At 41.9% G+C, this 57,671-nt stretch carries 52 protein-coding genes and 1 pseudogene (1 of these 53 only partly in view); 36 read left to right on the top strand and 17 right to left on the bottom strand.

What is annotated here, in order from left to right; all coding sequences use genetic code 11:
• From C8D97_RS07690 to C8D97_RS07670, 5 genes are all read left to right on the top strand, one after another.
• On the top strand, positions 1–515 hold the 3' portion of the coding sequence (locus tag C8D97_RS07690; protein ID WP_109763185.1) for an aspartate/ornithine carbamoyltransferase family protein. It extends 565 nt beyond the left edge of the window; the window shows 515 of its 1,080 coding nt (coding positions 566–1,080); its start codon lies beyond the left edge, outside the window; its stop codon occupies positions 513–515.
• Between the two features lie 214 nt (positions 516–729).
• Complete coding sequence (asnB, locus tag C8D97_RS07685; RefSeq protein WP_109763184.1) at positions 730–2,742, top strand: asparagine synthase (glutamine-hydrolyzing); 2,013 nt, start codon at positions 730–732, stop codon at positions 2,740–2,742.
• Between the two features lie 442 nt (positions 2,743–3,184).
• Positions 3,185–3,655, top strand: a complete 471-nt coding sequence (locus C8D97_RS07680) for a chemotaxis protein CheW (protein WP_170115181.1) — start codon at positions 3,185–3,187, stop codon at positions 3,653–3,655.
• Positions 3,656–3,664: 9 nt separating this feature from the next.
• The gene (locus C8D97_RS07675; RefSeq protein ID WP_109763182.1) at positions 3,665–3,910 is read left to right on the top strand and encodes a cold-shock protein; all 246 of its coding nucleotides are present in this window, start codon (positions 3,665–3,667) and stop codon (positions 3,908–3,910) included.
• Between the two features lie 22 nt (positions 3,911–3,932).
• Positions 3,933–5,198: a Zn-dependent hydrolase gene (locus C8D97_RS07670; protein ID WP_342587786.1), complete on the top strand. Its 1,266-nt coding sequence runs from the start codon at positions 3,933–3,935 to the stop codon at positions 5,196–5,198.
• Positions 5,199–5,304: 106 nt separating this feature from the next.
• On the opposite strand, the gene C8D97_RS07665 is transcribed toward C8D97_RS07670, so the two are convergent.
• Positions 5,305–6,114: a DUF1338 domain-containing protein gene (locus tag C8D97_RS07665; RefSeq protein WP_109763180.1), complete on the bottom strand. Its 810-nt coding sequence runs from the start codon at positions 6,112–6,114 to the stop codon at positions 5,305–5,307.
• A gap of 142 nt (positions 6,115–6,256) precedes the next feature.
• Between C8D97_RS07665 and C8D97_RS07660 the strand changes: the two genes are divergently transcribed.
• Positions 6,257–7,105: a LysR family transcriptional regulator gene (locus C8D97_RS07660; RefSeq protein WP_109763179.1), complete on the top strand. Its 849-nt coding sequence runs from the start codon at positions 6,257–6,259 to the stop codon at positions 7,103–7,105.
• A gap of 24 nt (positions 7,106–7,129) precedes the next feature.
• Here the strand turns inward: C8D97_RS07660 and C8D97_RS07655 are convergent, their stop codons facing one another.
• Entirely contained in the window at positions 7,130–7,345 is a 216-nt protein-coding gene (locus C8D97_RS07655; RefSeq protein ID WP_109763178.1) for a dodecin, read from the bottom strand.
• 365 nt (positions 7,346–7,710) lie between these two features.
• Between C8D97_RS07655 and C8D97_RS07650 the strand changes: the two genes are divergently transcribed.
• Both C8D97_RS07650 and C8D97_RS07645 read left to right on the top strand, forming a co-directional pair.
• On the top strand, positions 7,711–8,463 hold the full coding sequence (locus tag C8D97_RS07650; RefSeq protein WP_109763177.1) for a tetratricopeptide repeat protein: 753 nt from the start codon (positions 7,711–7,713) through the stop codon (positions 8,461–8,463).
• Between the two features lie 390 nt (positions 8,464–8,853).
• A pseudogene (locus C8D97_RS07645) lies at positions 8,854–9,234 on the top strand (transposase); the annotation flags it as partial.
• Positions 9,235–9,363: 129 nt separating this feature from the next.
• On the opposite strand, the gene C8D97_RS07640 reads toward C8D97_RS07645, so the two are convergent.
• Genes C8D97_RS07640 through C8D97_RS07615 form a run of 6 tightly spaced genes read right to left on the bottom strand, consistent with a single transcriptional unit; the run spans position 9,364 to position 19,357 of the window.
• Positions 9,364–12,720: a DUF4132 domain-containing protein gene (locus tag C8D97_RS07640; protein ID WP_109763176.1), complete on the bottom strand. Its 3,357-nt coding sequence runs from the start codon at positions 12,718–12,720 to the stop codon at positions 9,364–9,366.
• A 1-nt stretch (position 12,721) separates the two neighbouring features.
• Positions 12,722–13,009, bottom strand: coding sequence for a hypothetical protein (locus C8D97_RS07635; protein ID WP_109763175.1), 288 nt, complete (start codon positions 13,007–13,009; stop codon positions 12,722–12,724).
• Positions 13,010–14,647, bottom strand: a complete 1,638-nt coding sequence (locus C8D97_RS07630; RefSeq protein ID WP_109763174.1) for a hypothetical protein — start codon at positions 14,645–14,647, stop codon at positions 13,010–13,012.
• Entirely contained in the window at positions 14,647–15,774 is a 1,128-nt protein-coding gene (locus tag C8D97_RS07625) for a VWA domain-containing protein (RefSeq protein ID WP_109763173.1), read from the bottom strand. The genes C8D97_RS07630 and C8D97_RS07625 overlap by 1 nt, the downstream gene beginning before the upstream one ends.
• Positions 15,771–18,227 (bottom strand): DUF5682 family protein, encoded by a 2,457-nt coding sequence (locus C8D97_RS07620; RefSeq protein WP_109763172.1) that lies wholly within the window; start codon positions 18,225–18,227, stop codon positions 15,771–15,773. The genes C8D97_RS07625 and C8D97_RS07620 overlap by 4 nt, the downstream gene beginning before the upstream one ends.
• Before the next feature lie 11 nt (positions 18,228–18,238).
• Positions 18,239–19,357: an ATP-binding protein gene (locus C8D97_RS07615; protein WP_210204887.1), complete on the bottom strand. Its 1,119-nt coding sequence runs from the start codon at positions 19,355–19,357 to the stop codon at positions 18,239–18,241.
• Between the two features lie 408 nt (positions 19,358–19,765).
• On the opposite strand from C8D97_RS07615, the gene C8D97_RS07610 reads away from it, so the two are divergent.
• Positions 19,766–20,137, top strand: a complete 372-nt coding sequence (locus C8D97_RS07610; protein WP_170115180.1) for a tyrosine-type recombinase/integrase — start codon at positions 19,766–19,768, stop codon at positions 20,135–20,137.
• Between the two features lie 155 nt (positions 20,138–20,292).
• Here C8D97_RS07610 and C8D97_RS07605 read toward each other — a convergent pair whose 3' ends face one another.
• Both C8D97_RS07605 and C8D97_RS07600 read right to left on the bottom strand, forming a co-directional pair.
• Entirely contained in the window at positions 20,293–21,285 is a 993-nt protein-coding gene (locus tag C8D97_RS07605) for a serine/threonine protein kinase (RefSeq protein WP_109763170.1), read from the bottom strand.
• A 1-nt stretch (position 21,286) separates the two neighbouring features.
• Complete coding sequence (locus tag C8D97_RS07600; protein ID WP_109763169.1) at positions 21,287–22,612, bottom strand: MATE family efflux transporter; 1,326 nt, start codon at positions 22,610–22,612, stop codon at positions 21,287–21,289.
• 482 nt (positions 22,613–23,094) lie between these two features.
• Here C8D97_RS07600 and C8D97_RS07595 point away from each other — a divergent pair, with 482 nt between their 5' ends.
• Positions 23,095–24,648: a BCCT family transporter gene (locus C8D97_RS07595; RefSeq protein ID WP_109763168.1), complete on the top strand. Its 1,554-nt coding sequence runs from the start codon at positions 23,095–23,097 to the stop codon at positions 24,646–24,648.
• The gene (locus tag C8D97_RS07590; RefSeq protein WP_210204886.1) at positions 24,641–26,074 is read left to right on the top strand and encodes a hypothetical protein; all 1,434 of its coding nucleotides are present in this window, start codon (positions 24,641–24,643) and stop codon (positions 26,072–26,074) included. Before C8D97_RS07595 ends, C8D97_RS07590 begins: the two co-directional genes overlap by 8 nt.
• A 43-nt stretch (positions 26,075–26,117) precedes the next feature.
• On the opposite strand, the gene C8D97_RS07585 is transcribed toward C8D97_RS07590, so the two are convergent.
• Both C8D97_RS07585 and C8D97_RS07580 read right to left on the bottom strand, forming a co-directional pair.
• Entirely contained in the window at positions 26,118–26,987 is an 870-nt protein-coding gene (locus C8D97_RS07585; protein WP_146196116.1) for a ComF family protein, read from the bottom strand.
• A 151-nt stretch (positions 26,988–27,138) separates the two neighbouring features.
• Positions 27,139–28,371, bottom strand: coding sequence for a response regulator (locus tag C8D97_RS07580; RefSeq protein ID WP_109763166.1), 1,233 nt, complete (start codon positions 28,369–28,371; stop codon positions 27,139–27,141).
• 180 nt (positions 28,372–28,551) lie between these two features.
• On the opposite strand from C8D97_RS07580, the gene bioB reads away from it, so the two are divergent.
• From bioB to C8D97_RS07535, 9 genes are all read left to right on the top strand, one after another.
• Entirely contained in the window at positions 28,552–29,625 is a 1,074-nt protein-coding gene (gene bioB / locus C8D97_RS07575; RefSeq protein ID WP_109763165.1) for a biotin synthase BioB, read from the top strand.
• A complete protein-coding gene (locus tag C8D97_RS07570; RefSeq protein WP_109763164.1) occupies positions 29,626–30,891 on the top strand; it encodes an aminotransferase class I/II-fold pyridoxal phosphate-dependent enzyme in 1,266 nt (421 codons plus the stop codon).
• Complete coding sequence (bioH, locus tag C8D97_RS07565) at positions 30,809–31,717, top strand: pimeloyl-ACP methyl ester esterase BioH (protein WP_245411414.1); 909 nt, start codon at positions 30,809–30,811, stop codon at positions 31,715–31,717. Before C8D97_RS07570 ends, bioH begins: the two co-directional genes overlap by 83 nt.
• Complete coding sequence (gene bioC / locus C8D97_RS07560) at positions 31,710–32,747, top strand: malonyl-ACP O-methyltransferase BioC (protein ID WP_109763163.1); 1,038 nt, start codon at positions 31,710–31,712, stop codon at positions 32,745–32,747. The genes bioH and bioC overlap by 8 nt, the downstream gene beginning before the upstream one ends.
• Before the next feature lie 176 nt (positions 32,748–32,923).
• The gene (gene bioD, locus C8D97_RS07555) at positions 32,924–33,616 is read left to right on the top strand and encodes a dethiobiotin synthase (RefSeq protein ID WP_170115179.1); all 693 of its coding nucleotides are present in this window, start codon (positions 32,924–32,926) and stop codon (positions 33,614–33,616) included.
• A gap of 109 nt (positions 33,617–33,725) precedes the next feature.
• The gene (locus C8D97_RS07550) at positions 33,726–34,409 is read left to right on the top strand and encodes a TorF family putative porin (RefSeq protein ID WP_109763161.1); all 684 of its coding nucleotides are present in this window, start codon (positions 33,726–33,728) and stop codon (positions 34,407–34,409) included.
• Positions 34,410–34,485: 76 nt separating this feature from the next.
• A complete protein-coding gene (locus C8D97_RS07545) occupies positions 34,486–35,199 on the top strand; it encodes an aspartate/glutamate racemase family protein (RefSeq protein WP_109763160.1) in 714 nt (237 codons plus the stop codon).
• Positions 35,200–35,237: 38 nt separating this feature from the next.
• Positions 35,238–35,585 carry a VOC family protein gene (locus C8D97_RS07540; protein ID WP_109763159.1) on the top strand — a complete coding sequence of 116 codons (348 nt, stop codon included), beginning with the start codon at positions 35,238–35,240 and terminating at the stop codon, positions 35,583–35,585.
• 218 nt (positions 35,586–35,803) lie between these two features.
• Entirely contained in the window at positions 35,804–36,100 is a 297-nt protein-coding gene (locus C8D97_RS07535) for a hypothetical protein (protein WP_109763158.1), read from the top strand.
• A gap of 199 nt (positions 36,101–36,299) precedes the next feature.
• On the opposite strand, the gene C8D97_RS07530 is transcribed toward C8D97_RS07535, so the two are convergent.
• A complete protein-coding gene (locus tag C8D97_RS07530) occupies positions 36,300–36,911 on the bottom strand; it encodes a hypothetical protein (RefSeq protein WP_109763157.1) in 612 nt (203 codons plus the stop codon).
• Between the two features lie 312 nt (positions 36,912–37,223).
• On the opposite strand from C8D97_RS07530, the gene C8D97_RS07525 reads away from it, so the two are divergent.
• From C8D97_RS07525 to C8D97_RS07510, 4 genes are all read left to right on the top strand, one after another.
• Entirely contained in the window at positions 37,224–37,718 is a 495-nt protein-coding gene (locus tag C8D97_RS07525) for a hypothetical protein (protein ID WP_109763156.1), read from the top strand.
• Positions 37,715–37,999: a transcriptional regulator gene (locus C8D97_RS07520; RefSeq protein ID WP_109763155.1), complete on the top strand. Its 285-nt coding sequence runs from the start codon at positions 37,715–37,717 to the stop codon at positions 37,997–37,999. Before C8D97_RS07525 ends, C8D97_RS07520 begins: the two co-directional genes overlap by 4 nt.
• A 303-nt stretch (positions 38,000–38,302) precedes the next feature.
• The gene (locus C8D97_RS07515; RefSeq protein ID WP_170115178.1) at positions 38,303–39,829 is read left to right on the top strand and encodes a tetratricopeptide repeat protein; all 1,527 of its coding nucleotides are present in this window, start codon (positions 38,303–38,305) and stop codon (positions 39,827–39,829) included.
• 322 nt (positions 39,830–40,151) lie between these two features.
• Entirely contained in the window at positions 40,152–40,559 is a 408-nt protein-coding gene (locus tag C8D97_RS07510) for a GFA family protein (RefSeq protein WP_109763153.1), read from the top strand.
• Between the two features lie 9 nt (positions 40,560–40,568).
• Here the strand turns inward: C8D97_RS07510 and C8D97_RS07505 are convergent, their stop codons facing one another.
• On the bottom strand, positions 40,569–41,612 hold the full coding sequence (locus C8D97_RS07505) for a cysteine synthase A (RefSeq protein WP_109763152.1): 1,044 nt from the start codon (positions 41,610–41,612) through the stop codon (positions 40,569–40,571).
• Between the two features lie 373 nt (positions 41,613–41,985).
• On the opposite strand from C8D97_RS07505, the gene C8D97_RS18135 reads away from it, so the two are divergent.
• The 3 genes from C8D97_RS18135 (at position 41,986) to C8D97_RS07490 (ending at position 43,278) form a co-directional block, all read left to right on the top strand.
• Positions 41,986–42,141, top strand: coding sequence for a hypothetical protein (locus C8D97_RS18135; protein ID WP_170115177.1), 156 nt, complete (start codon positions 41,986–41,988; stop codon positions 42,139–42,141).
• Between the two features lie 373 nt (positions 42,142–42,514).
• Positions 42,515–42,919, top strand: a complete 405-nt coding sequence (locus C8D97_RS07495) for a BsuPI-related putative proteinase inhibitor (protein ID WP_109763150.1) — start codon at positions 42,515–42,517, stop codon at positions 42,917–42,919.
• Positions 42,920–43,017: 98 nt separating this feature from the next.
• On the top strand, positions 43,018–43,278 hold the full coding sequence (locus C8D97_RS07490; RefSeq protein WP_146196115.1) for a hypothetical protein: 261 nt from the start codon (positions 43,018–43,020) through the stop codon (positions 43,276–43,278).
• A 168-nt stretch (positions 43,279–43,446) separates the two neighbouring features.
• Here the strand turns inward: C8D97_RS07490 and C8D97_RS07485 are convergent, their stop codons facing one another.
• Positions 43,447–44,994: an amidohydrolase family protein gene (locus C8D97_RS07485; protein WP_109763148.1), complete on the bottom strand. Its 1,548-nt coding sequence runs from the start codon at positions 44,992–44,994 to the stop codon at positions 43,447–43,449.
• 214 nt (positions 44,995–45,208) lie between these two features.
• Positions 45,209–45,652 (bottom strand): Spy/CpxP family protein refolding chaperone, encoded by a 444-nt coding sequence (locus C8D97_RS07480; RefSeq protein ID WP_109763147.1) that lies wholly within the window; start codon positions 45,650–45,652, stop codon positions 45,209–45,211.
• Between the two features lie 273 nt (positions 45,653–45,925).
• Here C8D97_RS07480 and C8D97_RS07475 point away from each other — a divergent pair, with 273 nt between their 5' ends.
• The 5 genes from C8D97_RS07475 to C8D97_RS07455 all read left to right on the top strand — a co-directional run bounded on the left by C8D97_RS07475 (position 45,926) and on the right by C8D97_RS07455 (position 50,506).
• Positions 45,926–46,624, top strand: a complete 699-nt coding sequence (locus C8D97_RS07475) for a response regulator transcription factor (protein WP_109763146.1) — start codon at positions 45,926–45,928, stop codon at positions 46,622–46,624.
• Positions 46,611–48,077 carry an ATP-binding protein gene (locus tag C8D97_RS07470; protein ID WP_109763145.1) on the top strand — a complete coding sequence of 489 codons (1,467 nt, stop codon included), beginning with the start codon at positions 46,611–46,613 and terminating at the stop codon, positions 48,075–48,077. The genes C8D97_RS07475 and C8D97_RS07470 overlap by 14 nt, the downstream gene beginning before the upstream one ends.
• Before the next feature lie 282 nt (positions 48,078–48,359).
• On the top strand, positions 48,360–49,553 hold the full coding sequence (locus tag C8D97_RS07465; protein ID WP_109763144.1) for an AI-2E family transporter: 1,194 nt from the start codon (positions 48,360–48,362) through the stop codon (positions 49,551–49,553).
• Between the two features lie 122 nt (positions 49,554–49,675).
• Complete coding sequence (locus C8D97_RS07460) at positions 49,676–50,110, top strand: YqaA family protein (RefSeq protein WP_109763143.1); 435 nt, start codon at positions 49,676–49,678, stop codon at positions 50,108–50,110.
• A 33-nt stretch (positions 50,111–50,143) separates the two neighbouring features.
• Entirely contained in the window at positions 50,144–50,506 is a 363-nt protein-coding gene (locus C8D97_RS07455; protein ID WP_109763142.1) for a hypothetical protein, read from the top strand.
• A gap of 898 nt (positions 50,507–51,404) precedes the next feature.
• On the opposite strand, the gene C8D97_RS07450 is transcribed toward C8D97_RS07455, so the two are convergent.
• Positions 51,405–54,158 carry an ExeM/NucH family extracellular endonuclease gene (locus C8D97_RS07450; protein ID WP_109763141.1) on the bottom strand — a complete coding sequence of 918 codons (2,754 nt, stop codon included), beginning with the start codon at positions 54,156–54,158 and terminating at the stop codon, positions 51,405–51,407.
• A 382-nt stretch (positions 54,159–54,540) separates the two neighbouring features.
• Here C8D97_RS07450 and C8D97_RS07445 point away from each other — a divergent pair, with 382 nt between their 5' ends.
• The 4 genes from C8D97_RS07445 to C8D97_RS07430 all read left to right on the top strand — a co-directional run bounded on the left by C8D97_RS07445 (position 54,541) and on the right by C8D97_RS07430 (position 57,477).
• The gene (locus C8D97_RS07445) at positions 54,541–55,368 is read left to right on the top strand and encodes a hypothetical protein (RefSeq protein ID WP_146196114.1); all 828 of its coding nucleotides are present in this window, start codon (positions 54,541–54,543) and stop codon (positions 55,366–55,368) included.
• Between the two features lie 222 nt (positions 55,369–55,590).
• Positions 55,591–56,418, top strand: a complete 828-nt coding sequence (locus C8D97_RS07440) for a hypothetical protein (RefSeq protein ID WP_146196113.1) — start codon at positions 55,591–55,593, stop codon at positions 56,416–56,418.
• 72 nt (positions 56,419–56,490) lie between these two features.
• Complete coding sequence (locus tag C8D97_RS07435) at positions 56,491–56,931, top strand: hypothetical protein (RefSeq protein ID WP_109763138.1); 441 nt, start codon at positions 56,491–56,493, stop codon at positions 56,929–56,931.
• Positions 56,932–57,015: 84 nt separating this feature from the next.
• On the top strand, positions 57,016–57,477 hold the full coding sequence (locus C8D97_RS07430; protein WP_109763137.1) for a hypothetical protein: 462 nt from the start codon (positions 57,016–57,018) through the stop codon (positions 57,475–57,477).
• Positions 57,478–57,671: the final 194 nt, after the last annotated feature.

The raw sequence follows: 57,671 nt of genomic DNA, 5'->3' as shown, positions 1-57,671 counted from the left end.
GTTTTATTTCCAATCCGGAAGAAACGGCTAAAATTAAAATGGGTATTGTGGGCATTCCGAATAAAATGCGCACCGTTCGCAGCTTGTTAAAAATGCTGGCAAAGTTTCCGGAGTTTTTTGAAGAAGTGATTATTTTTCACGACGGTTCCAGTGACGACATTTTTGATCCGGATCAGTTAGAACAACTGAAAGAGTCCGGACTTAATGTTGTACAGGAAACCGATTTAAAAGCGCGTTTGCCCGAGCTGGATATTATTTACATTAACGCCATTGCCTGGGTTGGCAATACCTTTGAATCTTTTGGCGATAAATTTGTTATCAATAAAGATTCGCCACTCAAGAAAGACGCCATCATCATGCATCCTCTGGCAAGAGGTGAGGAGCTGGATACTAACTTAGATGGCACGGCACATAACTGGTATTTTTCTCAGGCCAGAGGCGCGGTGTTTTTGCGCATGGCGTTACTGACCTGTATGTGCGAACGGACAGAGCGTGTAATGGATATTGTTGAGTGATCAATATCCTTTTGTACCAATAAAAACAGGGTGCAAATGCTATTTAGAGTAATTATAAAAAACTATAAAGTAGCTATAAAGTAACTATAAAGTAACTATAAAAGTCATTATTAAAGTAATAAGCCGCAGTTGATCATCATGATGGTCGACTGCCGAAACGTTTTAACTTGAATGAAGTTAAAACGATTAGCGAATTTGAATTTAGGAGAGTTATATGTGTGGTATTGCTGGAGTATTTCATCGCGATCCAACTCGTCCCATTGATCCTCAATTATTAGTGAACATGGCCGCCATTCAACATCATCGTGGCCCCGATGGCTTTGGTTATAAAACTTTAAAAGATAAGGGTGTCGGGTTTAGTCACGCCCGACTTTCAATTATTGATTTAAATGAATCGCGCGGACGCCAGCCGTTTATTACCGAAGATGAGCGATTGATGCTGACCAAAAACGGTGAGTTATACGATTATCAGCGCATTCGTGCAGAACTTACTGCCGATGGTGCACAGTTTCAAACCAAGTCCGATTCAGAAATTATTTTGCATTTGTTTCCACGTATGGGATTGGAAAAAACACTGGAACATTTGCGCGGTGAATTCGCATTTGCGCTGTACGATCAGCACGACGATGCCATGTATCTGGTACGGGATAGATTCGGTGTTAAACCTTTGTACTGGACGCAAACCGATAATGGAGTTGTGTTTGGCTCTGAACTTAAAGTGTTGTTTGCTCACCCGGAAGTGCATCGTGAAATTGATGAAGAAGGTTTATTTCATCAATTAATTCAAACCATGGTGCCAGGCACGACTGCCTTTAAAGGTATTCATCAAGTTAAGCCGGGGCATGTGGTAAAAATCAATCGCAATCGTAACGGCTTAAAAATCGACGAACATAAATACTGGGACATCAGTTTTCCACAAGCCGATGAGCACGATATTAATCCTAATGAAGATTATTACATCGAAGCGGTGCGTGAAAAATTACTGGAAGCGGTTCAGCATCGTATGACAGCTGATGTACCTGTTGGCGCTTATTTATCCGGCGGTATTGATTCCTGTTCGATTCTTGGTTTGTCGCAAGCGATCAGTCAGGAGCCGGTAAAAGCATTTACCATCGGTTTTGATGATAAAGAATACGATGAAACGCCTATTGCAAAAGAAATGGCCGATAAAGTTGGCGCCGATCAACATGTGCTCAGTTTATCCGCCGAACATTTATACGAAAACTTTGAACGTACAATCTGGCACACCGAACGTACCATTTACAATACTCTGGGTGTGGCAAAGATGTTGATGAGCCAGGAAGTTAACTCGGTTAATTACAAAGTGGTCATGACAGGCGAAGGTTCCGATGAATTGTTTGCCGGCTATCCTTCGTTCAGAAACGATATGTTTTTATATGGCTTGTCGGATCTTGATAAGCATCAACGGAAAATCTGGAAGTCATCACTGGAACAAAATAATGCACTGTTTCGTGGTGCCATGCTACCGAAAGAAGAGTACAACTCAAAAGCCATCTCCAGTTTTGTAGGCTTTACCCCCACCTGTTTACAACCCTGGTTGCATTGCGACTCTATCGCCATGAACTTGCTGACCAAAGATCGCCAACATGCGCTGAGTGAGTATGATCCTGGCGCGGCCATTGCGGATACTTTTGATCTGTCGATGTTGCAAGGGCGGCACCCTTTGGATAAAGCACAGTATGTCTGGATAAAAACCATGTTGGAAGGGCAGATACTGACCTGGGGTGGTGATCGTGTGGATATGGCAAACTCGATGGAAGCCCGTCCGGCGTTTCTTGATCATCATCTGGCGGAGTTTGCTACGCGAGTGCCTCCACAACTGCGTATTAAGGGGCCGGTTGAAAAGTATGTGTTAAAAGAAGCCATGAAAGGTCTGTTGCCAGAAACCTTGTATAAGCGACAAAAATTTGCCTTTATGGCACCGCCAGCGCATCGGGATGAAAAGAAGTGGGCCGCCTTGATGAAGCTGGTGAATGAGTACGCATCTGAGGATCAAATTAAGCAGGCAGGGTTACTGGATGCCTCTGCGGTAGCTGAAATGATTAAAAATCAGGGCAGTTCGGAGCATCACCATGACCGGGTACAAATGGATGCGGTGATCAATCATGTGATCGGGGTTCAAATTATGCAGCAGAAGTTTGTTGCCACCGATGTGCCAAAGCAGGCTGCCAGACGGGCTCAAGAGCTTGGTTGGCAGGCGGCCTGATAAAATTTTAACCTGTTATTGAAAAGCTGTTAAAATAGTAGGGCTGATAACGGTTTCTGCAAGGGTATGGATTGTCATGTCATTGCTGAAGAGCTTATTGGCACCGGGGTCTGGAGAGCAGCTCTGTCTTACCTGACATTGCTGCGAACTGCGTGCTGTGAATCGAGTCATTCATTATACTTTTAATCACAGGTCAATCGCAGTGATGGCCGCTATAGTATGGGATACCCCACATCAATAATTCCCAATAGTGTCCATCAGGGATGGAAAAAGTGTAGAAAACACAAAGCGTTGTTTTGTGTTTTTGATTTAATAACGGCGATAATTTAAGCGTTAAATATTGAGAGTTCAGCATTGAGAGTTATGACATTAAGCGTATAACAACTACGCTTACTATCAGGCTTGATAAAACCAGACAGTTAGGCAGGTATTGTAGATTTCAGTGAGTATTGCAAAATCAGACGATAATCGAGAAAGTGAACTTATTTCCCAACCACAGTCGTGGCAGTGGATCAGCTTTCGAATTGCAGATACCCGTTATTGTCACCCAATTCGTGACATTGAAGAAATATTTCACTACACCGAGCCGACACCTGTTCCGGGTGCGGCACCTGGCATATTGGGCATTCTCAACATACGTGGCAGTATCGCGACCATTTATTCTGGCCGAGCTTTATTTAATTTATCTCCCGCCGAAGCAAGTGAACATTGGCGCATTATTACATTATCGCTTGATGATAATTTAATAGGCGTGAATGTGGACAGCGTAGAAGAAATTATTCACTTTGATCCTGAACAGGTTGAACACAATCATGAAGTGTCCAACAAAGAATCCTTAGTGAAAGGAACCATCTACGTTAAAGAAAAGCTTTATTCGGTGTTGGATTTTAATCGGCTTATTGAAGATCTCTAGGAATTAACTATGTTTTTAGCTATAGCACGTTTTTTAAAACTGAATCTCTCTGGAAAAGTAGAGTGGTTTAACCGTAAGAAAGGATTTGGTTTTATTACCATGGACAATAAAACCAGCGTATTTGTTCATTGCTCCAACATTAAAACTCGAGGCTACCAGTACCTAAAGCCAAATCAAAAAGTGAATTTTAAAGTGAGTAAAACTGACCGTGGATTGCAAGCGGTTGATGTTCAGGTGGAGTCCAAAGCACGATAGATAATCATTTGAGGAGAGTCTTATCAAACACATCAAACCGGCTGTTGATATTGATCGCATAGAAAACGATTTATACGAATTATCAAAGTTTGGTTTTAATCCCGAAGACAAAGGCGTTTATCGTCAGGGATTAACACCAATCGATATGGAAGCCCGTCATTGGGTGAAACAGCAGTTTGAGCAGGCCGGAATGACGGTTCACATGGACGGCGTTGGTAATGTTTGTGGTCGTTATGTTCCGGCAGAAAATCCTGAAGCCAATGAGCGCCCTGCGGTGCTTATTGGCTCCCACCTCGATTCAGTGCCAGCAGGCGGTATGTTTGACGGTACCCTCGGTGTCATCGCCGGCCTCGAATGCGTCAGAGTCATCAAAGAAAATAACATCACCATTAATCGTCCCATCGAAGTAATAGGAACCAGCGAAGAAGAAGGTCGCTTTGGCGGCATGCTCGGCGCACAAGCGCTCACCGGCAACTTGACGTTCGACTGGTTGGAATCAGCACAGGATCCCACCGGTGAATATCTGAAAGAAGCTCTGGAAAAATGCGGCTTCGATGTGCATCAGGCACTTCATGCCCGGCGCGATCCCGATGATATTCGAGCTTTTTTAGAGTTGCACATTGAGCAGGGACCGGTACTGGAAATTGAAAAAAAACCAGTCGGTGTGGTTGATGGCATTTCCGGAGTATTTAAGTGGTTGATTAAATTTGTCGGCAAGCCTGATCATGCCGGCACCGCGCCCATGAATATGCGCAGTGATGCGTTTATGGGGGTAGCGGATTTTGCCCATGAGCTAAGCCGAATCATTGACGAAGAAGGAACCGACTACACTCGTTTAACCATTGGCCGTGTTGATTTAAAACCCGGCTTTGCGCATACCATTCCGGGTGAAGCGCATTTTACTCTGGTTGGCCGGGATATGGAGAAGGAAGTGATGAAACAGGTGGCGTTATCCTGCAACAAAGTTTTATCGTCGATTGCTCGCAAGCATAATTTGAAGTTTACCTATGAACAGCTTAGCTGGATTGAGCCGAAACATTTTTCTGAACAACTGATTGGTCAAATCGAAAAGCACGCCAAAGACTGTGAGCTCGATTATATGCGGATGCCCAGTGGAGCCGGACACGATTGCCAGTTTTTTACTGATTTAGTGCCCACCGGATTAATTTTTGTGAAAAGTGTTGGAGGTATTTCCCACGCACCCGATGAGTGGTCGCACTGGGATGATATTGAAAAGGGCAGTAACCTGTTACTGAGAACCTTAATTGAATTAGCCACAGAAGATTAAGACAACAGACGGTTTTAATAAAATTATAGGGCTACTTTTTGTTAATCGTTGATGCTGGCATAAAAAAAGGCCTGACAATGTCAGGCCTTAAAAAGTGACTTAATGATTAAGCCGCTTTACTGTCAGTGCTTTCAAATATTTTATCCGCAGATGCCGCAATAAAACCTTTGAAGAGTTCACCATTCGCCAAGGGGTAGCGTAAGGCAAACTCATAAAAGCAACTGGGTATGGTGCGTTTGGTATCCGAGAAAGATATTTCAACGCTATTGGCCAGGGTTGCAGACTGTTCCAAATAAGTGTCAGGTGTTCCTTTAACTTCACCGCCGGAGGTATTTAAAGGAAAACCATTTTGTTTTACAAATTCATTAACTTGTTCAATGGTTTTAAATTGCTGAAGATTATTAATCGAAACGGTAAAGTGATTGGGGCGATAACCAAAGGCGGCAACCCAGGCTGCGTATTCACTTTCTTCCAGTAATCGATCATAAACATCGGAAACCAGCGTCCAGGGGCGACCGGAATATAAAAAGTCTTGTGACTTCACCCGGTTTAGATCAACCTGAGACGTTAACTGTTTAATCAATATCTGTGCATCGCGCGAAAACTCTTCCACTTTCAGCTCACTGATGAAAACCAGTGGCATAGTTGGATGAGCGTAGTGTTTCGCGCGTAATTTTTTCTTTTCAAAGTCATAAGATTGAACTTCTTCATAGCCGGCTTCAAGTAACGGCTGGGCGATATCTTCAACACGCAGACCAGGCAAACCAAAGGTGCGGAAAGCCACGTGATCGTTCACCACATCATTATTCTTTTCAAATAACTGGTAAATTTTTAGCGCATCCGGATTTAACGCCAGATAATCTTGCCACATATTGTCAAATACTTGCTCAATAGACTGCTTGGGTGTTGTGCTCATACCGGTTAATTCACCTGAGAGGTTATAAATTCGCGGCAACTATAGCGTTTTCGGAGATAAAGGAATAATATTGTTTCCGTATATTAGGTATAGTTAAAAGCTATGGCTTGGTTTTTCATAATATAAAAAGATGTGAGTATTCATGGATTTACGTGAACTTCGTTATTTTGAATCCACCTACGAACTGGAGAGCATTAGCGCTGCAGCAAAACACTGTTTTGTATCGCAGCCTTCCATTTCATCGGCGATACAGAGTCTTGAGCAGTATCTGGAGGAGGATTTGTTTTTGCGCCACGCAAGAGGTGTAACCCCCACCGATGCGGCGCACCGGCTCTACCCATTATCCAAACAACTGACCGGTCAGGCGCGTTCGATAAAGCAGTTGTTCCAGAAAGAAGCCGCCATACAACCGTTTCGACTGGGCGTGGTACCCGCTTTGGGGGCTTCGCGGATGAGTCATCTGATCAAGGAAATTATAGATTCGGTGGATGGACTGGAGTTGACTCTGGTGGACGCTGAAAAACGCGCCTGTGAAGCCAGAATCATCTCATCGAATATGGTCAAGCCTGACGAAATCTTTATGCCATTCTGGCGTGATGAGTTTTTGATGGCGCTACCGCCCGGACACGCCTTAAGTTATAAGTCGGAGCTTAAGTTTGAAGACTTGAACGGTTTGAATTTTATTTTACGCTCGCCAAGTCTGGTTACCCGAACGTTAATCCGTGCCATGGAGCCGTTTGATATTAAAATGAATGTACGGGCAAGAATTCGCACCGTAGAGTATGCGGTTGAACTGGTCGCAGCGGGAGTGGGTGCAGCAATAGTGCCGGATCACCCAAGTTTTTTTCACACCCAGCAATTACCACTGCTAAAAATTCATGGCATGCAGTTTGATCGGATTATTGGTCTGGCCTATTCCAGCGAAGTGGCCATTGATCCTGTGTTGCAATCGGTCATTGATGTCTGCCGTGTTAATCGAACCATAAAATAGTGCGAGCAAACGTTAAATCAGAATTTAACTGTTCTCAATTTTAAAGCCAATTTTAACGGTGACCTGATAGTGCGCAACTTTAGCGCTCACTATGTGTCCGCGGGTTTCGACTACCTCAAACCATTCCAGATTTTTAACTGACTTACTGCATTCTGAGATGGCATTTTGGATGGCGTCTTCAATACTGGTACGTGATGAACCAACCAGTTCTACTTTTTTGTACGTGTGATGATCGGACATGGGGTTCTCCTTTAGTGTTGTTATTACTAGAAGCTATCTCAAAGTTTGTCTTGTCTCAGCTTCGTTCGTTATTATTGAGATGGCTTTTATTAAACTCTTAGATAAAAAACAAATAATAATTAAAACTCTATTCCATTAAAGAATGGAGTTTTAATTTGTCTGATAATTTAAATATAAACACAGGATAACTATAGATTATAGACGACTGTTTTTCAGGGGATAAGAAACTGGTTGAATGTGTTTCATGCTGTTTTACAAGATAAAACTTAATAAGTAATAAAAATCAGTAGCGAATAAAAATATCCGCAAGGAAAAGTCAGTATGACTAAGTTTGCATCGATGAAACTTAATAAGTCTTGGTTTCGATGATGAAAATCATAGAGATGCTAAAAAATAGCATGGAAGATGACTACTTCTCTTATAACTTCAATGGTCTTTCAGTAGGAATATCAACTGGCAAAGCTTCAAGCCTGTCACTTAACTATGATTTTTGCGCTGATTACTTAAGTGATATTACTGTAATTACTTCTCATTTTAAGGATTTAGGATTAGAGGATGAGCTTTATGCGCTAAAAAATGATAATGAAAAAATGTTAGCAAAACCTTATTTAAATCGCTGGCAGTGGAGTTGGTTCAGTGAAACTTATTCAGTCCAAATTAAACTAAACGCTGATGACTCTAATATAAACCTAGAGCTTAGAGAATTCTTTGATGAGTTTCGAGATCTAAATATGCCGATAAATAGAATTGCGGATGAATTTAGACTCAGTCAAAAACCATTTCAATGTGAGTGGAAAATATTACATGAGCGTTGTTTAAATGAAGCTATTACAGAGTGTTTAGACTCAATGCTCATGCTATATAGTATGTTTATTAATTCCAAAGGGTGCGACAGAGATACATCTGCGGCAATGAGCTGGCTCCAAAAAGCAGCAGATGCAGGTGATGCCTTTGCACAGTACAGAGTTGGTTCAGACTATCTAGATGGACGTTTTGTGCAAGAAAATATAGAGAAAGCGCAGTATTATCTATGCAAGGCAGCAGAACACGAAAACAACCGCTATTCTGCTGATGCTGAGCGAGCATTAGGTAGACTAAGGCAACAAAAGAATAACTAACTACAAGAACCAAGAGCAAACCAAAAGGTCAGATGAACTTGAAGTTTTCGAATGTAAAAATTAGTCCGCAGTTGGCCGATTTGCGAATAGATATACAAGATGTGTCAATTCACATTGACCCTAATAATTATATCGAATGAAATACATATAGCTAACAGTGTTAGTTCATAAAGTTTGCTCTCGCGTACTAACTAGAAAGAAATTAAGGAGATTTATGCCAACTGTTGAAGGTGACTTATTTGTTGTATTGCCGGACGCTTACGTTTAATCAGCGCAAGCCATTCTTGTTGGGTTCTACGGGTCATAGGAGTCTCCTGAAAAAATAAAATCAGGAGACAGTTTAAAAGTTATGGCCTCGCTTACAATGTACAGTTAGCTGGACGCTTACATTTAAAACGCATTTATCAATCAACTAAGGAAGAAGAAGCTTTACTAGTACTTGAACAGTTCTCTGAACGATGGAATGAAAAAAAACCGCAGATAAGTCGCACATGGAATACTCACTGGCACAATATTAACACGCTTTTCAATTATCCCCCTGAAATCCGAAAAGCGATTTATACAACCAATGCGATTGAATCGCTGAATAGCATGATTCGAAAATCGATTAAGAAATGAAAGCTCTTTCCGACAGATGATTCAGCAAGAAAAGTCGTCTACCTTGCGATCATGGATGCGTCTAAAAAGTGGACAATGCCAATCAGAAATTGGAAAGCGGTCTTAAATCATTTTATGATAGTATTTGATGGCCGCTTAGATGAATATGTTTGAACTGACAGTTACACAAAATAATTTACAGGGTCAAAAACTCTGCTTCCCGGAATTAATGCCAGGCGGATTACGCTATCGTAAATCCGCCCTGCAAAATTCGAACAGTCAATTTTTAAATACTGGTTATGTTTACTTCTGAATCTCCTGAATCAAAGAAACTACTGCTGAAATTAGTCGTTTAGGTACATTGCGTAGTGCTTGGCTGTCTTTCTTTTTCACGAAGTTAATTTTTCCAAAGGTTACCGCTTCGTCAAAACTAAAATATGAACGGCACTCCTCCATATTAACTTCAACCATCCACGGGGCATTAGTGTATTGTCGATAGTAATCGAAAATCCATGAACCATCACCGTCTCCTACAACGTAGTTATTATTTGCCATCAACCGCTTGAATTTGCCATACAATGCATCTGTTTTATTGAAGATATCAAGGGTGTTAGATTCCCAATCAATTGCTATATCAGAAAGGTCATTTGCACCTAACTGGTCGATAAAACTCTCAATATCATAGTCGCTCATATGTTCACGCCAGGCGTCGCAAATCTCTTTTGGTGTTTCCGCTGGATGCATCAACATGATTTCGCTATCCTCGAAATTAACTTCTTCATCATCTGCATCAATTAGACTCAGGTCTTCGGAAATTCGGAAGTATGCTTTTTTACCATCCAGGTTATGTTCCCAGATAAATGCCTGACCAACCAGGGACATAATTGGATGTTCGAGGAACAACATTTTCCAACGAGGGGCTGCCCAGGATTTCCCAATATCAAAGGACTCAATAAAGCGATCTTTAAGCGATTTGATCATCGGCTTAACATTTTTCTTGAGTAACTTGTACTGACAATCCGCTGCGGCACGTAATTCAGGATCATCGTCCTTCTTGGCTTTTGGGAGGCTTTTATAAGTTTTTCCTGTTTCATCATCGGTGACTGTCAGGTCGAGAGAGGCCTGCAAATTAACGGTGAAATTTCGCGTACCGGTATTTAACTTAAGTCCTTCTTTACTTAAACCAAAAGTCGGTACAAGTTCATCGTATAACTCAGATAATGGAATTCCCCGTCGTTTTGCGGCAGCTTTTAGTGCATCTTTTGCCGCTTCTCTGACATCCCATGAGTACTTCGATTTTTTATAGAACTCGTCACAAATGTTTAGCGCCATAGTTGTATCCATAACACCCAATACAGTAACTACTTGTGCAGCCCTTAAACGATACTTCTTATGCCAGTCAACAACTAACTTTTGAAGCATTGGAATAGTGTTTTCGTCGGAGTATTCTGTGAGCAAATCAAGTACCCAGAAATCCGATTTATGTCCTTCACCCTTCGCCCATGCTTCGATGACTTTCGTGGCAATTGCTTTTCGCTGTTGCGGATTGATTGTTTCGAAACAAAGACGGGTAATTCTGGGTACACCTCCCCATTCATTTTGGGCCAAAACGATTAGCGCATACTGTAGAATTTCCGAATTCTCTCCCCAGGCTTCTCCTAAATCAGGACTCCACAATCGTTGTAATTTTTTGATGTTGGTTTTATTGATTTTAGATTCGCAATAGGCATGAAGATTGTCTGTTTCCAGAGGATTCGTTCTAATGGAATCACCATTGCTTTCTAGTTTATCGAGATAATGACTAATCTGAACGTCAGTTAGTTTTGCTTTTTTATTACCAAGCAGTTCATTAATGACGTTAGTTGCTTCAGGGTCATTTGTAAGGCTAAGGCTCCATTGCGCTGAGTCTCGCACAGGCTTTTTGGCGTGTACATATAGACCACTGTTATCAATTAATTTACAGGAAACATTGGCCAATCCTTTTGACAAGTATTTTATGGAAGCATTGGATTTTTCAATAAGTTCAATGTTCTCCAAAAGTTGTTCAAATGAATCGTCAGACAGGCATGTCAAAACTTCCAGGCGATTATCTCTATATCTCATCAAATCCTTAAGGTTGTGATTACATAACAAACCAAGAAGCTCTAATGTTTTAGGATGATCCGAGTTCATGTAGCCGAGTGATTCGTTTATTTCTCGTACGTACTGAGTCTTAATGTTGGGCGTATATACATCCCACATGTATAAAGCGGTGTAGATCCCTTCCATCTCAGAATATCCGACGTTCAGGTGTAGATAGTTTTTACGGTCGAATGATTCTATGTTGCTCTGTAACCACTTGTTAAAGCAATCTTTAAGTTGCTCTGCCATAGAAGAATCGTCATTAAGAGATCTTTCGATCTTGGTTAATGCATTGTTCAATATAAAACGCTTTGCTTTATTTGTTATTGGTTGTTCCCAAAGCCATTGCCATTTTTCAATTGGCATTTGGTGAAATATTGGGTAGCAACAATCAAAGGTAATTTCGCAATGTTCGACAAAGAAATCCCAGTTAACTTCTTCAATACTTCTCTTCTTGCCAAAATACCGACCATAGTTGTATCCCAAAGCCTCCTTAGCTTTGAGCTGGCAATCAGCGAGCATGTATTCAATTAATTTAGCATGCCTGATATTTTGAGCATGCTCACGGTGAGTAAATGCGGTAAATTTAACACCTTCCTTTAATCGAAACAGCGCATTACTGACTATTTCGCCTGTAGTTTTGTTGTGGCCGCCTCGAAAGCTGAGAGCAAGATTAGTTACCCAGGTCGCATCATTGGTTTGTTCCAATTCCTTTCTAAGGTACTCAATAAATGATTCTGACTTACTGTCCCCTATGTTAGTCGCGCGATGCCCGTGAGGCTTCAATATCTTGTCCAGCTCATACCATTCTTCTTCCTTCACCTCAGCTGCGCAAAGCTTCTTGTAAGCAGCTTTTTGTTGTTCGTCGGGTAGTTTATTGATAAAGTCCAGGTTAATACATTTAAGTGCACCATAGCCAAAAACGAACTGAGAAATTCTTTCTTTAATGTCTTTGTAAGCGCGACTATCGAACTCGCTTTCTTCCATCAATTTATTCTGTAGAGATTTGAACGCGTTTAAAGAATCGTTGTTTTCTCCCAGTACAACCTGATAGAGAAGACTGGTAACGCGATCGTCATTGAGAAAACCGTCCTTAATGACGTCCATAAGGTAGTTAAATGCCCAATAAATGTTTTGTCTGGAATGTCGTATAACATTAAGAATATCATTAGTTCCAATAAAGGGTTTATACAGGCTAAGTGTTTTATTTATCCGGCTGCCATTCCATTTATCAATAATCAGTAAATGTTTTGGCAGTGATATATTTTCCTTTGCGTTGTCTCTTATGTACTCGTAGATAGCGTCGTCCAGATCCTGATTATCAAACTCCGCTTCAAAATTTGGAAATTTTTCTAGTAGACCCGGAACATTCTGCTCAAGAAATTCAATGGCCTCTTCATTGTATTTTTCTTTAAAAGTACTTTTCTCTGGCGAATAGTAGCTCAATTCTGAGAATTCCTTTACCAGTGAAAACAGTGAAGCTTCTTGCTCAAGCTGTGCATCCTCTTTTTCAATAGTTATAATTTCTTCCGTTAACATATTATCCACCTATTATGTTGAGTTGCTTGTCTATCGTTAAATTGTTTGCGAGGATTTCCTGCCTTATTGCTAACTGCAAAAAAGCCTCTACCTTTTGATTGTGTTCGACGTCGTTGTCAATTAATGTATTCGCCAAATCTGCTTCAGTTTTAAAACCGAGTTCAATCGCATTTTGCTTCCAGTTTGCTAATTCGCTGATTAGCGGTTGGTTCAGGTGCCGAGTACCCAGACTCAAAATCTCGTCAATTATCGCTTCCCATTGTTCTATCCACTGTTCAAAGTTAGTCATTTAGATTACCGTTAATGAATGTATTTTCCTATTGTTAATTACTGAAAGCGGGTAGAAACATAATTGATCATTTTCTGTTATCCATTGCCCAAAAAGCCCCTGAGGATTCGGATAACGCGATAGCATTGTTTTTGTTCTGTTGCCATATCCATCTGCCGGAATGATAAGTTTTAACCTGCTGTCCTGACTTTGGAAAAATGATTCCCATCGATGTTCGTATTGATCGAATTCGAGATTTTCTATAGCACCCACCGGTATAATGGCAAATCGTGTAAAATCTGAAGCAAAGACGTTTTGCTTTTTGTGCTTCATCCAATGCATGATTTGAGACTCAGTATTTTGCTCTGATAACTTTTGACTGATTGAGAATTCTCTTGTTGATTCAATTTGCGTATCTGCTCGCAGAGACAAACGATTATCCTTGTTCAACCAGATATTAGAAAACTGAATATTCTTTCCTTTCAGGTTTTGTAATTGGTATTCACCAATCTGAAGTTCCTGCAACGCATAACGCGCGCGCCATCCCGGTTGCATATTGATATCTCTCGCATCCGATAATGAAAAGTAGCTATCATGTTCTTCGGAATAAAAATAGATTGAATAGCCATGGTAGCCGCTAGCTGTTTCCCATAAGGTGCAAGAGACATAGTCGAGCCAGAGCTTCGGATAACGTATATATAGACTCTTATGTTCACCGGCAAGGTCTTTGAGAGGCTGGGGAAGTCTGGTTTGAGTTAGCGCATTCAAATGTAAATGCAAGGGAAGGATGGCCTTTCTTATTCGTTTGGTATTACTGATGAGTTGGCCGTTTAATTCTTCCTCTAAAAACTGTGTTAAACGGGTTAACATTTTAGAAGGCACAGGGAAATTACTTTGTTTGAGCTCAGTTGCTAATGCGCTGGCTTGTTGAATATGTAATTTGGACATGCCAGATAAGCCGTGCACGATGAGCTCATTGAGCCATAGCAGTGAGCGTTGCAGAGTTTTCAATTGTTCGGGAGACAATGAATTTTCATGGAAGTCGTTTCCTGATACATCTTGATTGCCATTTTGTACCAGAACGACTAGTGCAATGTGCTCACACTTTGCCTTTTTGCAGCTACAGGTTGCGGAAGCAAGGCTTTGGGTTTTAGGAATGTAAACCTCGCAATCTATATTGTCGTAAACAGTTGCGGTTAATGCTTTATCGGTTAATTCAATGTCGAATTTTATTCCTGCTTGTAACCATCGTATCGCGCGCTCGATAGCCGCTGAAGATAAAGAGTCTATGAGCGCTTTCTTATCACTGATTATCCAGGGTTCTCCGGCTTCTTCCGTAGAATCCAGATACTGAGACCAATCAAAGGTCAGCAAGCCAGCTAAGAAACAAGTTAAATGATGACACAATTCAGTTGCTGCGCAGCTACAGGAGAGTCCGTGAAATCCATCTTCTGATAGTTTTTGAGTAAAGCCATCTATTTGCGCACTGACTTCATTTTCTGTGATTTTCCATTGGTCAACCTGTTGTTTCGTTAAAAGTTTTTTGCCTCGACGAACTAGTCCTTTGTTGGCCCAGGTGACAATATATTCTTCAGTCAGAGAATCTAGCCATAAAGCGATGTCTGGATGGCAGCTACCTGTAGGTATGAATTTATCCATCAGGCTGCTCCCATACAATCTGAAACCCACTGCGCGAGTTTATCTGGTGTCATGGCACCAACGGGCATTCCCAGAGAAACGAGAACGCGAGCAATTTCTTCATCGTAACAAGGGGTGTCGGTATTATTTAAAGCAGCGAGCCCTAATAAATGAACTTCGCTTTCTTTTAAATTCTTGATTTCTCGGTAGAGAACTTCAGTCACGCCACCTTCGTAAAAATCACTGTTCACAACAAACATACTACGCTTTGGGTTTGTGACTTTTGAAGCAGCGTAATTGACGGCGTACCCAATGTCGGTTCCACCGCCCAATTGTACAGCTAGTAAATTCTCAATGGGATCGCCTACCTGGTCAGTGAGGTCAACCACTTCGGTATCGAATAAAATTAAATGCGTATTTAGCGAGCCCACACCGCAAAATATTGCAGCGAGTACGGCGGAATGAATAATCGAGGAAAGCATCGAACCACTTTGATCCACAAGAATATATAAATCCCATGGCACCTGTTTGTTCTGGCGCTGGTAAAAATAGAGTTGCTGCAAAATCAGAGAATCGTATTCCTGATTATAGTTTTTCAAACTGCGACGAATGCTTGCATTCCAATCCATATTATTCAGTTGTTTATGGCCACCGTGCTTGTGACGAATGCGCCTGGAACTGAACATTGTCATGACTTTTTGTGAAAGTTGTTGCTCCAGTTCCTCACATACGGTTCGAATAATGCGCCGAACCTCGACCATGGTTTTCTCTGGCAAATGATTTTTAAAAGTGAGTAACGTTTGAACCAGATCAATGTTCGGCTTCTCCTTTCGAAGTACTTCTGGATCGGTGAGTAACTGGGTTAATTGGTAGCGTTCAATGGCTTGCTTTTGTAAATAATCAGTTGTCGTCTTCGGAAATACTTTTCTCACTCTGCTTAGCCAGGTTGCAGGGGCTAATTCACCTTTTTCCATGCCACCAGAACGATCACCGCGGTTTTTATATTCTCGTTGATATAAATACTCCAAAGACTCGTCACGCATTGAGTCTTTTGAACCCAGTTTTTGGGACTGATTACCATCCTGAAGTGATGATGATTCTTTTCCCAATATCAGTCGCCAACGCCTTCTTACTTCACGATTCATCATGAGTCGATCCCCCAGTGAGCTAATTGTTTACTGAGTTCCTGTCTAAGTCTTAACGATAGCTCAAGGTCTTGTTGGTTCCAGTTAATCGGAGCAGAAAAGTTGACAGTCTCTGGATTTTCGCAATCAGAATGCAGAATCAGAGCTTTAGTTAAACTTCTTAGTTCTCTTGGGCTGAGAGATGTAAAAGCCATTCTCAGCGCGGGCAGGAATACTATAAATTCTTCTTCATCACATTGCTCGATAATTTCTGTCAGCATTTCCTGAAGTCTGTTGTCAGAGATAAACCGGCCTTTGGCAACCAGTAAAAATCCCCATAAAAATTCGCCAAGATGAGAAGCATTTAATGCCGCCTGACCAAAAGCAATATAAAACCTCTGCTTTACATTATCGATATTCAATCTCTGGAGATCGTAAAGAATACCAGTGCAAAGACCATTTAACTTTGGCGTGGGAATATCATTGTTTACCTGAATCAGAGAGTCACAAAATGCACCTTTGCTGCACCATGGTGTATCAATTGAAACTAACTGATACATATTAATAATCGATGTGCAAATGACTTCAACTTGCTCTTCGGAAGTGCTATTAAACCAGGGAAGTCTTGCACAAATTCTTTCAAAACAATTCTTTAAGACTTCTTGCACTCCTGAAAGGTTATCAGCAGATAGAGCGGCACGGGCGCGATAGACCACAGCAAGATGATTAAAACCTTCACATAAATAAATGGCTTCAGTTTCTTGATCAATCCAGTGATCAAGGAGTTGCAGTATCGGCGAGATTATATCGTGCATTCCCATTGAAAGTGCCTTGACCAGCAATGGTACTTTATCTTTTCCGTGAATTATTCGTCCCAGGGAATCTTTACTATCCATTTTCATTAATAAAAGGTGTAAAGCGGCCTCCTGAACCGACTCTCCAAGGTATGATTGCTCGATGAGTCGAACCTCTGTTTCTACGCTCCATTGAACGTCCCAAATTTCACGCACACGCTTGAGATCTTTTTGTAATGAAAACTGAGGCCCTGAGTTAAACCACGCGTAAGGAATTTCTAAAAATTCGAGTTGATGAAAAAAATGGGAAACTTGCTGGTGTCTTGTGCTTTTATAGATATCAAGATTTTTCTCCAGGCGATCTGAAGGGTTTCTGGGTAATCGAAATGCCTGACAAGCTTTTCGAAAATCCTCAATGATAGGCGCGATCAAAAGGCCGCTCGCTACCTGACCTTTAGCGTCACCTTGTAATATATTCTTGACTATTTTTTGAAAGGCATCATGATCATAGGACGATTTAACAAAAGCAGTTTCAATGGAATCTTTAAATTCTGTTCGACCAGCTGTTACATTGCGTAAGTTTGCAAGCCTGTTACTAAGGGCTACACTTTCAATGCTGTCCGGAATGGTGGCAGTAAATTTATTTTTTGATAAAGAAGCAAAAACATTGGAGGCAAGTTGACTATGAAATTCTTGCATATTTTCTGGCGTTTGTTTTTTGTTCTTAATACGTTTCCATAGTTCAGAATAGTAGCCAAAATCAGGCATGCCTGCACTATAGCCTATTGTAGAGTTCAGCCTTTGTCTGGAATATGGAATAATATAAATCTTAGATTCAAGTGAGTTCATTCCTGGGAATTCTTCGAATTTTTTCTCATCCAAAGAATTATCTCGCCCCCATGATTTAAGATAATAATTGATTCCTATACCATGGTAACCACCTGTTACGACTAAACATTTTTTTCCTTTGTCGATATGGCGTTTAATTTTTAATGCCATATATTTTTCGCGAGCTAAACAAAGCGGATCCTGATTATTAATTTCATCGTCTCGAACCAGCTGACAGAACTGATGCATATTGTAGAAAAATGGCTCAGGTGAGTTATAACTTGTTCCAGTTTCAAAATGACGATCCCACCATTCATCAAAATCTCGGCAATGTGAAGAAGAGATTAGGTTCTTAATGATGATTTTTTCACTCAGTGCTTCGTCGTCGTAGAGCAGCTGGTCTTCTTTATCACTAAAGCGACTGCGATGTAAATTGATAGACAATTGCGACTGATATGGCAGATCAATAAATTTAGCCGGAATTTTTGATTTAGCTGCAAGCTCAAGGGCATTCCACTCTGGTGACATTTCATCGAATGGGATATAGCAACGATACCTGGTTTTGTTATCTTCCGCTTCCCACAAATTCTTTTTATCGACCACGTGCAAATAAAGCGCAACCGGAGGTTTTGTCTGTTTGCTTTGTAAATCTGAAATAAACGAGGTCGCTTCCGATGGCCCTTCGATTAAAACCACATCGGGTTTAAATTTTCGGAACACCTGAGCGAGTTGGCGGCTGCATTGCGGACTGTGGTGCCGAACAGGTACCCAATAAATGCTGCCCTTTTTCGCTGGATCGAAATTAAACATATCTGTTTTCAAACTGCGCTCAAACTTCTCATTGGTAGTATTCAAAACAGGTCGACCTAAGCGTTACCTGAGAAGTTTTGCCATTCGCTTGAAGAACGTTTTCGTGAAACCGTTTTAAGGTAGCTTTTAAAGCGTTTAATATCATCTTCATCATCCTTAATGACGGTGCCAATTAATTGATCGGCAATATTATGAGGGGTTACCGCGTTATTGCCAAAATAATGGGCGTGAACAGATGCGGTGAAACCCACTTCTATTGCTTCGGCCATTGACATAATAGCATTAGGTTTATCGATTGCCTGACCTTCGACAGAACCTTCTCTTAAATCCTTAAACGCTGTTGCAAGAACCTCGGTTACCTGATTATCCAATTGTATGGCAATGTTCTGGCTTTCTAATTGTTTATTGACTTCACCATTGATCAGGGAAACTTGATCACTCAGTTTAGAAAGCGGGTGCATCGTTAAAAAGTTAAATCGCCGTTTTAATGCCGAAGACATTTCATTAACGCCTCTGTCTTTGAGGTTTGCAGTGGCAATAATATTGAATCCTGGTTTGGCTAATTGAAAACTTAATTGCTCATCGGCAATTTCTGGAATGTGCAGGATTTTGTCTGACATCACCGGGATTAAGTTATCCTGGATTTCTGTAGGGCAGCGGGTGAGTTCTTCAAATCGCATTATCTGACCCTGCAACATACTTTGGTACAATGGACCCGGAACGAGGGCATCTAAAGAGGGGCCCGATTTAAGTAAAAGCGCGTAGTTCCAGCCGTAACGAATATTTTCTTCAACGATGCCTGCGCTGCCTTGCACTGTCAATTTGCTATTTCCACTGATGGCGGCAGCGAGTAGTTCGGACAACATTGATTTTGCGGTACCTGGCTCCCCGGCGAGTAAAAGGCCTCTTTGGCCTATGAGGGTGACGATTGCTTTTTCGATGATATCGTCATTACCGTAAATTTTTCGTGATATGGTTTGGCCATTAATTTCTCCGCCGAGTATAAATAAGCGGACCATTTCGGGACTCAGTGACCAACCTGTGGGCTTTGTAGCTTTATCGACCTCTTTTAATCGCTCTAATTCCTTGCTGAATCCATCTTCTGCTGGTAGACGTTGCACATTTTCCATAAATATTCCCACTTTTTCCGAAATTCGCTGATGACTATCGGCCATAAAAGCTTTCGTGCTCGTTGAAAGTTCCCGCCACAATTTAGTCGAATTAGCAATCTAACCCACGGATTCACATCTGTCTATCCATAGCAAAGTGATTTTTGTCCAAAATCAACTCAACCTGACAAATTGTCAACTGGTTCACTCTCTATTTAGGGTATAGTTGACGCATAATAGGTATCTTTATTGATCAGTTGAGGCATGAAAACAGGGATATGAATAGCAAAACTATCAAACCAGCAAGCTCATTAAAGCGACAGTCATTTTGTTAGTGGTAACCTAAGCTGTACTACCCATCTTTTTCGTCTACCTTCAATATTTTGAAATTGGCGACAAAAAGTATAACCAGGCGCTGAAGGAAGACGCCGAAAACAAAAGCAACAATTTTTCTTGCTATGGAAAATGTATCTGATGTATCAGCGGTTTCCTATCAAAAAGGGGCTGGAGCATCCGTATGCTTTAACATCCCGTGAAGGTACACCCTATACGATTAAAAGTTACAGCGAATCGCGTAAACGAGCAGTTAAACGAATCGGCTTGGAATATAGCAAAGAAGCCTGTACAACATCTCACGCTGATCGTCACCGTTACGGCCAGAATTTAGCTGAATCAGGTGTACCTTCGATTATTATTAAAACAGCTATGCATCATGCGTCTATCGAGAGCCAACAGATTTATACACAACCAACCGAAAAGAAAGTCCGTCGCCAATTAAAAAATGCGGAACAAACCGCTTTGATCAACTCTAGTATTAATTTGCAGTTTTTATTGGAGGCCAAATGAAATCTTACAAAAATAAGTACACATATTCTGAAGCACAAAAAAAAGTTCAAGAAATGGGAATTGAAACATCTAAGGAATACAAAGAGAGATATAAAGAAGACCCCAGATTAATATTAAATGCGGGTAGAGCATATCCGGGTGAATGGTTTCAAGTATTAAAGCCAGTTACCCGGTGTGACTTCATTTTGCAGCGTACCTAGTTGTTCTTTTAAATTTAACAACTGTTCTTCCCAATAACGAGTGGTATTAAACCAGGGAAAGTTATGTTTAAAACTTGGGTCATCCCAGCGGTTTGCCAGCCAGCCCATGTAATGCATCATGCGCATGGCGCGCAGTGGTTCTATTAATTGCAATTCTCGATCATCAAACTCTCGAAACTCTTCATAACCATCAAGGATCGCATTGCGCTGATTGATTTTTTCATCATCATCGCCGGTGATCAGCATCCATAAATCTTGAACCGCGGGGCCGGTGCGTGAGTCATCCAGATCAACAAAATGTGGGCCGTCGTCGGTCCACATGACATTGGAAGGATGACAGTCGCCGTGAATACGCAGTTGTGTAATATCAGAAAAACGATCAAATCGTTTGACGCACTCATCGATCAGTGGCCGACAAACACTGTCCATGGATTCTTTTAATTCGCGTGGAATAAACTCATGTTCGGTTAAAAACTGGTAACTATCAATGGCGTACGATTTTGGCGTGATGGTCCAGCGGGTTTTAAAATTTTCTATTTCGCCGACATTGTGAATGCGGGCAATAAATCGACCAAGCCAGGTTAATGTTTTTTCATTATCCAGATCAGGATGGCGACCACCGTGATTTTCAAATACCGAAAAACGAAAGTCGTTAAAGTGATGCAAGGTTGACTGATTGATTTTCATTGGAGGAACAACCGGAATTTCTGCGTCGACCATTTGCTCAGAAAAATGATGTTCTTCGAGAATTTGTTGATCGCTCCAGCGCGATGGCCGATAAAATTTAACAACAAACTTGGTATTATCTCTATCACGAAACTGATAGACGCGATTTTCGTAGCTGTTCAGTGGCAATAGAGCTGCTTCTGCAATAACGTCAATGCTTTCTAGAGCATCTAGAATAGTATTGGGATCGAGTTGGTAAAAATGCGTCGGTTGTTCGTTCATATTAAACCTTAATGCTGGTCCAGCCGCGATTATTCCACAGCCAGACATAAATGCCCGCCTGAATGCCGCGATAAATAAACTGCATTATCCAGATGGCAGTAAGCCCAAGTCCCAATACCGGTCCCATTAAATACGCCAGTGGCAAAAAGATCAGCCATTGCATAATTAATGAAACTTTTAGTGTTGCTTTGGTTGCGCCAGCGCCTTGTAATGAATTCATTAATACCAATCCCATGGCATCGATCATAATACCAATACCCACAAGTCGCAGTGGCAGTGTACCAATTTCTATCGGTTTCGGCTCATGAATAAACAGACCGAGCAAAAACTCGGGCACTATGATCATCGGCAGGCCAATCAGAAACACAATCGCCATTGCCAGTTTTACCGTATCCCATGCCCACCGGTGAGCATCTTCCGGATCGTCTTTTCCAAGAGCATGGCCCACCAGTGTCGCCGATGAAATACCAAACGCGATACAGGGTAAAATAGCGACCAATGTAATATTGGTGAGAACATTGGCGGCGGCGAGCTCGTGCGTTCCTACCTGACCAACAATCCAGAATAATGTGGTAAAACCGAGTGCAAAAAATAATTGCTGAATGGATGATGGGATCGAAATTTTAATTACGGTTAGCAGCGTTTCTTTTTTCGGCAGGTGCAAGCCAAAACCGTATTGACGGGTATGGCGAGTGGCCAGAATACTATAGATTACTGTGCCGCCAAACATGGAAATGGCGGTACCCATTCCGGCGCCCATTACTCCCAGTTCCGGAAAACCAAATTTGCCAAAAATAAGCACGTAATTCAGGCAAATATTTAAGCTGTGCATCAGTAACAGAGTGGTCAGATAAAACCGGGTTTTTTTGATCGCACTCCAGTAACCACGATAACAAAAATTCATGCCCACAAACATAATGGCTGCGAGACGAACTTGCAGATAGTCGGTGCCGTGTTTGACCACTTCGGGATCATCATTTAACCAACCGACAATATTTTCAGCGTAGGCAATTAAAAAGATTGAAACCGGAGTCGCAATACAAAAAATAGTCAGTAATGCGCCATTGAGTGGGTTCGCTACTTCCTGAGTGCGGCCCTGTCCCATGCGCCGGGATACCATTGCCTGTACGCCTGCTGACATACCCATAAATGCAGCAGCAGCAACAAAGTTGATAAAGCTGGCCAAACCAACCGCGGCCAGTTGCGCAGTACCCAGATAACCCACCATGGCCGCATCGACCAGATTGAGGACGTTTTGTGACATCATGCCGCCAATAATCGGCAAAGCGATGGTTAGTATGTGTTTATAACGATCTGTTTGATGCACAAAACTCACTCAATTGTATAACGAATAATAATCAGCGCACATGGTAACAGGAAACCGTATTGACACTAAGGCTCAAATGTAAAGGTTGGTGAATTTGCTGTTTTAGAGACGATACAGAGTAATGCACGCTGATTTTAAGTTTTCTGGATAATTTGTAGGTTAATCCTGTTAGATGATTAGGCTTTTAAAATGGAGATAAACATAGCCAATTCGTCTTGATTACCCGGTTTAAACGACTTTTTTCATTTTATTTCAATAGATTGGCGCACAAAGGTTGAAATATATGGCAGCGATACCATGCTATATAAGATTGGGAAAACACAGGGGCTTTTCGATTCGGTGATGGCTCCGGTGCACAATTAACAATGATCTTGCGATGAACAGGGTCGTCCATCACCGCTCTACAACGAAAAGCTGTCCGTTACAACAGACGTTAAGCATGGTGTTTTGTGTGTCTGTTATCAACGAAGGGGGAGTTGTTCGTGTCTATTAAACAATTGGTGGATCGCCATATGAAGGTGCATCCCGTCGTTTTTTTTACGTCCGTCGCACTTATTTTTATTTTTGTACTGGGTACCATATTTAATCTCGAAACTGCGACTGAATTATTCAATGCCACAAAAGAGGGTATTACCAGCTACTTTGGCTGGTTTTTAATATTAGCGGTTCAATTATTTTTGATTTTTGCCGTGTATATGGCGGTGAGTCGTTATCGACATGTCCGGCTAGGCGGCGATGACGCCAAGCCCAGCTATTCCTTTTTAAGCTGGCTTGCCATGTTGTTCAGTGCCGGTATGGGCATTGGGCTTATGTTCTGGGCGGTTGCCGAACCCATTTTTCATTATGGCAGCCCGCCTCGCGGTGAAGGCGGCACCATGGAAGCCGCTTCACAGGCTATGGACATTACGTTTTTGCACTGGGGATTACACGCCTGGGCAATTTACGCGGTGATCGGACTGACACTGGCTTACTTTACCTTTAATCGCGGAATGCCATTGTCGATACGCTCGGCTTTTTACCCAATATTAGGTGAAAAAATACACGGCTTCTGGGGCAACCTGGTGGACATTATTGCCGTGGTAGCGACGTTGTTTGGTGTGGCAACATCGCTGGGGCTGGGGGTTGATCAGGTTAATGCCGGCTTGAATCATTTGTTTGGTATTTCCCAGTCGGTGTGGATGAAAGTCTTGTTGATAGCCATTATTACTGCTTTTGCCACTGTTTCGGTGGTCAGCGGGCTGGATAAGGGCATTAAGCGACTCAGTCAGTTGAATTTAATGTTGGCGGCACTGTTGTTGTTGTTTGTTATTTTGCTTGGACCCACGCTATTTATTTTGAAAAGTTTTGTGCAAAACACCGGACACTATTTGCAAAATTTATTTGAGTTATCGAGCTGGTCAGAAGCTTATCAAGCGGAGTCGAACTGGCAGGGCAGTTGGACAGTATTCTACTGGGCCTGGTGGATTGGCTGGTCGCCATTTGTTGGGGTGTTTATTGCCCGAATTTCCAAAGGACGCACCATTAAAGAGTTTGTGCTGGGTGTATTGCTGGTGCCTTCGTTAATGACTTTTTTATGGATGAGTGGCTTTGGTGGTAACGCTTTATATTCTGCAATATTTGGTGATGCCAGTATTGTTGCAGCGGTGAATAACGATTACGCCATGAGTCTGTTTGCCATGCTGGAACAGTTGCCCTGGTCATTAATTACCAGTTTGATTGCCATGTTTCTGGTGGTGATTTTCTTTGTCACCTCATCTGACTCAGGGTCTCTGGTAATTGATATGTTAAGTTCCGGTGGCCATCTTAATCCACCTACGGCGCAACGTGTGTTTTGGGCGGTTACCGAAGGTGTGGTTGCAGCGGTACTTATGTTGGGCGGTGGACTGGTTGCACTACAAGCGGCAGCCATTTCAACTGGCTTACCTTTTGCGGTAGTGTTGCTGCTGATGGCATTTTGTTTGTTCAAAGCTTTACAGGAAGACTATGTCACTCAGCATATTTATCCTCGAGTGGATAAGGAGTCGCCTCATGTTTAAGACAAGCATTGATAAAGCAACTGTTTATAAAGTAACTATTCTATTGACCGTTTTGAGCTTGAGCGCCATTGGGAGTGTTCAAGCTTCCGATGCGGAGTCGGGGCAAAAGGTAAAGTCATCAGATACCTCAAACCTTAAAGCACTTGAAAAGCGCATTGATGAGTTAGAAAAAAAGCTCAGCCGAACGTCGGTAAACCTTGAAAAAAATTCAAAGGATCAAAGCGCTGAAAAAAAATCGAACCAGCAAAGTTTTCAGTCGCCAGCCGACTCAGGTGCCAATGCACGATTGAAAAAGCTTGAAAAGCAGGCTAAAGAAAATCAAAACTGGCCAATCAAAGTACACGGTGCGGTTCGTTTTCAATACGTGTATGAAGATTATAATCGTGCCAATGAAAGTCGAACCGGGGATCTGGATTTTGATATTTTTCGGTTAAACTTTGATGGTGAAATTGGCGATGTGATTTTGTCCGCCGAGTATCGTTGGTTCCAGTATCAGGAAGCCGTTAAACACGCCTACTTTGGTTACAATGTTACCGATAACTGGCAAGCGCAGGTGGGCGTTATAAAAGTGCCTTTTGGTAATATGCCTTACAACTCGCACAGTTATTTCTTTAACTCAACCTTTTACGTGGGGCTGGAAGATGAGCACGACAGTGGTTTTAAAATGCGCTATCGAAGTGACGACTGGGATTTTGATATTGCGTTTTTAAAATCCGACGAACAGGGCGGCGTTGATGGTTTTGTTAATGATCGAACCGAGCGTTACAACTACGATACCGTGGGCATTCGATTAGCGGGCGAAGGTATTTACGATGTGCCGTCACTTGCGGTTGGCGAAAGCAACAGCTACGCGTTACGTGGTGCGCACAAGTGGACTTTTTCAGACGATGAAAATCTGGAACTTGGCCTGTCCGTGCAAGGCGGTAATCTCTATTCTGGAAACATTGATGCGGCCAGCCCCGTAGCCCAGTATGCCAACGACAATATGGGAAATCGTCAGGCTATCGCTGTTCATGGTATTTATAATCTTGATCGGTGGAATTTTCAGGCACAACTGGCAGATTATAATTACGATTTAAAAGTCGATAACACTGGCGTTGTGATGGCGGCTTATTCGTTTTACGACACCATTCCGAGTGAAGCCAGAGTCTACACCGCCAATGTCGCCTACACCTTGCCGGTCTCTCTTGGGCCAGCGAGCAGTCTGACGTTTTATAATGATCACAGCATCATTACCGATAAACAATCATTACAGAATGATACCTGGATGAATGTGCTGGGTGTCGCGGTCGCTGCCGGTGGTGGGTTTTATACTTACGTTGATTATGTGCGTGCCAAAAACCAGCCGTTTATTGGCGGTTCAATTGCCAGTGATACAGGTTCAGTGAACAACCGGTTTAATATTAATTTTGGTTATTACTTTTAACGTTATTTTTTTGATGACATGTATACCATTGAAAAATAATTGATCAAGCCAGCGGGGCGTGAGCGATTACCCAGCCCTGGGTAAACTCACACCCTGCCAGTTTTAGTTTTCGAGATAATTCATTCAGCGTACTGCCTGTGGTAAATACATCATCCACCAATGCAATGTGTGCAGGCAAATTTTGGCTAACCTGAAACGCCTGCAGAATATTAGATTGCCGTTGCTTTAAGGATAAACCCGATTGCGCTTCGGTTTTTTTGGTTCGAATGACGGCATCGGTAAGCAGTGGTATGCCGAGCAATCGGGATAATTGTTTTGCGATTAATTCCGACTGATTGTAACCGCGTTGTTTTAGTCGCTTGCCGTGTAATGGCACGGCAATAATGGCTTCTGGCATTAATGGTAAATGATTTTCCAGATAACTGTTTTTCAAGTTACTGTTTTTCAAGTTATTAAATGTAAGGCCATTCTCTTCCGAGTTTTTCTTTGTAAGAGCATTTGTTTTAAGGTTTTGATTTTCAAACCCGTTTGGGTTGTCCTGGTCAATATTAGTGTATGAACGGTTGATAATTGAATTTGCCAAGTGATTTGCCAGCCAGGGAGCGAGAGCCGTTTGCCGCGAAAATTTAAACGCGGGTAACCATTTGTTTATGGGGTAAAGGTAGTCGAAGCAGGTAATTAAACGATCGAGCGAAGGTGGATTAATCAAGCATTGACCGCACTGACGATCGGAACTACTTTTTAACGGTGCAGCACAAGTGATGCAGGCTGCAGGACTAAAAGGCAATTCACGTTCGCAAGTGGTACAAACCCATTGTTGCGACAATGGCGTGTCGCAGTGACAGAGCTGGCACTGGTGGTTTACGTTGCTAACTAGGGATTGTTTTAATTTTTCCGTTGCAGTTTTTATCACCTGAAAATCCATTTAATTAAATTCAACTAAAATCCTTTTTAGTGGTTCGCTTATTGTCGGCTAGCAGAAATTGTTAAATGATAACTATTTTATGAATCATATTTACTTGTCAATCAGGCGAAAGTTCATTAGAAAAATTCTAACGATAAATTTATTCACCTGACGCTATTGCCGCCTGTCTCAGAATAGTACGTTGTTGAGCGATAACATTATCGATGCGCTCTTTGTTAAACGGTTTGGCAATAAAACCATCGAACAGAGTTTCAGCATTTTGTTTTTTCTCTTGATTCATAATTTCGCCGGTTACGGCAATAATTTTGAGAGTGTGACCAGTATCGGTCTGGCGAATTTTTTCAGCAAGACTCCAGCCATCGGTATCAGGTAAGTTTAAATCAAGAAGCAGTATGTCGGGGGAGTGTTGCAAAATCTGTTGCATGCCTTCTTCACCCGTGGTGGCAAGGCTGATTGTGACATTGTCGATGGAGGAGACGAAGTTTTTCATTAATATTTGCAATACTTTATTGTCTTCAATATAAAGCACGGAGCATTGCTTTTGATGGGGAGAATCTATGCCGCTGCGAATTGCAGGTGCAACCACCGTATCGGGTGATTGTGTGGCATAAAACTGACTCAGTGATAGGCTTTTTTCGACAAAACTTCGGGCAATGGTTTGCAGTTCTTTACCATCAATTGGCTTGGCCATAAATACATCGACACCACGATTTAACAGTTCCAGTCGCCGTGATGCATTATCAAAAGAGCTGATGGCGATGATAAAGGCCATATTATTCGGTGGAGGTAAATTCTTAACTTGAGAAACCAGTTCAAGGGCGGTGTATTCGCTGGATAAAAACACATCGGTGATGATCAGATGGTATTGATTCTGAGTAAGCAGATAACAGGCTTCTTCAACATTGCTGCAAGCTTCAACCGTTAAGCCGGTTTCCCTGATTAAAGAATCCAGATATTGTTTTTGTGACTGGCTGTCTTCAACCACCAGAACACGTCCGTCAATTTTGGAGTGTACTTTCTGGTAACGTTTGATGTAACCCGCCAGTTTCTCGGATAATTCCGATTTATTGATCAGCTCAGTGACACCGCATTCGGCACATTTAATTAATAGCTCTTTTTTAAGATCGGTGGCGTAAAGCAAAAAAGGGACATACTTTAACTCCTGACGTTCTCGTAATTTGGCACAAAAAGCGGTGCTATCGCGACCATCTGGCGCATTCGACGAACAAATAACATCAAACGACTGGGTTTTCAGTTGTGAAATAGCATCGGTGAAGTTGCTCACCTGTGTCAGTTGGCAATCGATGTCTTGCAGGCTAATGGCGACCAGCTGCGCAATACTGCGGCCGGGCTCGATGTGGAGTATCTTCATAACGTCAGTTTTATTATTCCTTTATTAACAGTCTAGACCATTTGATTGTAATTAGAAGCCTTACCGCTGGTTGAAAAATAGTCATTTGTAAACTCTTGTCTGGTTGACCGGTTGACTCTTAAAGGGCAGAGCTTAAACTAGCGACATCGATATTACTCAATCCAAGGTCTTAAAGTCGCCATGAATAATCCACAACAACTGATTACCGGAAAGGTTCGAAATGATTGGACCATTGAGCAGGTTAAGTCAATTTTTACCATGCCATTCAATGATTTGTTGTTTCACGCACAAACCATTCACCGACAAAATTTTAATCCCAATGAAGTCCAGACTTCAACTTTATTAAGCATTAAAACCGGCGCTTGTCCGGAAGACTGCGCCTACTGCCCACAAAGTGGCCACTATAATACGGGATTGTCGAAAGAACAGCTGATGGCAATTGATGAAGTTTTAGATAACGCCCGTAAAGCAAAACAAACCGGTGCAACGCGTTTTTGCATGGGTGCGGCCTGGCGTTCACCGCGCACCAAGGATTTTGATGTGGTGCTGGAGATGATCAAGGGCGTTAAATCACTGGGGCTGGAAACCTGTGTCACATTGGGAATGTTAAACGACGATCAGGCTGACAAGTTAAAGCAGGCCGGGCTCGATTACTACAACCACAATCTGGATACTTCGCAAGATTATTATGATCAAATCATCACCACCCGCACCTATAAAGATCGACTGGTAACACTGCAAAATGTTCGCGACGCAGGCATTAATGTGTGCAGTGGCGGTATTATCGGTATGGGTGAAGAAGTGCAAGATCGCTACGGTTTGTTAATGGAGCTGGCAAACTTACCTGAGCAACCGCAAAGTGTACCCATTAACATGCTGGTGGCGGTTGCGGGTACGCCGTTAGAAAATGTAGAAAAACTCGATCACATCGAGTTTATTCGCACTATTGCAACGGCCCGAATCATAATGCCCAAGTCTTATGTGCGTTTGTCGGCAGGGCGAGAAGATATGAGTGAAGAAACACAGGCGCTGTGCTTTTTTGCCGGTGCCAATTCGATTTTTCATGGCGAAAAATTGTTGACCACAGCCAACCCCGATGAAAATGCCGATCAACAGTTATTCGATAAGCTGGGCATTAAGCCAGAGGTTCGAGAGGTTTCTGATGCGCCACAAGATCCCAGTGTGGCGGATGTGGTTAACGCGGCCAATGCTGATTCTGTTGGTGGTGTTAAATTTACCAACGCTGCGGTGTAAATGAATCAAAAGTTTTATCGCAAGCTCGATCAACGATTGCAGCAACAGCATCAGTCGGGTTTGTGGCGCGAACAAAAAACGTTAACCAGTCCTCAGGGGCCTCTGGTTTTGCAACAGGGGCAAACCGAACCGCTGGTTAATTTTAGCAGTAACGATTACCTGTCGTTGGCGTCCCATCCTGAACTGATCGATGCGCTTCATCAAGGTGCCGCACAGTTTGGTATCGGCAGCGGTGCGTCGCATTTAATCTGTGGTCACAGTGATGCGCATCTTGAACTGCAAACTGCGTTGGCCGAATGGCTCGGGTATGAGTCGGTTACCTTATTCAGTTGCGGGTACATGGCCAACCTGGCGATGTTGCAGAGTTTATTCGGTAAGTCTGATCGTATTGTGCAGGATAAATTAAATCATGCTTCATTGATTGATGGCGCACGAGCCAGTGAAGCCGAACATAAACGATTTCAGCATTGTTCGGTGGCTTCGTTGCAACAGCAGCTGTCCTGTTTAAGCAGAGGTTCTTCAAGCAGAGACTCTTCAAACAGAGGTTCTCCAGACAAAGCTTCTATAAGCCGAAAGTCAGATGACGCAAGAATAAAAGCTGTGGTTACCGATGGCGTATTCAGTATGGATGGTGATATAGCCCCGCTGGATCAATACCTACCGGTCGTGAATCAGCATGAGGCGGTTATACTGGTCGATGACGCTCATGGATTGGGCGTGTTAGGTGAAACCGGGCGTGGCTGCAAAGAGTATTTTAATCTGGACGCTCAGCAACTGCCGATCCTGATGGGAACTTTTGGTAAAGCGTTTGGAACAGCGGGTGCCTTTGTTGCTAGCTCAAAAACGGTGGCGGAAAGCTTTACCCAATTTGCCCGGCCCTATATTTACACAACGGCCATGCCTCCGGCGCTGGCTTATACCACACACAAGAGCTTAACTTTGCTGCAACAGGATGCCGAACGCAGGCAGCGGCTGCAGCGCAATATTCAATTGTTTCGTGATATCGCCAGTGATAAAGGCTTGCCTCTGATGCCATCAATCACCGCCATTCAACCGGTGTTGTTAAAGCAGGAACAAGCCTGTATTGATTGCGCGGCTTATTTAAAACAGCATGGTTTCTGGGTAGGGGCTATAAGGCCACCAACGGTCGCCAATGGCAGTGCCCGTTTACGCATAACATTAAATGCCGATCATCAACCGTCGGATATTGAGCGACTGGTTGCATGTTTGTCACAATGGTGGCGCACGCATCGGGCATACGATTAAGCCTGATATTCTTTTCGAACCAACCGATGAAGTAAACTTAGCAATGGCGTTACAACCTTATTTTGAACAAGTGGGCAGTGGACCGGATCTGGTGTTATTACACGGCTGGGGTGTTCACGGCGGTATCTTTGAATCGCTTTATCCTGCGTTGAGTCAGCATTTTCGAATCACCAATATTGATTTACCGGGATTTGGTCGCAGCCCTATGCCGAACGATGATTACACCATTGAAATGATGGCGCAGCAGTTATTAAAGGTGATCCCCGAAAAAGCCCATTATCTTGGCTGGTCGATGGGGGGATTGTTGGCAACCTATCTGGCCTGCCATCATCCTGAGCGGGTGAATAAATTAATTACTGTCGGCAGTAATCCGCATTTTCTGGTTCGTGACGACTGGCCCTACGCCATGCAGCCCAAAGTAATGGAAAACTTTGTCACCTTACTGGAAGAAGATTACGAAACCACCTTAATACGTTTTCTGGTGATCCAGACCCTTGGCAGTGAAACACAAAAGCAGGATGTACAAAAATTAAAAGAAACAGTATTTGTGCACGGCCGTCCGGCAAAAAAAGCATTGCGCGGTGGTTTGAATGTTTTAAAGCAAGTGGATTTACGACAGCAGGTTGGTGAGTTGTCACATTCGATATTGCGTATTTACGGGCGCCTCGACAGTCTGGTGCCGGTAAAAGCTGCAGATAAAATCAGTGCATTAATGCCCAATAGTGACCAACTGATTTTTCGTAAAGCGAGCCATGCACCGTTTCTTTCTCATCAGTCGAAATTTTGTGACGCCGTGATTTCGTTTTTAGAGCAAATCAATGAATAATGACATCATTAACAAAAACAGTATTAGCAATAAGTCGGTTAATGACTCCGGCCGCCGCGTTTCTGGAGAGACAGATTTGAGCAAACACAGCTCTAATACTGAAGAAAATTCTATTACGGAAGCAAACCCTATTACGGAAGAAAATCCTGTGGCTGGAAAAATCAATAAGCAGAACGTGGCAAAAAGTTTTTCTAAAGCCGCAGCGGACTACGATAAGTTTGCTTTTATTCAACGTGAAATTGGCGACCGTCTGTTTGATCGTTTATCGTTAATGACTCTTCAGCCAAAAATTATTCTTGATGTAGGTTGTGGAACCGGACATTACACCCGGGCATTAAAAAAACACTATCGTAAAGCACAGGTGCATGGTGTTGATATTGCGCCGGGTATGATTGAACTGGCGGATGATAAAAATGGTTGGCTGAAAAACATCGGTATTAAGCAGTGTCATTATCATTGCAGTGATATGAATCAGCTGCCGTTTGACGATGCCAGTGTCGACTTGTTATTTTCAAATTTGGCTTTGCAATGGAGCGATGATTTACAAGCTACTTTTGCAGAGTTTGCACGGGTGCTGAAACCCGAAGGGCTTATTATTTTTTCAACTCTTGGCCCAGATACGTTAATTGAATTAAAAAAGGCCTGGCAAGCGGTGGACCAATCCACTCATGTCAATCAATTTATTGATATGCATATTATAGGCGACGAGCTGATCAAGGCCGGTGTTGCTGATCCGGTAATGGATATGGAAAAACTTACCTTTACCTATTCATCGGTGGCCGATGTTTTTAAGGATTTAAAAGGCATAGGCGCTCATAATATGAATGCCGGACGACACACTGGATTAATGAGTAAAGGCAAGTGGCAAGCCATGCTAAACGCCTACGATAATTTTAAAGATGAGCAGGGTTTATTTCCGGCAACCTACGAAACCATTTTTGGTCACGGCTGGGGCAATCAATTTAAATCGATGTCAGCCAATCAAACTGGCGCCAGCGACGTTTATAAGGTATCGCTTGAGAAAAATTAATAAACCCCCGTTTAAAATAATTCGCCTATAAAAACCTAACCTCCTCAAAAAAATTTTCAAGCATCTTAAAAGTAGCGGCGAAGGTGAGGCCAGGAAAATTTTGAATCGAAATTTAACGCTGTATCATCAAGAGCTGCATTTTAGAGATAGCTTCTAATAAATTAAGAGTATTACTTGTGAAACGATATTTTATTACCGGAACCGATACCGATGCGGGTAAAACCTATGTTACCCGGATCATGGCAAAAACACTTGCAGAGCAATCTTTGCGTGTCAGTTGTTTAAAGCCGGTAGCCGCCGGTGCGGTTGAAGGATTGGATGAAGTTGGTAAACCACAACTGCATAATGATGATGCATTAATTTTAAAAAACGCGGCGAATAGTCAGCTAACTTACCATCAGGTAAATCCCTTCTGTTTTGTTGAAGCCATTGCGCCGCACATTGCTGCAAAAATTAATCAGCAAACCATTACCCTTGAACAGATACGACAGCACATTGAATCATTATCATTAAAGGATGATATTTGTCTGGTCGAAGGCGCTGGTGGATTTTTAGTGCCGCTTAACGATAACGAATCCTTTGCGGATATTCCAGAAGCCATTGGCGCAGAAGTCATATTGGTGGTTGGCATGAAACTCGGTTGCATAAATCATGCATTGTTAACGGTTCAAGCTATCCAGGCCAAAGGATTAACACTGCGCGGCTGGATTGCGAATCAAATCAATCCCGGTATGGAGGTGTATCAGGATAATCTCGATACGCTAACCAGAATGATCGATGCGCCGTTAATTGCAGTGGCAGAACATAACGCTGAATCGTTAACCAGTTCATATGGCAGTGGTAAAAACTTGTCTCAATGGTTGCTCTGAAACTAGATAAAAAGGTTTGAGAGTTTTAATGGTTGTGTCAATTTTCCATTCTGTTACCCGCTGTACTTGGGTATAATTCGGCGCTTTGAATAAAATTAAGGATGTTATTATGTTGGGAAAGACTATGTTGGAAAAGAGCATGTTGAATAAAGTTATGTTAAAAAATATAAAACTTTGGTTGCTGGTAATTGTAACTTTAGGGACGAACCTGGTCGCTGCCAATCAAATGAGTTATTCGGCCGATACTACGGCCGTTAGTAACTATGTCTTTCGAGGTCAAACGTTAAGTGATGATGCTCCGGCTTTGCAGGCAGGTTTTTATGCCGCTAATGATAAAGGCTGGACTTATCGATTTTGGGCATCGTCGTACGATATGAACGGTGATACCGATGGAAAGCTGGAAGCATCGTTGAATTATCGTGGAGAAGTCGACAAGTATTTTAATGTTATGTTTGGCACTAAGTATTACGGCTATGAGTCGGACAATACTCAGGAGTCAATGGAGTGGCATTTTGGTTTAGAAGCGTTTGATGTTTCGGCTGTGTACCATCGTAACGAAGAGCTTGATACAGAATATATGGAATTTGGGTATTTTTGGCAATTTAATCGCCAATGGCGAGTCGATGCACATTATGGCATAGCTAAACCTATCTATAGTAAAGAAACTGGCGATGATTACAGTGTTTCCGGCAATTACTCATTCAATAAAGATTTTAATGTATTTGTTACATTAGGATCGCACAACCGACACGAAGATTATGCGCTAGCAGGTGTGACTTATAATATTTGGTAAGCTAAAGTTTAATCCAGTTGATTATGGATTATTGTCTTCACCCTGAACAAAGCCGATTGAATGATAAGGAGAAATAATGAAGAAGTTAGGATTACTTGGCGGAACCAGTTGGCATTCGTCGCTCGATTACTATCGACTTATTAATCAGTTCGTCAATCGTCATTTGGGTGGCGTTGCTTCGGCGGATCTGGTGTTGCGTAGTGTTGATTTTTCCATACACCATCAACATCAACTGGATGGTGCCTGGGATAAAATTGCACAAGCGTTTAGTGATGATGCCATAGCCATGAAAGCAATGGGGGTAGAAGGCCTGCTTATTTGTGCGAACACGATGCATATTGTTGCTGATCAGGTTGCAAAGGCGTCGGGATTACCTGTACTGCATATTGCCGATGCAATAAAACAAACCTGCGATAAAACCAATACATCGGTGGTAGGAGTATTGGGAACTATTTTTACCATGGAGCATGGCTTTTACCAGTCGGCACTGGAGCAACGAGGCATTCAAGCGTTGGTACCACAAGCTGATGATCGGCAAGAAATTAACCGAATTATTTTTGATGAGCTGGTCAAAGGTGAAATCAAGGAGTCATCTAGAGATTTCTATTTGCAACAAGTTCAGCAATTAAAACAGGCCGGAGCAGAGTCGGTTGTGATGGGCTGTACCGAAATTGGCCTTCTGATTGATCAAAGTATGACGGCCGTACCTTTAATCGACTCACTGACCTGCCATGCGGAATATGGTGCGGCCTGGTGTTTATCGAGTGTGGATGCTGAATCCGTCTCTTAGACATTATAAAAATTTTATTTACTGGCCGGGAGAATGCAATGGAAGTTGACGATATTCGAGTATTTATTCCTAGCAAAAATTATGAAACGTCGAAAGCATTCTATGAGTCTATTGGCTTTAAAGCTGAGTACGTCACTGATGAATTGACTCTATTTGAAAACGGAGAATGCTCGTTCTTTTTGCAGCGTTTTTACAATGAAGAATTTGCTTGTAATCTAATGCTTCAGCTGTCAGTTTTCAAAATTGAAGAAGTATGGCAGGTTGTAATCTCCTTAAAAGGATTTGACATAAGATATGAGCCCATAAAATCTGAGCCGTGGGGTAAGGTAATCTATCTTTGGGGACCTTCTGGAGAACTATGGCATATTACAGAATTCTCTGGTTGAGGAGGCAACAAAAAATACTAATCGTTCGATTGTACTTGTCAAACTGTTGTAAATAATATGTCATCAAGAGACATGTTCATACAGTAGTAAATAGGGGAGCTCTTACATTAGCTTTAGCTACTGCAGTCACTCCGAGTACCGGACTTTGCGTTAGTGCATCAGCTTTGGGGCCACAATCGTATTAACGAGTCAAGCTATCGGTGTTACAGAAGAACGTCATGATTAATATGAGAGTAAATAATTTGAAGGTGCCAGCATTAGTTGTTATTTCTCTAGCATTCTTTGTTGTGGGTGGTGTTTATGTCGCTGAAAGGCCATTATCTGTAGATTGGATTTGGGCTTCGGTATTATTCTTGATAGGTTATCAATGGGTTTATTCATTCATGTTAAATAAAAACATGTATACGTTGGGCGTTGGAGAAGCATTATATGCGAACAGCGATAAATTTAAGCTCTTGAGAATATTTCATTTTTGCATTGGGTTGGGAATTTGTTCAGCTTCAACTTTCTTTTGACTCAAATGACTGCATTTCTTTACAAAGAACAATGGTGAGGCTGTAAAGATTTAATAAAATTTATAGTGGATGCTTAATTTTTTATTATACTTTACAGCCATTCTATGGTCATAAGATTTAACGTTTACTTTTTTGCATTGAGTAAGTCCATTATTTCAATCATATGTCTGCTTTTTCTTAAGTGTATATGACTGGCTATTTAGTTAAGTATCTCAATAATCTTCATTAATTGCTGATTAAAATCTTGCTCAAACACTTTGGCTTCTTGTTCAATATCATGCTCAAAGTTTTCAAGTTTCAGTTGTTTTAAATGCATCAATTGTTCATGTTTGGCCATAGTGGCTTCGTGCTTTTGCATTGTTAACTCAACTTGCTCGGCTCTTTCTACCATTTCGGCTCGGGCTTCCAACTCGGGCAATGAATGTGGCGGCTCAGGTGGTTTTGGCAATTCAATTGCGCGTACCAGCGCTGAAATCTTTTCTGCTTCCAGCTCAATATCCTCAATATAAGGTCGCATGGCTTTTTCAACGTCGGTAAACCGGGCGGTTATTTTCGACATATCCTTTCTAATTTTAAGCAGTGCGGTTTTTTGATCATCACTAAGGTTTTCCCAGTGATAGGTTTTTCCATCCAGGGTATAAACAGGATTGCTGCCGTCCGATTCCACAATGGATAATGAATGACCATTAAGGTTGTCCACATTAATGGTATGGTTTGACGACGCCGTGGCTGACTGGGCCAGTAACGTCAATAATAACATTAGGGCGGTGCCGGTACCTGCTAATAGCGGCTTCAATAATTTAAGCGACATAATGGATCCTCCTGAAATGATGACCTCTTTGAAAGGAAGTCTAAAAACTTGAATGATAAAACTCGTATTGCTTTAGTCGTTATGACTCTTGAAATAGTTTGATTTCGCTTTGGATTATTTTTTTAAAGGATTATTACAATTAATTTAGATACTTAGTCATTACATTAAATTATTTTAAATCAATAGGTTAAGGTTGTTTTGGCTCGTTATTTTTTTATAAATACTTTCCGTAATGGAAAGTTAATGCTTTCCATATTGGAAAGTTTGATCTATATTAGTTTCCAGAGTGGAAAGTAAATGAAGGAAACTATCATGGAACCAAACAAGACAACTGAAAATAACGGCAATATATCTGCGGCAGAAGCTAAAGCGTCGCTGGAATCGTTGAATAGAATTAATGCATCTGTCGCTAAAACCTTAAGGCCACCCATTTGGTTTATTGTGCTTATGGGGGGTAGTTTTGGCTTGATGACTTTTTCTTATTCTGCCATGCGGCATGAAAATGTCTGGGCGCTCGGATTAATCGGGTCATTTATTGCATTTGTCATTTTGGTGGCTTTTTTGCTTTATCGAAACCGATTGCTGGGCATTAAAATGCGACTGGGGCCAACCAGCAATTCAGGCATGATATTGCAAATTTGCCAGGCAGCTGTTTTTGGGCTGGCGCTGATTTTTGCCCGTGAATTATCACTTATGGGGTATCAGTGGGCGGCTTACGCCCTGGCTTCGTTTAATGCTTTATTAATGGCTGGCATGCTGTATCTGTTTCCAACCGGTGAATGGATTGAGCAGGGGGGCGCGTCATGAGTAAATCAGAGTTTGATCACTTGATTCATGCACCTAATCGACTGCAAATTTGCGCCTTTTTATCGGCCACCGATCAAGTTGAGTTTCAGATTCTTCGGCAACATCTTGAAGTCAGTGACTCGGTATTATCGAAACATGTAAAAGCGCTGGAAGATGCTGGTTACGTCAAGAGTAAAAAACGTACCAAACTGGGACGACCCTGCACCTGGCTGGAGTTATCGAAAAGCGGGACTCAAGCCTTTAATGGTCATGTTAAGGCATTAAAAGCCATAGTCGATTAGTGGTATTAAAATCTTTGGTTTTAGCTTAAATTAAACTAAACACCTTTTGGTTAGACTCGCTATAATCACAAGGCTTATACAGAGTGATAAACGATGCGACAAACGATTTGATAAGGGAGGCAGTGAAAGGTTTGCCTGCTAAATTAAATGACGTGTCGTTTAAAGCTTAACCTGTTATCAGAAACCCTGAAGCAGGGTGTTGTCTTGCGAAGATGGAATTGAGCAAACTATAACAAAAAAACTTCTCCAGAGTTCTTCTGTATGTGCCCTTGCTTCTTTTTACATCGTAAAAAGGAGAACATCATGCATACATTTCGATCAAACCAGCGTCACTCCAAACGGCCGCTATTATGGCTGCTCTTCAGTCTGTTGATGACACCCATGATATTGGCGTCACCGGCACAGTATAAGGGGGTCAAGGTTACCGCGTTACCCGATGCCAGTCAGGCCGATTTTCAAGTGGGTTTTGCGGCATTGGCGCACAATAAATACATGAGTGCCAATCGGTTATTCAGCCATATTACCGAGCAGCAACCGAATAATCCTCTGGGATGGTTAGCACTGAGTTTTGCGCCTACTTCAGCGGAGCAATTTAGTCAGGCGGTTAAGAAAGCCAAGTCTTTAAACAAAAAAGCAACGGATGATGAAAAGTTGCTGATCGACATTCAGTACTCCTATATCACGGGCGACTCGGAGCAGCGAGTAAAGCTGGTGAATGAGCTGCAAAAGAAAAATAATGACAGCAGTTTTAGTTGGTGGATGAAAGGTCAGGTACTTTCTGATGCCAAGCGCAACGAAGAAGCGCGCGATGCGTTTGCAAAAGCTCATAAGTTGGATAGCTCTCATGTATTGCCTCTGATCGACCTGGGTAATAACTATTTATTTAACGAGCCTCGTGATTTTGTTAAAGCGGAAAAAACCTTTAAAAAGGTTACCGAAATCCAACCGGCCAATGCTTTTGCCCATATAGGACTGGGTGATGCACTTCGAGCGCAGCAGCAACTTGAGCAGGCTAAAATCCATTACACACGGGCATCTCTGGTTGAGCCCACCTTTGGCACCGCGTTTACTAAAAAAGGTCATGTGAATACCTTTTTAGGCCACTTTGATGATGCGGTTGCCGACTACACAAAAGCCATAAAAGTTGCAGAGCCCGAAAATGCCGTTTTTCTTGGCAATTACAAAGCGTTTACCCATTTGTATCAGGATAAACCTATGGATTCGATTTCTGAGTTAAAAAACTGGATTAAAGAAATTGACGCCATGCCCATTAAAACCCATCAAAAAGTTCAAGGTAAAATATTCACCTTAACCAATCTGGCAATGATTCAGCTGCATAATGGTATGACCAAAATGGCGGAGGAAACACTTAACCAGCGTGAAACCTTAATTGAGCGACAAATTACCGAAGTGGATGATAAATTATTTAATCGTCAGCAGCGGGCAAATAATCAATTCTGGCGCGGTTACTTACAGGCAAGACAAGGTAACTTTACTGTTGCCACTAATACCGCCGATAAAATGTATCAACTGTTAACGCCAATTAATGACTCAAGAAAGTACGAAGGCTACCATGAGTTGATGGGCTTTATTTCACTAAAAAGTGAAAAGTGGAATAACGCAGTGGCTCATTATGGCAAAGCCAATCAGGAAAAAGTTTATGTTAAATACCACAAAGCATTAGCGCTGGAACAAAGTGGCGATAAAAAAGAAGCGCATAAATTATTTACTGATGTAAAACAGCATAACTTTAACTCGGTTGGCTATGCGCTTGTACGAGCCGACGCTATCGAAAAGAGTCGTTTTTTAACCGCGTTAGCTGGGTTATAAATTAAACATATTTAAATGTAATAAATATTCTTAATATATAGCCGCTCATGTAAAGTATGATAAAACATGAGCGGCTTTTTAATGTTGATAAACAATATGCTTGAAACAAATGTTGGTTTATTAACGTCTGGTATGTCAGGCCGAGATAAACTTAGGCTAAGACTATTCAGATAAAGACTGATTTAGGTAAGACTGCTCTAAGTAAAGACTGAGCCAGATTAAGGTCGAGCCCAAGTTAAGAGCATCATGATAATAAACGACATATTTGTCTTAAAACATTCTGTCAGACTTCACTTTAATCATACGAACGGAGATACTTTTTATGACTCAACGAACTGCCAGGTGCCTGTGTGGCGAAGTAACCCTAAGTGTTTCATCGAATAATAATGAAATGAGTGTCTGTCATTGTCGTACTTGTCGCCAATGGGGTGGAGGTCCCTTAATGGCCGTTCACTGTGGCACCAATGTGGGCATTAGTCATGAAAAAAATGTCACGCTGTATAACTCATCCGATTGGGCTGAGCGGGCATTTTGTAATTCTTGTGGAACGCATTTATTTTATCGGCTTAAAGGTGTTAATGAGCACATTATCCCTGCAGGATTATTTGAACAGCAAGACTTTCATTTTTCCGAACAAATTTTTATAGATAAAAAGCCATCGTTCTATGAATTTTCCAATCAGACCGATTGTTTAACCGAGCAACAGGTGTTTGAAAAATACGCCCCTTAAATGTGAGCGTTAAACATTTACAATAGCCTTGTCATCGGACGCTTTGTAACGTTCAAATAATGTTTCTATGGATTCTTTATTTTCGTCGATATCTTTTTGTTTTAAAAAGTCGGCGTTATACAGTTTTGAATAGGAACGTTCGCCCAGATCGCAAGCAAAGGTAACAATGGTTTTGCCTTTGCCTGATTTAGCGGCGACCATTAATGCGCCAGCAAGGTTTAATGCCGAACTGCTGCCAAGAACCAGACCATCGGCATCGCGTACTGCGCGTGACACCGTAACCAAATCCTGATCGGGCAGATTAATCGCTTTATCAATGTTTGCTTCTCTAAAGTTTGCAACCGTACGCATAATGCCAATGCCTTCGGTAAATGAACTGCCCGATGACTGATAAGTTCCTTGTTTTAGGTAGTGATATATTCCCGACCCATCAGGATCAACCAGCCAACATTTGATATTAGAATCTTGTTGCTTTAAATATTTTGAGGTGCCGCCAATGGTACCTGCTGTTCCGCAAACGGAAACTATTGCGTCAATTTTACCGTCGGTTTGTTGCCAGATTTCAGGGCCGGTATGCAAATAATGAGCGCGCATATTACTGGTGTTTTCAAACTGATTCGCCCACCAGTAGTTATCGTTTTGTTCTGCAATACGGCGGGCGGTGTGATAAAAGTGGTTGTCGTCTGCAAAAGGGCAAGGATCAACCAGATGCAACTCAGAGCCGTGTAAAGCAATCATGCGTTCTTTTTCTGGCGTTTGCCCACTCGGCATAACCGTCAGCATTTTAAAGCCCAATGCTTTAGCTACCAGTGCCAAACCGATGCCTGTGTTACCGGCGGTGCCTTCAACAATGGTCATTCCCGGTTTTAGATCGCCACTTTCCATAGCGTCTTTAACCATTTGCAGTGCTGCGCGATCTTTTATGGAGCCGCCCGGATTTTGGAACTCACACTTAACGTAAATATCGCATCCGGTTAAGTTTGATAAGGACTGAACCTTTAATAGATCGGTGTTACCAATTAGTTCGGCTACATTTTGTCGGGTTGTTGTCATAGTGAGATATGTTTATCGTTTTGGCAAAGGCGCAGTATAACAAAGAGCTTGTGCGCTTTTTAGTCCGACAGCAGTATTTTATAAAATAGTGAGTAATGAGATATTAATTTTAGGAATTCGAATTTGAATGATACTGAAGTTAAAAGTTATTGAATGTGAAAGAGGCAGATTTTAAAGGACTGGTGATCTATGGGATAAGACTAACTCGTAGAATAGTGGCTTATAATTTTGTAAAAATTTTGGTTTAATTTTACAGTGCTAATTAAAAGGTCACTAGACAAAAAGACAATATAGCTTTGTCATGATTGGTTTTTCTGGTTTTAGAGTGACTTAATTAAGCTCAAAATTATTCATACCGCACACAGCCACTGGCATGGAAGCCAGTGGAAGTTATTGTCAGCCATGGAAGGCTGTCAATAACGGTGTGTTGACAGGTATGAGTGATTTTGAGGTACCCGTAGGGCTTAATTGTTGGAGCGTAGGGCCTTTTATTCCGGGCATCCTGCCCTCCACCTTTCAGGCCAGCTAACGCTGTTCAAATTCGTTCCCGACGAATTTGTGCCTTCTTTTTGGCTAAGCTACATGGATGTAGTGAATGCAGTTAATGCAGGAGCAATTAACTGCCAGAAAAAGAAGGTCGCCCAGAAAGGCGAAACAGAGGTAATGAAATAAAAGTAGATGTTAATCTGTTGATTGGATTTATCTTTTTAAATATCGACTGTCCACTTAAATTGTGTTCTTTTCATATTGCTGCCAGAACGAGTTATATCTTATGTAATTAATAATATATCGATTCAAGGTAAGACTGATTCGTAGAATAGTGGTTTATAGTTAATCGTATGAAAATTATGCTAGAGTTAAATAAAGCAGTAACCGAAACAATCGTATTAATTAACCTTTAAATATCGAGGTGCTTTATTCAAAGTAAATTACACATTACTGATCAGAACGGACAAAATCAAACAAGATTTGCCATAGGTGACTCGATTCACTTTACAGTTGAAGTGATCAATACATCATCGAAGCATGTTAATTTTCAAACCAATCAACCGGGTTTTGATATCAAGCTGATGAATAACGGCCAGGAAGTTTGGTCAGCTTTTTATAATCAGCTGTTTATGCAGGTGATGATGGAGCATCAATTGGCGCCGGGTGAGTCCATGCGCTTTAATGCGCAGTGTGAGGGTAATGATAATCAGGGTGAGCCATTAACGGCTGGTTCTTATCAGGTGGTTCCAGAGCTGGTGTTGTTTTTGGATAACAAGCGATTATCGCCGCCAGCGTCCGAAGATATTCTCTTGAAATAACGTGTAAAATTTAGACTGTACTCTTACAGTGCCAATCAAAAGAGTTCTAGATTAGCAGACAATATAGTTTCGTCATAATTCGTTTTTCTGGTTTTAGAGTGACTCAATTAAGCTCAAAATTATTCATACCTCACACATCCACTGGCATGGACGCCAGTGGAAGTTATTGTCAGCCATGGAAGGCTGTCAATAACGGTGTGTTGACAGGTATGAGTGATTTTGAGGAACCCGCAGGGCTTAATTGTTGGAACGCAGGGCCTTTTGCCTTCTTTTTGGCTCTTGAAAAAGAAGGTCGCCCAAAAGGGCGAAACAAAGGCAATGAGATAAAAATAGATGTTAATCTGTTGTTTAATTCATAGTTTTTAAAATATCGACAGTCCACTTTAATCGTGTTCTTTTCAAATTGCTGCCAGATCGAGTTATACCTTATGCAAATAACGTTTATATTTACAGATTTTAAACTAAAAGACTTACTCATTAAAAAAATTACCTCTTAGTGCTTACTAAGAGGTAATTAAGAAAAACGATTACTCTGCTTTCGCCTTGGCCTGTTTTACCATAGCCTTAACGTCATTCAGTAACTCTTGAGCATCAAACACAATACCATCTTTAATGGTGTATTTAATACCGTTTGTGCGCATCGGCTGGTTTTTGTCATTTAGTTTAAAGTGTCCGGTTCCATAAAGTACTTTAAAATTGTTTAATGGATTTTCTTTAATGACAACCATATCTGCCAGCTTGCCCACTTCAATGCTGCCAATTTTATCGTCCATATTAAGAACTTCGGCACCATTGATGGTGGCTGACTTAATCACTTCTAACGGATGAAACCCGGCTTCTTGTAGCAGTTCAAGTTCGCGTATAAAACCGAATCCGTAAACTTTATATATGTAACCGGAGTCGGAACCTGTGGTGACCCGTCCGCCGTGATTTTTATAATCATTCACAAACGTCATCCAGCGCTGATAATTATTTTTCCAGTTCACTTCATCTTCGGTTGTCCAGTCAAACCAATAGGAGCCATGAGCGTATCGACTCGGTTCAAAAAACTTCCATAAGCTTGGCAGAGTGTATTCATCGTGCCAGATGGCCTGACGTTCACGCATTAAATCGCGGCTGGCTTCGTAGATGGTAAATGTAGGGTTAAGTGTAAAGTCGAGCTTGATAAGTTCATCACGAACCTGATTCCATTTTTCTGATCCCGGTTCGGCGGCTTGTAACCAGAGCTTTCCGGCTTCGCCAAAACGGTGTTGTTCGTTCTGATAATTGTAGTCGGCGGGATAATCCTGGATCACTTCATTATCAAACATGGCCTCTGGTAAACCGTACCAGTGTTCCATGCTGGTAAGACCAAGCCGGGCACTGATTAACGCGTTCATACGAACCACATCAATTTGTGCATGATGCATGGTGGTGGTCATATCGTATTTTTTAGCGCGCTCGATAGCGGCTTTAATGTATTCCGGCTTTGCACCGAAAAATTTAATGCCTTTGGCACCGTCGTCGGCGATATCATCCACCCAGTCTTCAACCTGATCAGCAGAGGTAAAGGGTTTGTCCCGTCCCATTCCAAAACCGGCATAAGGGACTAAACGGGGTGCGGTGATTTTATTTTGGTCGCTCCATTGCTTATGTTTTAAGGTCCATTTAAGGCCATTAAAACTGCCGGGTTCACGAACCGTTGTCACACCATGAGCCAACCACAATTTTAAAACGTATTCCGCCGGTGTTCCCTGAGCGCTACCACCAAGGTGGCCGTGCATATCAACAAATCCGGGAAGAATGTAATGGCCAGTTAAGTCGATTTCACGTGCGTTGGCACTGGCTTTTGGGCGCTTGCCTTTAATTGGGACGCCGGGGTTTCCGACCACCGCAATATTCACGATTTTATTACCTTCAATTACAATATCCACTGGGCCAATGGGCGGTGCACCATGCCCGGCAATTACCGTTGCGCCCCGTAAAATCAGTTGTTCATAGGGGCCTTCACCGCGTTTGCGCTCTGGCGCATCGGTTACGGCTGCAATGGATGTATTAAGCATCAGAAAAGACGCAAAAATAATGAGTAGACGCATTTTATGGATCTCCAGCTTTTTAATGCGCTATACGTTACGGTAAAGGCGGGGGATTCTCAACTGTTAAGCTGTGACAAAATATAATGGTCGGACGATGTAGGGTGTTCGTTGAATGGACATCAACGTTAAGAGACGGTTACTTTTATATGTTAAAGATTTCAAATGCTAAAAACGCCCATCATAACGATGAGCGTTTTGGAGTAACATTATTTGATCAGTGGTGACCTTTCATGGCGTGCTTTTTATGGCGTTTATGTTTACGTTTTTCTTTAAACTTGGCCATTTTTTCTTGCTGTTCGGCCGTTAGCTGTTGGTTGACACTGGCTTTGGTACGCTTATGCAACATCATTAACTCGGCTTTATGTTCGGCCATTTCAGCGGTTAAGGATTTTACTTTAGCTTCATCAACAGTGTCTTGTTTCATGGTGTTATGAAGTTGTTTTTTCAGGTCGTGCAGACTGGTTTTAAACGGTTTGGCTTCTGCTTTGGCGGAAGACATAATTTCTTTAATCGCGGTGTACTGGCTATCGGTTAATTCCAGCTTCTTTTTCATCATTTCCAGTTTGTCATGATGGTGATCATGATTTGGCCCTGCCATTAAGGCTAGTGGTGATAAGGCCAATAAAGCTGCGGCCAGTAATTGAGTCAGTTGTTTCATAATATTCTCCTGATGAGTTGTGATTCCAGTGTTGTTTTAAAGACTGCTCTTGTTGCTTAAATCAACCTTTCCCGTCTTTTAACCCTATCGTTAAATAAAGACGGCTTTAGGTAAGATTGTTTTCATGTCGACAGTTTCAGTGTAATGGCAGAAGTGCAAAGTTGAGTGTTGCTAATGTAAAGGTTGTGTAAAGACCCATGAATATTCTTTACAAAAGCCAGGCGCTATTTGCGTTATACTGAATGGGTGTTTTGCCCGCTTTAGAGTAAAAGAATGCAAAAAATATTATTGGTTGATGACGACATAGAGTTGTGTGAACTGCTGGTGGATTATTTATCGCAGGAAGGATTTGCGGTGGATACGGTGCACGATGGTGACTCCGCCGCACAAACGCTTGCCGCCAACCCTTACGACTTAATGATTCTGGATGTGATGCTGCCAAAGAAAAATGGCTTTGATGTGTTACGGGAAGTCAGTTTTGAAAAACGCCCGCCGGTTCTTATGCTCACCGCCAAAGGTGATGAAGTCGACCGAATACTGGGGCTGGAAATGGGCGCAGACGATTACCTGTCGAAACCTTGCAATCCTCGTGAACTGACGGCACGCATTCGCAGTATTATTCGTCGAACCCATGCTGTACCGCCGCAATTAAAGTCCGATACACGAGCCGAAGAGCTGGTGTTGAATGATTTGGTGATTAATGGCAGTCGACGTCTGGTTTATGTGGGCAAAACAGAAATTGAATTAACCGCAACCGAGTTTCAAATTCTTTACCTACTGGCACAGAACGCCGGAGAACTGGTCACACGAGAGAGCATCAGTGAACAATGCATGGGACGCCGATTAATGGCGTTTGATCGCAGCATCGATATGCACATCAGTCATTTGCGGCGAAAGCTCGGGCCCGATCAGCAACAACAAGAACGAATCAAAACCATACGGGGTGTGGGGTATCAGTATGTGGCCATTTAGTCGGTTAAGTTTATTCTGGCGCATTTTCTTATGGTTCTGGTTGGCCATGGCCTTAATGGTGGTGGCAACATTTTTTAGTTGGATGTTAAGTCGTGACGGCATTAACTTTCATAAGGCGGATCGCAATATTGTTGCGGTAATGGATAAGCTGGCTTATGTGCTGGAATCCGATATGCCCAAGCCTCGAAAAAAACGGGTGGTAAAAAAATTATTAAATTCTTTTGCGCCGCCAATGTTTCGCGATCGTCATCCTTCGGATAATCCCTTTAAACCCTATTACCTGATCGATGAACAGTTAAAAGATCGCAACAACGAACTAGCGCCAGAAGCGGCTATCGCGTTAATTAAGCATAAGCATCATAAAAAGAAAGGCTATTCACCGGTAAAAATTGCCATACAGGGCGACTTGATTTTTATTGGTCCGAAGCCGGTGTTAATTGATGGTAAAACCTATCAGTTATTTATTGCGCAACACATTGGCCGTTTTAAAGGCCGCATGTTATTGCATATTTTACACAGCGTTTCCTGGTGGCAGTTTGTGGTGTATTTCTTATTGAGCGGAATCCTCTGTTTTGGACTCGCGTGGTCATTAACCCGCCCGATAAAAGTATTGCAGTCGGCCTCCAGGAAAATAGCCAATGGTGAACCCACGTCGGCAAAGCAAAAAATGGGGCAACGTCGCGATGAGTTTTATCACCTGGCGGATGACTTCGATAAAATGTCGAGCAAAATATTAAACACCATCAACAGTCAGAAACAATTACTGAGTGATGTGTCTCACGAATTACGCTCACCGCTAACACGGATTCAAATTACACTGGGGCTGCTCGACAAAGAATTGGGAAATGGTGAAGGCAAACACATTGAACGGATTGAACGTGAATGTCAGCGCATGGATGAAATGATTGGTCAGCTATTAAATATTGCTGCATTGGAACGAGGGCAGGTGTATGAAGAAGAGCAAACCATTCAACTTAATCAATTAATTGACGACATACTTAAGGATGCTTCGTTTGAAGCCACAGAAAAACAAATTGCTTTTGAAATAAATAAAGCAGTTGATGGCGAGTCATTTGAATATGAAAAAAACTCCATGGCGTTAACTGGTTATTATCATCTACTCTACAGTGCAATAGAAAATATTGTGAGAAACGCCATTCGTTATTCGCCAGAAAAAGGCACTGTCAATATTTCGTTAACTCAACAAGGTAACGAAGCCGTGATTGCCATTGCTGATCAAGGTGAAGGGGTCGATCAGACGGATCTGGATAATATTTTTAAACCTTTCTTTCGCACCGATCAGGCTCGTGCACGTGAACAGGGTGGTGCTGGCTTAGGACTGGCTATCTCCTGTCGGGCCATTAAAGCGCACGGCGGACGTATATCGGCTGAAATTAATCATCCACACGGTTTACTGGTCGTGATCCAGTTACCCTTGTTAAAACAGGGATAATTGTTACATGGATATTTGCTAGATAGATGATTGCTACATAGATAATTGCAACATGGACGCCAACCCCTTAGGATAAAGCCCAGTAATTGTTTATAAAAAGGCTGTTCTCAGAACAGCCTTTTAAAAGACCTTTGTATACAGAGCAAAAGCACACGCTGTGGAAAGCCTGCGTTATCGCCAATACCAATACGATAAGTACTGTTTTAGCTTTTATTGAAAAGTATTCACGATAACAGGCTTATCATTTGGATTAATCCAGGATAAACCGATAAGTGATCAATCATGAGTGATAATTTTTCATCGAAAAAGTCGGCTTCATCGGAAAAGTCAGACTCATCGAAAAAAACTGGTTCTTCAGAAGAGTCCGAATCTGCAAAAGAGTCAGGCTCAATTAAAAGCACCGATTTAACTAATCAAAGCGAATCGCCAAAAGTGATTGCCGTACCCGGCTGGATGCTGCCCGGTATTGTGGTTGTTGGCTCTGTGTTTATTTTGGCATCGGCAAAAGCATTTTTATTGCCTTTGGTCGCCTCCTGCTTATTGGCATTAACCTTATCGCCTGCAGTTTATCAATTAGGGCGCCTTGGCATACCACGGTTTATCAACAGTTTGCTGATGGTTTTAATCAGTGCGGGGTTAATTGTACTGGCGGTATGGGTGATCGCTCCAGCCATTGTAAAGTGGGTAGAGCGAGCTCCAGAACAAATTGTCTCGGTTGTTGACAGTGATCGTGAGTTAAAAGACACCATTCACTCATTAAAAGAAACATCTGAAAAAGTCACAAAGGCAGTGGAAGATATTGTGCAAAGTCCACCAAAAAACACCACTGTTGTACAAGGCGATAACTGGTCGGAAACGGCATTAAGTTTATTGCAACAAGGACTGGGCGCAACTTTGGTGATTATGACGCTAACGTTTTTTTTATTATCCAACGGTAATTTACTCATTTTAAATTTAGTCAGACAGTCAGCTAAAAAACCGCATCGACGCAGACTGATTAAGTTGTTTCGTAAATTGCGTTTTGAAGTGGGGCGTTATCTGGGCGCGGTGTTTTTAATTAACCTGACCGTTGGTTTGGTCACCAGTGCCATTATGTGGTTTTTTGATGTGCCCATGCCCTGGGTTTGGGCGGTGCTGGTCACCTTAATGCGCTTTATTCCTTATGTGGGGGTAAGCATGGTGGCCATATTAATCTTTCTGGTATCGATCACTCACTTTGGCCATTTGATTCCCGCGGTGTTACCGCCGCTGAGCTTTTTGGTGTTGTCATCCATAACCGGACTGTTCATTGATCCAATGGTGCATGGTGTACGTTTAAAAGTGAACCCGGTGATCGTTTTTATATCGGTCATCTTTTGGGGCTGGTTATGGGGCATTGCAGGGGCAATACTGGCAGTGCCCATGTTAACAATTATTTTGGTGGTTTCAGATTGTATGAACTGGAAACGATTTTACAGTGTGGTTCATGCGAAGTGATGATTATTAAGATTATTAAGATTATTAAGATTATTAAGATTATTTAAGATTATTGAAATTACTAAATTATAAAGATAATAAGTTAACTATAATACTCTAACAGGAGCGCCCTACAAGCATTTATGTTTTCATATTTTATTTTATTTATGTCGTCATTTTTGGCCGCGACTATTTTACCCTTTTATTCGGAAGTGGTGTTGTATGCGATGTACAAGCAAGGTGATCCTGGCTGGCTGCTGGTAATTGTCGCCACTGCCGGTAATACATTGGGCGCAGTGGTAAATTGGGTATTAGGTCGTTATTTATTGCATTTTCAAGACAGAAAATGGTTCTACTTTAAACCAGCGCAAATTGAAAAATCCCGTAAGTGGTTTCAAAAGTACGGGGTATGGAGTTTGTTATTTGCCTGGTTACCATTAGGCGGCGATGTATTAACCCTAATTGCCGGTATTATGAAGGTACGCCTGCCAATCTTTTTGCTATTGGTGGGTATTGGTAAATCACTGCGATATATATTTGTTATCTATTTAAGTGCCTGGATGATGTCGCTGATTTAATGTTATTGAGCGTTAAACGAAATAGTGCAGGTTATGAATAAGTCAGAATGGATTTGGACTAAACTAGGTTACGCTCTTATTGGCATTTTAGCGGGTAGCATCTGGTGCCTTATATTTATTCCCTTTATCAATTTTATAAATGCAGATATTCAAAGTGCAGTAATTTTTAAAATTTTTGTTATTACTTTTGTGGCTGTCGCTCTAATTAATGAAAAGCTTATTGGACGTGCTGGTATAGGAGCCTTATACGCTTTATATGGACTTATCTCGAGCTTCTTTGGCTCAGAAATTGGTGACGTGTCAACCAAGGGAAGCAAACAATTTACAAAGGAGTTAGCCACATGCATTGTATTGGGCTGTGTTTCTGCGTTGATTGTAATTATTAGCCATTATTAGTCCAAAATACGTAGGTTGTTGTACAGCCACGGTTTATTAATCCTGTTATTATTTGGGTAGCTAGAAATGTATGGTGAGTTGCTAAGTCAGTATAATAGTATTTGACAGTTCTGCCCCCGCTCTTCGGGAAGCTTATTATATCACCTAAACCGAACAAAATAGCCTTCGCCATTCTCTAAGGAAATTCCCAGAGAGACTTCTTCATGCAAACGCACTGTGACAACTTTAATACTAATTCGATATTTAAAGGCATTTTACAAAAAATGTGATTTAGACTTGCTATCGCAGTAGTCAAAACTGAATTGTGTTGTGTGGACGTTGGATCGTGTAGTTTAGTTGTTTTAAGGTAAAGCGCTGCCATACTGGAGTTCGAATGGATACTGTATTTGGTGGCGATGGCTGGTTGGATGGACAATACAGGTTATAGGTTAGACATAACCATTTTAGAATTCTCCTTAGACTATATCTATTTGCCTGATTTTTTGGGTATCATAATTACATCGCATAAAAAAATCGGCCCATTAGACCGATTTTCTTAAATCGTTCTGCATTAAGCCGAACGGTTGTGACTTTTCCAACTTAACATATTGGGCTTTAAATTTATATATCTGTAATAAATATGGGAGCCGAACGGTTGTGACAAACTAACTTGGCTCTCCCGAACAGGGGCGGAATCCCTAATAAGGAGCTTCGTAATGACGGTTATAGTTGAATTTAATCTAAATCCATTAAGGTTACGTGTTTATTTTGGGAATAAGTGATTAAGGGGCTTTATGCCCCTTATTATTCAATATGCTTTTTGGATATTGCTAGGTAACTGAAGTAATAGCGGGGCATCCATTAAAGTATGTGGATGTCCCGCACGTCTGGTGAGAAAAAACGACAGCTACGTCGAGTATTAAAAAAGTGAGCGGATCAGTTGTCTCAGCCACTCTAACCACTGAGGTTGGTTTTGCTTCGACAGGCTTATCGATGTGCCATTGCTATCGCCATCAAGATCGAAGTTGGCGTTTTCGTCATAGCTTAATGAACTATGCTGCACATTGGAGATATTATAAGCCACTGTTGCTCTGCGTTTAGTCACAGTGATTGCTACTGTACAGCGACCGTTGCTCGCAGTGGTGCAACTGGCTGAACTGCTCACGTTACGACCGTTCCAATTACCGGAGACTGTGGCGCCGCTGACTAGCTGGCCCAGATTGTCTCGCACTTCAACAGTAACCACTGCCGTCCACTTACGGCCTTGATTGATGGTGTTGCCGTCAAGGTCACTGACATAACTGTTAATGTTGGCATTCGGTGGGTTATCCGTCGAACCGTTATCCAGATTCAGGCCGACAACCACGGCATCGTGATCGGAAGAGCGGTAGGGGTCGGTATAATACAGGCTGCTGATTTGGTAAGCCGATTTATACTCGGTGTTGTAATCGAGCACGCGCGGCTCATCGGAGTTGCTGTGCCAAATCGTAATGCCGCTGACCTGATCGGCGAGTTTGGCACTGGCCAATGCGTGATCGAGATACCCCGATTGCCCCTTAAAAATATAGGAGTAGGTATTGGCGGCACCAATGTGAGTGTCCAATAATTCGATGTAGCCTCCGTTCTTAAGTGCGGTGATCGGATCCTCTTTGGCATAGGCATTCAGGTCGCCGATGATCATAAAGTCTTCATCGCCGCTGTTGGTGGGATCGCCAGCCAGCCATTCGACCATTGCCTCTGTGGCTCTGGTACGTGTCAGGTTACAGTTGCCTTGACCATCACCTGTGTCGGGGTCGTTCATGTCGTCACAGGGTGAGCCCTTGGACTTTAAGTGATTGACTGCGATAGTCATGGTGCCGTCTGAAGCGATTTCACTGAAGGTTTGCGCCAGGGTTGGGCGGTTTTTGCTGTCATTAAATCGTGAATCCACGGACGAATCCAAAATTGCCGCATTGCCGAACGGTGTCACGGTTTCCACGCGATAGATAAAACCAACTGCGATCTCATCAGTGCCGATTGCACTGACACCCGGATCGACAAAGGCGTAGCTAATACCCGAGGAGGCTGCCGCATTCAATCCGTTGACCAGATCTTGAATCGCTGATAATGAGTCATAGCCGTCGTTTTCAATCTCCATCAGCCCAATGATGTCTGCTTCCATGGCTGAAATGGCGGCAATAATCTTGTCTCGCTGACGGATGAATTCTTCTTCGGTATCGGCGCCGCGGGTAGTCGGAAATCCACCGCCCTGGCCATTACCATTGAAATAGTTCAATACGTTGAAGCTGGCAACTTTTAGTGTGCCGCCAACATTGGCTGGTGCCGCAGTACGCAGGTTCTCTTGCACAAAGTTTGGCGTTTGTGTGGCCTGAAGGCGATATTCACTATAAGCGTAGTTGAGTACACCGGTGAGATTGGCTACGGTGTCGCCTGAGCGCACGGTATTGAAGGCCGTTAGCTCCGGATCGGGATAGATGATTGGATCGGGGTTTTGTAGGGTGGAGCCATCATCCAACAGAATGCGATTCAGGTCGTTTTGAGCCTGAATATTATTTGCATCGGTGCCGGGCAGTGCGACATTGGTCGGTGCCATCAGACGACCACCGGAAGAGAGCCATATTTCCCCATAACGACTCAGGTTGTAGTTTTCGGTGACAGTCAATGTTTGATCCAGAGTAACCAGCATGCCCTCGTAGCGTTCCAGTTCGTCACTTGTCGCAAACGGCAAGCTTACTGATGCTGCTGTTGGCAGGATGTTGCCAGAACTCAATACGGTCACTGAGACATTGGTCAACTCGGTGAGTTCGTAGTGCTCCTTTACCTGACCACTGACTTCGACCAGATCGCCGACGTTGACATCTGTACCGCCGTTGCCGGTGTTTACAAATATTCCTTCCGAGGTGAGTGAATCGGTGTCTGCGTCAACATCTTCTTCCTGTAGGAAGAAACCGCTCAACTCATCAGAGTTTTGAAAGTCGCCAACCACAATGGCCTGCACTGTCACGCTTTGGTTTTCCATGGGGCTGCTGGCGCCGCTGCCTTGAATTTCATGGATGTAACTGAAAGAACTTCCGTCTCCGCCGCTGTCACTGCAACTGGCGCTGTGAGCACCTACGGCGTCAAAAGTATCCTGAGCGTAACCATCCCATTCGATGTTGGGGTCAAAGGTGTTATAACCGTCACCATCAGCTACGCAAACACTGGCCTGACGGCGCAACGTATTATTTTGTGTGCTGGTAGACCCGCTTCCCCACCTGGTACCGGGGTCGTAACCGATCTGCCCGATGATGTCGATATCGATACCTCCGTTGAGTAAGGCCACGGCGTCATTACCGTTGTACCAGCTCCCACCGCTGGTCATATCCGCATTATTGATTAGTTGAGGATCGGCTGAACTGTGGGCAACAACAAAGGTATCGCCATCGGCAACGATACCGGTTAAAGCTATGGTGCGACCGGCTGAGCTACTGCCGTTGAAATAGTACTGAAGTTTATAACTGGACAGATCGACCGAAGCCCCAGTACCGTTGAAAATTTCAACCGCTTTGTTATGGCTGCTACCTTCCACATACTCAGAAATAAATAATTCCGTCGGTTGTCCATGGGCGACCTGTAATGTCGCCGCACCAATGAAAAGTGCAGAGGCAACGCTTTGCTTTATTTTTGTTGACATAAACTTACCTTTATTGTGATTTGAATTAAAAAGGGGGAACGCCCTTTCAGATACTCTGGAGTGAGTCAGTTAAATCTGATTGACAACAAGGTGAATTATTTCTTACGAATTTATGAAGGTAATAGTCGATAATCCTTATGGGTTGTTGATTCTGAATAAAATTTAGTCAAAAAACTAAGTTGTAATGCAATCCACGATTTGAGATTCTTGGTAAAGTATGCGAATTACCCCTACGGCTGGATAGACTATTGATCAAGCTATCGAGACAAAGGAAGTCTTTTGAAGACTCTATCGAAGAGGAAGTTATAGACACGCTACCCGATAATTGGGTTCGAACCAATTGTGATTAACGACGAAGACATATAGAAAAATTGGAATGGCCATGAGTTATATTGAAGAGCATAGATCTAAAGTTTTTTTGGTTGACGATAAAGAGTGGGTGACACAAAGAAAACAAGAGTGGAAACAGGTAAAAGCAAACTTAAACAAAATGGGGGCAATACCCAAACGTTTGCATAAATACCATAAAGAGTATTTTTTTACCGGTCATCTTGAAGAGCCGGTAATGCCGCCTTCCCCATTTGCAGGTGTTAAAGCATTATTTTTAATGTGGTATTGGCCAGAAAAAAAATTGGACGCCTATAAAAACATATATATCGATAATTACCAGGATGCAATGAGAATTCCAAGATTTTTAAATTCCATTCGAGCACAGGAAAACTTTACGACGGAGTATTCGATTTTTGGTGGGCGCGAAGAATTAATTGTTAAAGCGGTATGTCCCTTCCTCGATTATAAGACAGTGATTTTTGAGAAACCAAACAACAGTCCTGTCATCGGCTTTGGTCCGTCTTGGCTAGTTGGTTTTGTAGAAAATCATACGAGACATTTACTTACTGCGCAAGATGTATGTGTTTATGCGCCTGGTCAGTATTTATGGCCGCAGTTTGACTATGCGTTTGAACATTATTTTGATTATATTGTCAATGGCAGTGACTGGAGTTCGGGTGAGAAGTTTTTTAAAAGAATGCTAAGGAATATTTTAATGTTTGAAGATCGAGACGACTTTGAGAATATCCACCCTTATGTTAAATCATTTAGAGATGAGTTGTTTAATAAGTTTGAAAATGGTGAGTTTTGTCAAAGGTTGTTAGATTATTATGCTGAACAAAAGTCGGAGTATGAGCAAAGCGCGCCTTTTCCTTCTTAGTTTTACAAGTATTTGGAAATTAAATAATAGTCAGGCACGGATGAATTATTGTAAAGTATGCGAATTACCCCTACGGCTGGATAGACTATTGATCAAGCTATCGAGACAAAGGAAGTCTTTTGAAGACTCTATCGAAGAGGAAGTTATAGACACGCTTCCCGATAATTGGGTTCGAACCAATTGTGATTAACGACCAAGACATATAGAAAAATTGGAATGACCATGAGTTATATTGAAGAGCATAGATCTAAAGTTTTTTTGGTTGACGATAAAGAGTGGGTGACACAAAGAAAACAAGAGTGGAAACTGGTAAAAGCAAACTTAAATAAAATGGGGGCAATACCCAAACGTTTGCATAAATACCATAAAGAGTTTTTCTTTACCGGTCATCTTGAAGAGCCGGTAATGCCGCCTTCTCCATTTGCAGGTGTTAAAGCATTATTTTTAATGTGGTATTGGCCAGAAAAAAAATTGGACGCCTATAAAGCGATATTTATCGATAACTACCAGGATGCAATGAGAATTCCAAGATTTTTAAATTCCATTTGTGCACCGGAAAATTTCACAACGGAGTATTCGATTTTTGGTGGGCGCGAAGAATTAATTGTTAAAGCGGTATGTCCCTTCCTCGATTATAAGACAGTGATTTTTGAGAAACCAAACAACAGTCCTGTCATCGGCTTTGGTCCGTCTTGGCTAGTTGCTTTTGTAGAAAATCAAACGAGACATTTACTTACTGCGCAAGATGTATGTGTTTATGCACCTGGTCAGTATTTATGGCCGCAGTTTGACTATGCGTTTGAACATTATTTTGATTATATTGTCAAAAACAAGGACTGGAATACGAGAGAGAAGTTTTTTAAAAGAACACTAAGATATCTTTTAATGTTTGAAGATCGAGACGACTTTGAGAATATCCATCCTCATGTTAAATCATTTAGAGATGAATTGTTTAATAAGTTTGAAAATGGTGAGTTTTGTCAAAGGTTGTTAGATTATTATGCTGAACAAAAGTCGGAGTATGAGCAAGGCGCGCCTTTTCCTTCTTAGTTTTACAAATATTTGGAAATTAAAATATCTATAACGATAAAATTATACTGATTTTAATAAAAGGATAGCTTCGTGGAAATTAATTTATATATAGCTGCACAGTTTCAATCAAATAAAGAATCAAAAGTTATCGGTGAGTTTTTGTTGGAGGATACACGACCAGTTCTCGATGACGATGTTGAGGATGCTGCTCATGTGAAGTGGTTTAACGCTATTGATGAAATGGAATATCCCGAGGCTGTTGAAATTATTGATAATAAGCTCAATATTTCTTTCTTTCTCGGTGGTCATGATGTCGAAGAGGATATTGATATTATTACTAAAGGATTAAAAAAATGCGGGCCAGAAAAACTTGCATTTGTGATATGGGATGGTGAAGAGCTTTGTGATCTTTCTAATCTTCAAGATGGAAAATTTAAGCCGGCTTCAAACTTCGATAAGTCGAAATTTGAAAAGGCTAATGATTCAGATGAAATAGCGAATATATTCGATCTTTTAAACTCGGTTTTATAATATGGTTTATGGAAGATACAATAAACACTTATCCTAGTTTTGGTGATAAGTATCGCTTTAATATAATTGTAGAGGTTTTGTGATATGGATTTGTTTAAAAATAAATTACCACAAAAAACTGGACTTTTTATTCTATCCGCTTTGGTTATTTCAGGCATTAAAATATTTAGTCACTATGAAGCTCAGGCTATATATAAAGACCAAAAAAGTACAGCTGTAGGAAAAGTTGTAAGTATGGAGTCTGAGCACAAAATAAAAAAAGGTATTTCGCGAGAATTTATACGGTTGAATTACGAATTTAATGCTGATGATAAGGTTGAATCGTCTAGTGTTTTAATCGCTCAGGGTGTTGTTCCAAGGGACTTAAAGAAAGTTAAAGTAAAATACAATTCAAACAATCTAAAAGATCATCGGCTTATCTTAAATGCGAACGACGAGTCTTCAATTAATTGGCTTTATGAAATATTATCAGTTTTAGGTTTTTCATTTTTTATAGGTTTTCTTTTGCTTGAAGCAAAAGATAGGCTCGAAGCAAAGCCATATTAACCCACATTCAACACTGAAGTATTGTAGGGTGCGCATTTTGCGCACCGAAAGCGTGAGTTAGATTGTACGTGCAATTGGTTCGCACGAAAAGACGTGCAAACCCTACATGCTTGGCTTTGAAATTGGTTTTGTGCGCGTCTTTGACACCGGCTGGCTAATGGATGTTTCGTATGTCTGTATATAAAACAAAGCGG

Origin of the sequence: Pleionea mediterranea (assembly GCF_003148745.1) — a bacterium.
Classification (GTDB): Bacteria; Pseudomonadota; Gammaproteobacteria; order Enterobacterales; family Kangiellaceae; genus Pleionea; species Pleionea mediterranea.
This window is presented reverse-complemented; position numbering and strand designations above follow the sequence as displayed.

Coding starts and splice junctions, on each gene's coding strand:
- C8D97_RS07475 (WP_109763146.1), top strand. CDS start 45,926: ATGCAAAAAATATTATTGGTTGATGACGACATAGAGTTGTGTGAACTG.
- C8D97_RS07445 (WP_146196114.1), top strand. CDS start 54,541: ATGAGTTATATTGAAGAGCATAGATCTAAAGTTTTTTTGGTTGACGAT.
- C8D97_RS07665 (WP_109763180.1), bottom strand. CDS start 6,114: ATGAGCACAACACCCAAGCAGTCTATTGAGCAAGTATTTGACAATATG.
- asnB (WP_109763184.1), top strand. CDS start 730: ATGTGTGGTATTGCTGGAGTATTTCATCGCGATCCAACTCGTCCCATT.
- bioC (WP_109763163.1), top strand. CDS start 31,710: ATGAATAATGACATCATTAACAAAAACAGTATTAGCAATAAGTCGGTT.
- C8D97_RS07520 (WP_109763155.1), top strand. CDS start 37,715: ATGAGTAAATCAGAGTTTGATCACTTGATTCATGCACCTAATCGACTG.
- C8D97_RS07515 (WP_170115178.1), top strand. CDS start 38,303: ATGCATACATTTCGATCAAACCAGCGTCACTCCAAACGGCCGCTATTA.
- C8D97_RS07450 (WP_109763141.1), bottom strand. CDS start 54,158: ATGTCAACAAAAATAAAGCAAAGCGTTGCCTCTGCACTTTTCATTGGT.
- C8D97_RS07505 (WP_109763152.1), bottom strand. CDS start 41,612: ATGACAACAACCCGACAAAATGTAGCCGAACTAATTGGTAACACCGAT.
- C8D97_RS07650 (WP_109763177.1), top strand. CDS start 7,711: ATGATGAAAATCATAGAGATGCTAAAAAATAGCATGGAAGATGACTAC.
- C8D97_RS07535 (WP_109763158.1), top strand. CDS start 35,804: ATGATTAATATGAGAGTAAATAATTTGAAGGTGCCAGCATTAGTTGTT.
- C8D97_RS07580 (WP_109763166.1), bottom strand. CDS start 28,371: ATGAAGATACTCCACATCGAGCCCGGCCGCAGTATTGCGCAGCTGGTC.
- C8D97_RS07570 (WP_109763164.1), top strand. CDS start 29,626: ATGAATCAAAAGTTTTATCGCAAGCTCGATCAACGATTGCAGCAACAG.
- C8D97_RS07660 (WP_109763179.1), top strand. CDS start 6,257: ATGGATTTACGTGAACTTCGTTATTTTGAATCCACCTACGAACTGGAG.
- C8D97_RS07675 (WP_109763182.1), top strand. CDS start 3,665: ATGTTTTTAGCTATAGCACGTTTTTTAAAACTGAATCTCTCTGGAAAA.
- C8D97_RS18135 (WP_170115177.1), top strand. CDS start 41,986: ATGGAAGCCAGTGGAAGTTATTGTCAGCCATGGAAGGCTGTCAATAAC.
- C8D97_RS07615 (WP_210204887.1), bottom strand. CDS start 19,357: ATGGCCGATAGTCATCAGCGAATTTCGGAAAAAGTGGGAATATTTATG.
- C8D97_RS07465 (WP_109763144.1), top strand. CDS start 48,360: ATGAGTGATAATTTTTCATCGAAAAAGTCGGCTTCATCGGAAAAGTCA.
- C8D97_RS07545 (WP_109763160.1), top strand. CDS start 34,486: ATGAAGAAGTTAGGATTACTTGGCGGAACCAGTTGGCATTCGTCGCTC.
- C8D97_RS07455 (WP_109763142.1), top strand. CDS start 50,144: ATGAATAAGTCAGAATGGATTTGGACTAAACTAGGTTACGCTCTTATT.
- C8D97_RS07610 (WP_170115180.1), top strand. CDS start 19,766: ATGTATCAGCGGTTTCCTATCAAAAAGGGGCTGGAGCATCCGTATGCT.
- C8D97_RS07540 (WP_109763159.1), top strand. CDS start 35,238: ATGGAAGTTGACGATATTCGAGTATTTATTCCTAGCAAAAATTATGAA.
- C8D97_RS07525 (WP_109763156.1), top strand. CDS start 37,224: ATGGAACCAAACAAGACAACTGAAAATAACGGCAATATATCTGCGGCA.
- C8D97_RS07510 (WP_109763153.1), top strand. CDS start 40,152: ATGACTCAACGAACTGCCAGGTGCCTGTGTGGCGAAGTAACCCTAAGT.
- C8D97_RS07460 (WP_109763143.1), top strand. CDS start 49,676: ATGTTTTCATATTTTATTTTATTTATGTCGTCATTTTTGGCCGCGACT.
- C8D97_RS07630 (WP_109763174.1), bottom strand. CDS start 14,647: ATGGATAAATTCATACCTACAGGTAGCTGCCATCCAGACATCGCTTTA.
- C8D97_RS07480 (WP_109763147.1), bottom strand. CDS start 45,652: ATGAAACAACTGACTCAATTACTGGCCGCAGCTTTATTGGCCTTATCA.
- C8D97_RS07440 (WP_146196113.1), top strand. CDS start 55,591: ATGAGTTATATTGAAGAGCATAGATCTAAAGTTTTTTTGGTTGACGAT.
- C8D97_RS07530 (WP_109763157.1), bottom strand. CDS start 36,911: ATGTCGCTTAAATTATTGAAGCCGCTATTAGCAGGTACCGGCACCGCC.
- C8D97_RS07470 (WP_109763145.1), top strand. CDS start 46,611: ATGTGGCCATTTAGTCGGTTAAGTTTATTCTGGCGCATTTTCTTATGG.
- C8D97_RS07590 (WP_210204886.1), top strand. CDS start 24,641: ATGTTTAAGACAAGCATTGATAAAGCAACTGTTTATAAAGTAACTATT.
- C8D97_RS07485 (WP_109763148.1), bottom strand. CDS start 44,994: ATGCGTCTACTCATTATTTTTGCGTCTTTTCTGATGCTTAATACATCC.
- C8D97_RS07640 (WP_109763176.1), bottom strand. CDS start 12,720: ATGTTAACGGAAGAAATTATAACTATTGAAAAAGAGGATGCACAGCTT.
- C8D97_RS07625 (WP_109763173.1), bottom strand. CDS start 15,774: ATGATGAATCGTGAAGTAAGAAGGCGTTGGCGACTGATATTGGGAAAA.
- C8D97_RS07605 (WP_109763170.1), bottom strand. CDS start 21,285: ATGAACGAACAACCGACGCATTTTTACCAACTCGATCCCAATACTATT.
- C8D97_RS07635 (WP_109763175.1), bottom strand. CDS start 13,009: ATGACTAACTTTGAACAGTGGATAGAACAATGGGAAGCGATAATTGAC.
- C8D97_RS07550 (WP_109763161.1), top strand. CDS start 33,726: ATGTTGGGAAAGACTATGTTGGAAAAGAGCATGTTGAATAAAGTTATG.
- bioB (WP_109763165.1), top strand. CDS start 28,552: ATGAATAATCCACAACAACTGATTACCGGAAAGGTTCGAAATGATTGG.
- C8D97_RS07430 (WP_109763137.1), top strand. CDS start 57,016: ATGGATTTGTTTAAAAATAAATTACCACAAAAAACTGGACTTTTTATT.
- bioH (WP_245411414.1), top strand. CDS start 30,809: ATGCCGATCATCAACCGTCGGATATTGAGCGACTGGTTGCATGTTTGT.
- C8D97_RS07655 (WP_109763178.1), bottom strand. CDS start 7,345: ATGTCCGATCATCACACGTACAAAAAAGTAGAACTGGTTGGTTCATCA.